General features: G+C 61.5%; 52 protein-coding genes and 3 tRNA genes. 31 read left to right on the top strand and 24 right to left on the bottom strand.

All coding sequences use genetic code 11. The annotated features are described in order from the left end of the window. Window positions 1-77, bottom strand: a tRNA-Arg gene (locus tag ACGK9R_RS05425). 91 nt (window positions 78-168) lie between these two features. Then, window positions 169-245, bottom strand: a tRNA-Pro gene (locus ACGK9R_RS05420). A gap of 198 nt (window positions 246-443) precedes the next feature. On the opposite strand from ACGK9R_RS05420, the gene folD reads away from it, so the two are divergent. Both folD and mtnN read left to right on the top strand, forming a co-directional pair. Then, window positions 444-1,298: a bifunctional methylenetetrahydrofolate dehydrogenase/methenyltetrahydrofolate cyclohydrolase FolD gene (gene folD / locus ACGK9R_RS05415; RefSeq protein ID WP_394578994.1), complete on the top strand. Its 855-nt coding sequence runs from the start codon at window positions 444-446 to the stop codon at window positions 1,296-1,298. A gap of 41 nt (window positions 1,299-1,339) precedes the next feature. Further along, a complete protein-coding gene (mtnN, locus tag ACGK9R_RS05410; RefSeq protein ID WP_394578992.1) occupies window positions 1,340-2,053 on the top strand; it encodes a 5'-methylthioadenosine/S-adenosylhomocysteine nucleosidase in 714 nt (237 codons plus the stop codon). Window positions 2,054-2,116: 63 nt separating this feature from the next. Here mtnN and pyrC read toward each other — a convergent pair whose 3' ends face one another. After that, window positions 2,117-3,154 (bottom strand): dihydroorotase, encoded by a 1,038-nt coding sequence (gene pyrC, locus ACGK9R_RS05405; RefSeq protein ID WP_394578990.1) that lies wholly within the window; start codon window positions 3,152-3,154, stop codon window positions 2,117-2,119. Window positions 3,155-3,383: 229 nt separating this feature from the next. On the opposite strand from pyrC, the gene ACGK9R_RS05400 reads away from it, so the two are divergent. The 3 genes from ACGK9R_RS05400 to ACGK9R_RS05390 are packed head-to-tail and all read left to right on the top strand — an operon-like array spanning window position 3,384 to window position 5,673. Then, window positions 3,384-3,809 carry a hypothetical protein gene (locus tag ACGK9R_RS05400; protein WP_394578988.1) on the top strand — a complete coding sequence of 142 codons (426 nt, stop codon included), beginning with the start codon at window positions 3,384-3,386 and terminating at the stop codon, window positions 3,807-3,809. Window positions 3,810-3,830: 21 nt separating this feature from the next. Beyond that, window positions 3,831-5,123, top strand: coding sequence for an ATP-binding protein (locus ACGK9R_RS05395; protein WP_394578986.1), 1,293 nt, complete (start codon window positions 3,831-3,833; stop codon window positions 5,121-5,123). Between the two features lie 10 nt (window positions 5,124-5,133). Then, the gene (locus ACGK9R_RS05390; protein WP_394578984.1) at window positions 5,134-5,673 is read left to right on the top strand and encodes a response regulator transcription factor; all 540 of its coding nucleotides are present in this window, start codon (window positions 5,134-5,136) and stop codon (window positions 5,671-5,673) included. Between the two features lie 51 nt (window positions 5,674-5,724). On the opposite strand, the gene ACGK9R_RS05385 is transcribed toward ACGK9R_RS05390, so the two are convergent. Then, on the bottom strand, window positions 5,725-6,498 hold the full coding sequence (locus tag ACGK9R_RS05385) for a 3-hydroxybutyrate dehydrogenase (RefSeq protein ID WP_394578982.1): 774 nt from the start codon (window positions 6,496-6,498) through the stop codon (window positions 5,725-5,727). Window positions 6,499-6,652: 154 nt separating this feature from the next. Here ACGK9R_RS05385 and ACGK9R_RS05380 point away from each other — a divergent pair, with 154 nt between their 5' ends. Then, on the top strand, window positions 6,653-6,913 hold the full coding sequence (locus ACGK9R_RS05380; RefSeq protein ID WP_394578980.1) for a GrxA family glutaredoxin: 261 nt from the start codon (window positions 6,653-6,655) through the stop codon (window positions 6,911-6,913). Between the two features lie 108 nt (window positions 6,914-7,021). Next, the gene (locus ACGK9R_RS05375; protein WP_394578979.1) at window positions 7,022-7,786 is read left to right on the top strand and encodes a DUF1338 domain-containing protein; all 765 of its coding nucleotides are present in this window, start codon (window positions 7,022-7,024) and stop codon (window positions 7,784-7,786) included. Window positions 7,787-7,850: 64 nt separating this feature from the next. Here the strand turns inward: ACGK9R_RS05375 and ACGK9R_RS05370 are convergent, their stop codons facing one another. Both ACGK9R_RS05370 and ACGK9R_RS05365 read right to left on the bottom strand, forming a co-directional pair. After that, complete coding sequence (locus ACGK9R_RS05370; RefSeq protein ID WP_394578976.1) at window positions 7,851-8,516, bottom strand: CoA transferase subunit B; 666 nt, start codon at window positions 8,514-8,516, stop codon at window positions 7,851-7,853. Between the two features lie 24 nt (window positions 8,517-8,540). Then, a complete protein-coding gene (locus tag ACGK9R_RS05365; protein ID WP_394578974.1) occupies window positions 8,541-9,239 on the bottom strand; it encodes a CoA transferase subunit A in 699 nt (232 codons plus the stop codon). Between the two features lie 150 nt (window positions 9,240-9,389). On the opposite strand from ACGK9R_RS05365, the gene ACGK9R_RS05360 reads away from it, so the two are divergent. The 3 genes from ACGK9R_RS05360 to ACGK9R_RS05350 all read left to right on the top strand — a co-directional run bounded on the left by ACGK9R_RS05360 (window position 9,390) and on the right by ACGK9R_RS05350 (window position 12,138). Next, window positions 9,390-10,313, top strand: a complete 924-nt coding sequence (locus ACGK9R_RS05360; protein ID WP_394578972.1) for a LysR family transcriptional regulator — start codon at window positions 9,390-9,392, stop codon at window positions 10,311-10,313. Window positions 10,314-10,363: 50 nt separating this feature from the next. Beyond that, window positions 10,364-11,245 (top strand): acyltransferase, encoded by an 882-nt coding sequence (locus ACGK9R_RS05355; RefSeq protein ID WP_394578970.1) that lies wholly within the window; start codon window positions 10,364-10,366, stop codon window positions 11,243-11,245. Window positions 11,246-11,367: 122 nt separating this feature from the next. After that, the gene (locus tag ACGK9R_RS05350) at window positions 11,368-12,138 is read left to right on the top strand and encodes a LysM peptidoglycan-binding domain-containing protein (RefSeq protein WP_394579730.1); all 771 of its coding nucleotides are present in this window, start codon (window positions 11,368-11,370) and stop codon (window positions 12,136-12,138) included. Between the two features lie 80 nt (window positions 12,139-12,218). Here the strand turns inward: ACGK9R_RS05350 and gcvT are convergent, their stop codons facing one another. Together gcvT and ACGK9R_RS05340 are read right to left on the bottom strand one after the other, a co-directional pair. Then, window positions 12,219-13,331: a glycine cleavage system aminomethyltransferase GcvT gene (gene gcvT, locus ACGK9R_RS05345; RefSeq protein ID WP_394578968.1), complete on the bottom strand. Its 1,113-nt coding sequence runs from the start codon at window positions 13,329-13,331 to the stop codon at window positions 12,219-12,221. Window positions 13,332-13,408: 77 nt separating this feature from the next. After that, window positions 13,409-14,809 (bottom strand): alanine/glycine:cation symporter family protein, encoded by a 1,401-nt coding sequence (locus tag ACGK9R_RS05340; RefSeq protein WP_394578966.1) that lies wholly within the window; start codon window positions 14,807-14,809, stop codon window positions 13,409-13,411. Between the two features lie 308 nt (window positions 14,810-15,117). Between ACGK9R_RS05340 and gcvH the strand changes: the two genes are divergently transcribed. Together gcvH and gcvP are read left to right on the top strand one after the other, a co-directional pair. Continuing rightward, complete coding sequence (gcvH, locus tag ACGK9R_RS05335) at window positions 15,118-15,504, top strand: glycine cleavage system protein GcvH (protein ID WP_394578964.1); 387 nt, start codon at window positions 15,118-15,120, stop codon at window positions 15,502-15,504. A gap of 75 nt (window positions 15,505-15,579) precedes the next feature. After that, window positions 15,580-18,477, top strand: a complete 2,898-nt coding sequence (gene gcvP / locus ACGK9R_RS05330) for an aminomethyl-transferring glycine dehydrogenase (protein WP_394578962.1) — start codon at window positions 15,580-15,582, stop codon at window positions 18,475-18,477. A gap of 84 nt (window positions 18,478-18,561) precedes the next feature. Here the strand turns inward: gcvP and ACGK9R_RS05325 are convergent, their stop codons facing one another. Then, window positions 18,562-19,452, bottom strand: a complete 891-nt coding sequence (locus ACGK9R_RS05325) for a LysR family transcriptional regulator (RefSeq protein ID WP_394578960.1) — start codon at window positions 19,450-19,452, stop codon at window positions 18,562-18,564. A gap of 151 nt (window positions 19,453-19,603) precedes the next feature. On the opposite strand from ACGK9R_RS05325, the gene ppnN reads away from it, so the two are divergent. The 4 genes from ppnN (at window position 19,604) to ACGK9R_RS05305 (ending at window position 22,347) form a co-directional block, all read left to right on the top strand. Further along, entirely contained in the window at window positions 19,604-20,989 is a 1,386-nt protein-coding gene (gene ppnN / locus ACGK9R_RS05320) for a nucleotide 5'-monophosphate nucleosidase PpnN (protein ID WP_394578958.1), read from the top strand. Between the two features lie 44 nt (window positions 20,990-21,033). Further along, entirely contained in the window at window positions 21,034-21,759 is a 726-nt protein-coding gene (locus ACGK9R_RS05315; protein ID WP_394578957.1) for a sulfite exporter TauE/SafE family protein, read from the top strand. A gap of 102 nt (window positions 21,760-21,861) precedes the next feature. Then, a complete protein-coding gene (locus ACGK9R_RS05310) occupies window positions 21,862-22,065 on the top strand; it encodes a hypothetical protein (protein WP_394578955.1) in 204 nt (67 codons plus the stop codon). A gap of 102 nt (window positions 22,066-22,167) precedes the next feature. After that, complete coding sequence (locus ACGK9R_RS05305) at window positions 22,168-22,347, top strand: hypothetical protein (protein WP_394578953.1); 180 nt, start codon at window positions 22,168-22,170, stop codon at window positions 22,345-22,347. A 58-nt stretch (window positions 22,348-22,405) separates the two neighbouring features. Here ACGK9R_RS05305 and ACGK9R_RS05300 read toward each other — a convergent pair. From ACGK9R_RS05300 to ACGK9R_RS05290, 3 genes are all read right to left on the bottom strand, one after another. Beyond that, a tRNA-Pro gene (locus tag ACGK9R_RS05300) sits at window positions 22,406-22,482 on the bottom strand. Between the two features lie 103 nt (window positions 22,483-22,585). Further along, window positions 22,586-23,389 (bottom strand): inositol monophosphatase family protein, encoded by an 804-nt coding sequence (locus ACGK9R_RS05295; protein ID WP_394578951.1) that lies wholly within the window; start codon window positions 23,387-23,389, stop codon window positions 22,586-22,588. A gap of 485 nt (window positions 23,390-23,874) precedes the next feature. Beyond that, entirely contained in the window at window positions 23,875-24,285 is a 411-nt protein-coding gene (locus tag ACGK9R_RS05290; protein WP_394578949.1) for a prepilin-type N-terminal cleavage/methylation domain-containing protein, read from the bottom strand. A 214-nt stretch (window positions 24,286-24,499) separates the two neighbouring features. Between ACGK9R_RS05290 and pilB the strand changes: the two genes are divergently transcribed. Genes pilB through ACGK9R_RS05260 form a run of 6 tightly spaced genes read left to right on the top strand, consistent with a single transcriptional unit; the run spans window position 24,500 to window position 30,130 of the window. Continuing rightward, entirely contained in the window at window positions 24,500-26,245 is a 1,746-nt protein-coding gene (gene pilB, locus ACGK9R_RS05285; RefSeq protein ID WP_394578947.1) for a type IV-A pilus assembly ATPase PilB, read from the top strand. A 7-nt stretch (window positions 26,246-26,252) separates the two neighbouring features. Beyond that, a complete protein-coding gene (locus ACGK9R_RS05280; RefSeq protein ID WP_394578945.1) occupies window positions 26,253-27,479 on the top strand; it encodes a type II secretion system F family protein in 1,227 nt (408 codons plus the stop codon). Between the two features lie 16 nt (window positions 27,480-27,495). Continuing rightward, window positions 27,496-28,341, top strand: coding sequence for a prepilin peptidase (locus tag ACGK9R_RS05275; RefSeq protein WP_394578943.1), 846 nt, complete (start codon window positions 27,496-27,498; stop codon window positions 28,339-28,341). 42 nt (window positions 28,342-28,383) lie between these two features. Beyond that, complete coding sequence (gene coaE / locus ACGK9R_RS05270; protein WP_394578941.1) at window positions 28,384-28,983, top strand: dephospho-CoA kinase; 600 nt, start codon at window positions 28,384-28,386, stop codon at window positions 28,981-28,983. Window positions 28,984-29,027: 44 nt separating this feature from the next. Continuing rightward, entirely contained in the window at window positions 29,028-29,261 is a 234-nt protein-coding gene (gene yacG, locus ACGK9R_RS05265) for a DNA gyrase inhibitor YacG (RefSeq protein ID WP_394579728.1), read from the top strand. Next, a complete protein-coding gene (locus ACGK9R_RS05260) occupies window positions 29,258-30,130 on the top strand; it encodes a DNA replication terminus site-binding protein (protein WP_394578939.1) in 873 nt (290 codons plus the stop codon). Before yacG ends, ACGK9R_RS05260 begins: the two co-directional genes overlap by 4 nt. On the opposite strand, the gene ACGK9R_RS05255 is transcribed toward ACGK9R_RS05260, so the two are convergent. The 9 genes from ACGK9R_RS05255 to ACGK9R_RS05215 all read right to left on the bottom strand — a co-directional run bounded on the left by ACGK9R_RS05255 (window position 30,108) and on the right by ACGK9R_RS05215 (window position 42,291). Next, window positions 30,108-30,479 (bottom strand): hypothetical protein, encoded by a 372-nt coding sequence (locus tag ACGK9R_RS05255; RefSeq protein ID WP_394578937.1) that lies wholly within the window; start codon window positions 30,477-30,479, stop codon window positions 30,108-30,110. The two genes, ACGK9R_RS05260 and ACGK9R_RS05255, sit on opposite strands and share 23 nt — an antisense overlap. A 661-nt stretch (window positions 30,480-31,140) precedes the next feature. Continuing rightward, complete coding sequence (locus tag ACGK9R_RS05250; RefSeq protein ID WP_394578934.1) at window positions 31,141-31,524, bottom strand: histone-like nucleoid-structuring protein, MvaT/MvaU family; 384 nt, start codon at window positions 31,522-31,524, stop codon at window positions 31,141-31,143. A gap of 306 nt (window positions 31,525-31,830) precedes the next feature. Continuing rightward, entirely contained in the window at window positions 31,831-33,510 is a 1,680-nt protein-coding gene (gene rpsA / locus ACGK9R_RS05245; RefSeq protein ID WP_394578932.1) for a 30S ribosomal protein S1, read from the bottom strand. Window positions 33,511-33,703: 193 nt separating this feature from the next. Further along, window positions 33,704-34,390, bottom strand: coding sequence for a (d)CMP kinase (gene cmk, locus ACGK9R_RS05240; RefSeq protein ID WP_394578929.1), 687 nt, complete (start codon window positions 34,388-34,390; stop codon window positions 33,704-33,706). After that, window positions 34,387-36,675, bottom strand: a complete 2,289-nt coding sequence (locus tag ACGK9R_RS05235; protein ID WP_394578927.1) for a bifunctional prephenate dehydrogenase/3-phosphoshikimate 1-carboxyvinyltransferase — start codon at window positions 36,673-36,675, stop codon at window positions 34,387-34,389. Before ACGK9R_RS05235 ends, cmk begins: the two co-directional genes overlap by 4 nt. Then, window positions 36,672-37,763: a prephenate dehydratase gene (gene pheA, locus ACGK9R_RS05230; protein WP_394578925.1), complete on the bottom strand. Its 1,092-nt coding sequence runs from the start codon at window positions 37,761-37,763 to the stop codon at window positions 36,672-36,674. The genes ACGK9R_RS05235 and pheA overlap by 4 nt, the downstream gene beginning before the upstream one ends. Window positions 37,764-37,768: 5 nt before the next feature. After that, window positions 37,769-38,872 (bottom strand): 3-phosphoserine/phosphohydroxythreonine transaminase, encoded by a 1,104-nt coding sequence (serC, locus tag ACGK9R_RS05225; protein ID WP_394578923.1) that lies wholly within the window; start codon window positions 38,870-38,872, stop codon window positions 37,769-37,771. Beyond that, the gene (gene gyrA / locus ACGK9R_RS05220; RefSeq protein WP_394578921.1) at window positions 38,856-41,573 is read right to left on the bottom strand and encodes a DNA gyrase subunit A; all 2,718 of its coding nucleotides are present in this window, start codon (window positions 41,571-41,573) and stop codon (window positions 38,856-38,858) included. The genes serC and gyrA overlap by 17 nt, the downstream gene beginning before the upstream one ends. Before the next feature lie 271 nt (window positions 41,574-41,844). Continuing rightward, complete coding sequence (locus ACGK9R_RS05215; RefSeq protein WP_394578919.1) at window positions 41,845-42,291, bottom strand: acyl-CoA thioesterase; 447 nt, start codon at window positions 42,289-42,291, stop codon at window positions 41,845-41,847. A 231-nt stretch (window positions 42,292-42,522) separates the two neighbouring features. On the opposite strand from ACGK9R_RS05215, the gene ACGK9R_RS05210 reads away from it, so the two are divergent. The 6 genes from ACGK9R_RS05210 (at window position 42,523) to nth (ending at window position 48,880) form a co-directional block, all read left to right on the top strand. Beyond that, window positions 42,523-43,461, top strand: a complete 939-nt coding sequence (locus ACGK9R_RS05210; protein ID WP_394578918.1) for a recombination-associated protein RdgC — start codon at window positions 42,523-42,525, stop codon at window positions 43,459-43,461. A 66-nt stretch (window positions 43,462-43,527) separates the two neighbouring features. Continuing rightward, window positions 43,528-44,709 (top strand): 1-acyl-sn-glycerol-3-phosphate acyltransferase, encoded by a 1,182-nt coding sequence (locus tag ACGK9R_RS05205; protein ID WP_394578916.1) that lies wholly within the window; start codon window positions 43,528-43,530, stop codon window positions 44,707-44,709. Between the two features lie 111 nt (window positions 44,710-44,820). Then, a complete protein-coding gene (locus tag ACGK9R_RS05200; protein WP_394578914.1) occupies window positions 44,821-45,102 on the top strand; it encodes a hypothetical protein in 282 nt (93 codons plus the stop codon). A 121-nt stretch (window positions 45,103-45,223) separates the two neighbouring features. Continuing rightward, the gene (gene metG, locus ACGK9R_RS05195) at window positions 45,224-47,260 is read left to right on the top strand and encodes a methionine--tRNA ligase (RefSeq protein WP_394578912.1); all 2,037 of its coding nucleotides are present in this window, start codon (window positions 45,224-45,226) and stop codon (window positions 47,258-47,260) included. 1 nt (window position 47,261) lies between these two features. Next, complete coding sequence (locus ACGK9R_RS05190; protein ID WP_394578910.1) at window positions 47,262-48,248, top strand: RnfABCDGE type electron transport complex subunit B; 987 nt, start codon at window positions 47,262-47,264, stop codon at window positions 48,246-48,248. Continuing rightward, window positions 48,245-48,880: an endonuclease III gene (nth, locus tag ACGK9R_RS05185; protein WP_394578908.1), complete on the top strand. Its 636-nt coding sequence runs from the start codon at window positions 48,245-48,247 to the stop codon at window positions 48,878-48,880. Before ACGK9R_RS05190 ends, nth begins: the two co-directional genes overlap by 4 nt. Here the strand turns inward: nth and ACGK9R_RS05180 are convergent. After that, a complete protein-coding gene (locus tag ACGK9R_RS05180) occupies window positions 48,858-49,937 on the bottom strand; it encodes a DUF3524 domain-containing protein (protein ID WP_394578906.1) in 1,080 nt (359 codons plus the stop codon). The two genes, nth and ACGK9R_RS05180, sit on opposite strands and share 23 nt — an antisense overlap. A gap of 369 nt (window positions 49,938-50,306) precedes the next feature. On the opposite strand from ACGK9R_RS05180, the gene ACGK9R_RS05175 reads away from it, so the two are divergent. Further along, complete coding sequence (locus ACGK9R_RS05175) at window positions 50,307-52,208, top strand: exonuclease domain-containing protein (RefSeq protein WP_394578904.1); 1,902 nt, start codon at window positions 50,307-50,309, stop codon at window positions 52,206-52,208. Window positions 52,209-52,350: 142 nt separating this feature from the next. Then, window positions 52,351-53,562, top strand: coding sequence for an EAL and HDOD domain-containing protein (locus tag ACGK9R_RS05170; protein WP_394578902.1), 1,212 nt, complete (start codon window positions 52,351-52,353; stop codon window positions 53,560-53,562). Between the two features lie 23 nt (window positions 53,563-53,585). Here the strand turns inward: ACGK9R_RS05170 and ACGK9R_RS05165 are convergent, their stop codons facing one another. After that, the gene (locus ACGK9R_RS05165) at window positions 53,586-53,909 is read right to left on the bottom strand and encodes an HlyU family transcriptional regulator (protein WP_394578900.1); all 324 of its coding nucleotides are present in this window, start codon (window positions 53,907-53,909) and stop codon (window positions 53,586-53,588) included. A gap of 116 nt (window positions 53,910-54,025) precedes the next feature. Then, window positions 54,026-55,246, bottom strand: a complete 1,221-nt coding sequence (locus ACGK9R_RS05160; protein WP_394578898.1) for an argininosuccinate synthase — start codon at window positions 55,244-55,246, stop codon at window positions 54,026-54,028. A 199-nt stretch (window positions 55,247-55,445) separates the two neighbouring features. Here ACGK9R_RS05160 and rnt point away from each other — a divergent pair, with 199 nt between their 5' ends. Further along, on the top strand, window positions 55,446-56,114 hold the full coding sequence (rnt, locus tag ACGK9R_RS05155) for a ribonuclease T (protein WP_394578896.1): 669 nt from the start codon (window positions 55,446-55,448) through the stop codon (window positions 56,112-56,114). The last annotated feature ends 25 nt before the right edge of the window (window positions 56,115-56,139 follow it).

The raw sequence follows: 56,139 nt of genomic DNA, 5'->3' as shown, positions 1-56,139 counted from the left end.
TGGCACGCCCAGCAGGACTTGAACCCGCAACCTACGGCTTAGAAGGCCGTTGCTCTATCCGGTTGAGCTATGGGCGCGCAACAAGCATTCCTACCGCCGAACGCTTATGAGCACTGGACCACAACCAACGCCTGGAAAAGCCGGTTGTCACCTTCTGCGTCAAGTGCATGGTCGGGATGGAGGGATTCGAACCCCCGACATCCTGCTCCCAAAGCAGGCGCGCTACCAGACTGCGCTACATCCCGAATGCGACGCTTGACGCTACCGCGTGCTCGTCTCAAGCGAGGCATATACTACTGTTTTTGATTTTAAAGTCAAGACTTATAGGCGCTACCACGTGCTGCTTTGCCTGCCCGCCCCAACATGCGAAAATCGCCGATTCGCCGGCGGCGCAACCCGCGCCGGCCCTGAACAAGCTCTCACCTCCATAGGAATTTCTTTACATGACCGCCCAACTCATCGATGGCAAAACCATCGCCGCTAATGTCCGCCAACGCGTTGCCGAAAGAACCGCAGCCCGTACCCAGGCAGGCGGCCGCGCCCCCGGATTGGCCGTGGTGGTGGTAGGCGATGATCCGGCCTCTCATGTGTACGTCAACAACAAGCACCGCGCCTGCGACCAGGCCGGTATCCTCTCGTTCAAACATGAGCTTTCCGCCGACGCTTCCCAGCAGGAGCTCGAAGCGCTGGTCGACCAGCTCAACGACGACCCCACCGTCGACGGCATTCTGGTCCAGCTACCGCTTCCGCCCCAATTGGATGCCCGTCCGATTCTGGAGCGTATTCACCCGGACAAGGACGTCGACGGCTTTCACCCCTATAACCTGGGACGACTGGCGCAGCGCTCCCCTTCGCTTCGCCCCTGCACGCCGAAAGGCATCATGACTCTTCTGCGCGAAACCGATATCGAGATTCGCGGTCTCGATGCCACGATCGTCGGCGCTTCCAACATCGTGGGTCGCCCCATGGCACTGGAGCTAATGCTGGCGGGCTGCACGACCACGGTTTGCCACCGCTTTACCCGCGATCTCGAAGCCCACGTGCGTCGCGCAGACCTGGTCGTGGTGGCCGTGGGCAAGCCAGGGCTGGTCAAGGGCGAGTGGATCAAGCCCGGCGCGGTGGTGATCGACGTGGGTATCAACCGCCAGGAGGACGGCACGCTGGTCGGTGACGTGGACTTTCAGGCCGCGTCCGAGCGCGCCCGCTTCATCACGCCGGTGCCCGGCGGAGTCGGCCCGATGACCGTGGCGACGCTGCTTGAAAATACCCTGGAAGCCGCCGAGATCCACGACGCCTAAGCGCCATCACCTCATTCACACTCGATAGGGAGTACGTCCGAGTGCAACGTATTGGAATCATCGGCGCGATGGCGCAGGAAGTCAGCATTCTGGCTGGCCAGCTCGAAAACGCCGAGCGCGTCGAGCACGCCGGCTTCGTGTTTTATAGCGGCACGCGCCACGGCCTTGAAATCGTCATTCTGCAGTCCGGTATCGGCAAGGTGAACGCCGCGGTGGGTACCGCCGTACTGCTCGAGCGCTACGCGCCCAAGGCCATCATCAATACCGGCTCCGCCGGCGGGTTCGCCGAGGATCTCGCCATCGGCGATATCATCATCTCGAGCGAAGTGCGCCATCACGACGTCGATGCGGTCGTGTTTGGCTACGAGCCAGGCCAGGTGCCGGGCATGCCCGCCGCCTATCAGGCCGACCCGCATCTCTGTGAGGTAGCCCGCTCGGCAATCGCCAGGGTGGGCGAGGTCAAGGTGCGCGAAGGCTTGATCGCGACCGGCGACGCCTTCATGGCCGACCCGGCGCGCGTTGCCGCCACGCGGGCGCAGTTTCCCGCCATGCTCGCCGTCGAAATGGAGGCTGCGGCCATCGCCCAGACCTGCCACCTCTACGGCTGCCCGTTCGTGGTGATCCGGGCGCTGTCGGACATTCCCGGCGCCGGCGACAACCACCTCTCTTTCGAACAGTTTCTCACCATTGCGGCGGATCACTCCTCGCGCATGGTCGATCAGATGCTGCAAACGCTTGGAAGCCCTGGCGCCTGATCCTCTTGCTCAAACCAGAACGGGGCCGAAAGGCCCCGTGATTCGACGTGAGAGCAAAAGCGCTTAGCGCTTGAGCGACCAGGCCAGCTCCTCCTCGGCCATCATCGGCACGATCGAGCGGCCATCGTCAAAGCCGTAGTGGCTGGGTAGCGAAAGCGGGCGGCGTTCGAGCGTAATGGTGTCGGCGTTGGGCTCAAGACCATAGAAGCGCGGGCCGTTGAGGCTGGCGAAGGCTTCGAGCTTGTCGAGTGCGTTCATCTGCTCGAACGCCGTGGCGTAGAACTCGATCGCCGCCGGCGCGGTATAGGCGCCGGCGCATCCGCAGCTCGACTCCTTGTCGCCCTTTTCGTGCGGGGCGCTGTCGGTGCCGAGAAAGAATTTCGGGCTGCCGCCGGTCGCGGCTTCAAGCAAAGCCTGGCGGTGCTCCTCGCGTTTTAGAATCGGCAGGCAGTAGTAGTGCGGGCGAATCCCGCCGGCCAACATCCGGTTGCGGTTGAACAGCAGGTGATGAGCGGTGATCGTGGCGCCCAGCGTATCCGGCCCCTGAGCGACGAACTCCGCCGCCTGCCGGGTGGTGATGTGTTCGGACACCACCTTGAGCGCCGGATGGCGTTCGAGCAGCGGCTTCAACACGCGCTCGATGAACACCGCCTCACGATCGAAAATGTCGATATCGTTGTCGGTGACTTCACCATGAATCAAAAGCGGCATACCGACGCGCTCCATGGCCGCAATGGCGCCAGCGCAGTGTTTGATATCGGTAACGCCGGACGCCGAATTGGTAGTGGCTCCCGCCGGGTAGAGTTTGACCGCCTTGACCACGCCGCTCTCAAACGCCTTTTCGATCTCCTCGGCGGTCGTGGTATCGGTGAGATAGAGCGTCATCAGCGGCTCGAAGCGGCTTCCCGGCGCGAGTGCTGCCAGAATGCGCTCGCGGTAGGCCAGCGCCTGGGCGGTGGTGGTCACCGGCGGCTTCAGGTTGGGCATGATGATCGCGCGGCCCATCTGCGCGGCGGTGTGGTTTACGACCGCCTTCAGCACTTCGCCGTCGCGCAAGTGAAGGTGCCAGTCATCGGGGCGGGTCAGCGTAATAGAGTCCACGGACAATCCTGTTTCAAACGGTGATTGAAAAAAGGGATGAAAAAAGAGTGGCGCAGAGTATACCTGAAGCCAGCCGGTATGAATCCACTCACTTGATCGACCCCCGGGGGCCACAGCGCCGTGCAAGTGTCGTATCATGGCACGCAAAAGCGTTGCACAACCGTATGTCAATTCGCTGCCTTGACCCCGTTTACCGAAAAAGCACACTGTTGAAGGATCTTGCCCACCCATGCAAAACGTGAGGCGCTACGCCGATATTCTGACCAGCATCGAAGGGCTGATGTGGCTGACGTTCTCCTGGTCCATCTGGGCGTCTGTTCATCGCGGCAGCACCGAGCCGACCATCGCCATGCTGCTGGTAGTGGGCACGCTGCTTCTGTTCAGCTGGGCGCACAAACCGATGCGCTTTCTGCTGCGCCGCTACCACGTGCGTAAGCGGCGCACGGATATGTGGATCCACACCCTGGCGCTGCCTCTTCTGCTGGCGATGCTCTTGCACATCCTGCTCGAGACGCTCCTCGGAAGTGCCTGGCTTCCGCCGAAGATTCTGGTGTTCAACTTTCTTGCCACCGCAGGCTGGCTGACCTACGTGATGACGCTTTTCATCAAGTTCATCATTCACTCGGTCAAGACCCGACGCGCTCAGCACTCCTGACCGACTCAAAAGACGCTTCTCATGCAAACCGCCCTGCCGCTACCGCTGTCGACTCCCAACCGTAACCTGGTGCGCCTGACCATCGTGCGCGGCATCACCTGGACGGGGTTTCTGCTGGCGATCATCGTCGGCGTCGAGATTCTGGCCTTTGAACTCGAGGTCACCGCGGTCATTAGCGTGGTGGTGGCGATGGGCGTACTCAATATCATCACCTGGTGGCGGCTAGGCCGGCCGCGGGCGGTCAGCCATCTCGAGTATCTGCTGCATCTGCTGGCGGACATCGCCGGGCTGACGCTAATTTTCTACTTCACCGGCGGCTCGACCAACCCGTTCATCACCTACTACCTGGTACCGGTGACTATCGCCGCGGCGACGCTGCCCTGGCGTCACGCCTGGATCATCGCGGCTTGCGCCATGGCGGGCTACAGCTACCTGATGTTCGATTACCACCCCATCGCCCAGCTGAGTCATATCGACAGCGACAGCCTTTTGAACCTGCACGTGCTGGGGATGTGGCTCAACTTCGGGCTCTCGGCGGGGCTGGTGACGTTTTTCATCTACAAGATGGCCCACGCCTTGAGGAGCCGCGACAAGGCGCTGTCGCGCACCCGCGAGGCGGCGCTGCGCAACGAGCAGGTGCTGGCGGTCGCCACCCAGGCCGCCGGCACCGCCCATGAGCTGGGCACCCCGCTTTCGACCATGGCGGTGCTGTTGAAGGAGATGCAGGCCGACGCCGCCCAGGGCTCGACGCTAGAGGAGGACATCGCGCTTTTGCGCCAGCAGGTCGACGTATGCAAATCGCGCCTTCAACACCTGGTCACCAACGCCGACCGGCGACGCATGGCCGAACCCGAAGTGCAGGATGGCGAGGTCTGGCTTGCCAGCGTGATTCAGCGCTGGCTGGTGATTCGGCCGGACGTCACCCATACGCTGGACGTGCAAAACCGCCGCGGCCGCCCCTGGCTTCTGGTCGACGCCACTCTCGATCAAGCGCTGACCAATCTTTTGAACAATGCCGCCGACGCCCACCCGGAGCAGGTCGCCATTCGCCTGGACTGGTTCGATGACAACGTGATCATCGACATTCGCGATCACGGCCCGGGGGTGTCGATGTCAATTGCCGACCAGCTCGGCGATACGTTCGTTTCGACCAAGAGCAAGGGTATGGGCATTGGGCTATTTTTAACCCATGCCACCATCAACCGCTTTGGCGGCGGCGTAAGCCTCTACAATCACCCGGAAGGCGGCACGCTGACCGAAGTGACGCTGCCCAGATCCGACGCGCCGGAGCGCCAGCGCTCCGCTCATCAATAGTGAGATGACCATGCAGACACAAGACCAGCGCCTTTTGATCGTGGACGACGACGACGTGTTCTGCCACGTATTGAGCCGCGCGCTGACCCGCCGCGGTTACGACGTCAAGGTGGCCCACGACGCCGAGCAGGCGCTCGAGATCGCTACCTCCTTCAGCCCCTCCCTGGCAACGCTTGATTTGAAGCTCGAGCATAGCTCCGGGCTAAAGCTACTGCCGGATCTGCTCAAGATCGCGCCCCAGTGTCGGGTGGTGGTGCTCACCGGCTACTCGAGCATCGCCACCGCCGTCGAGGCGATCAAGCTCGGCGCGGTGCACTACCTGTGCAAGCCGGTGGATGCCGACGATGTGATCGCCGCTTTCGACCACGACGGCGGCGACCCGGATATCGAGCTTGCCGACAACCCGCCCTCGATCAACCGGATCACCTGGGAGCACATTCAGAAGGTGCTGCAGGAGCACGACGGCAATATTTCGGCCACCGCCCGGGCGCTGGGCATGCACCGGCGCACGCTCCAGCGCAAACTGCAAAAGCGCCCGGTCAGGCGCTAATGGCGAGGGAGTAAATGGTGAAGGGAGAGGAGTGAAAGGCCAGGGGGCGCTCTAGTGCGCCGTCCAACCCAGGTCGATATTCAGACTCGAGCCGGTAATTGCGCCGGCGGCGTCGGAGCATAGATAGCTCACCAGTTGCGCGACTTCCGAGGGGTCGATCAGCCGCTTGATGGCGGCGTCCTTGAGCATGATCTTCTCGATCACCTCCTGCTCATCCATATTGTGCATCTTCGCCTGGTCGGCGATCTGATTGTCGACCAGCGGCGTTTGCACGTAGGCGGGGCAGATCGCGTTGGCGGTGATACCCTGCTCGCCACCTTCCAGCGCGGCGGTTTTGGTCATCCCGATCAGCCCATGCTTGGCGGTCACGTAAGCCGCCTTACCGGGTGAGGCGACTTGGGCGTGAATCGAGGCGATATTGACGATGCGCCCCCAGCCGTTTTCGCGCATCGACGGCCACGCCTCCTTGGTCAGCAGGAACGGTGCGGTCAGCATCAGGTTCATGATCGCCTGCCACTTCTCCTCGGGAAACGATTCGATCTGGCTGACGTGCTGGATGCCGGCGTTGTTGACCAGGATATCGACACGGCCAAAGCGCTTGATCGCTTCCTTGACTGCGCCCTTGCACGCCTCCGGGTCGGTCAGGTCGGCCTGGTGAAAGACCGCGCCGTGCTCGCTTGCGACCTTTTCGCCGGCCTCATTGAAGTCCACCGCCAGCACCTGAAACCCCTGCTGGCAGAAGTGTTCGACCACGCTTGCGCCGATGCCGCTGCTGGTACCCGTGACCAGCGCCACCCGGGGCGTTTTATCCGCACTTGCCGACATACCCGTCTCCTTTACTAAGAAAAAGTCCATAGCCTGTAGAGCGAACTTCAGTATAGGCCTCCTGGGACTCAATGGATCAACCTCCGCCGTTATTGTTCAACGCAGGCCATTCGCGCGACAATAGCCCCAACACGCCTAACCCCAAGGAGACATCATGTTCGTGGTAATTTTTGGCCGCATGAGCTGCCCGTTCTGCGTTCGCGCCAAGCAGCTCGCTGAGCAGCTTGAAAACGCTCATAAAATAGAGGGTTACCGTTATGTGGATATGCCATCGGAAGGCGTGACCAAAGAGGATATCGCCAAGACCGCCGGTAAACCGATCCACACCGTGCCCCAGGTATTCATCGACCAGAACCACATTGGGGGCTTTAGCGAGTTCGCCGAGTACGTGCGCGACAACGACCTACTCGCTTGATGCGTTGATAGCAACCCGTTTGCTTTGGAACCCGCGTGACGCCTTGCTGCCTATACTCCGAAGGCTTTGTATCCAACAAGACCGCCTCAGTCGGCAAGGAGTTGCGCCATGCACCGTGAAGAGTTCGAACGCCAGCTCTGGCTCGATTATATTCATACCCACCCGGATCTCGGTGGGCTGGGCATCTGGCCATTGGACGTCAAGGCCGATTACCTCACTCTGCTCACCCTCAATCACGGCCCCTTCAGCGCTCAAAAGCTTACTCAGACGCTTCACCGCATGGGCTATGTCAGTGCCACCCAGTACGCGCTGGCCGACAAGGGGCTGATCATCCACCTTCTGGGCGCCCCGCAGAGCAGCTGGCTGATTCTGGTCGAACTGCAGCTCGGCGCGCTGTGCACCACCCCCCGCGATGCGCTGCTGGCGCTGATCGAACAGAGCCACCCCCAGGACTGCAAGGGGCATAATCTGCTCTGCCGCGGGCGGCCCTGGCCGATGCCCTCCTGGGCGCTCTACCAGCAGCTCGAGGCAGAGCATCCGCTGGCGGCCTGGCTTGCCGCCATGGGGCCACGGCTTCACCACGCGGGGTTCAGCTGTCAGTCGCTTGGCGAACCGATGGCCGCACTCGACAAGGCGCTCGAAAGCGCCGGCATGCAGTGCGCGTGCAACCATCAGAACGGCGTTTTTCCGGTATCGAGCGCGCTGGAGCACCACTTCTACCCGGCCATGCCGCAAAAGGTCGTGTTCAGCCAGGGCGACGAGCATCGGCTCTGCTTTGGCGGGCTGGCGCTGGCGCAGAAGGTATTGAACGACACGGGAGCAACGATCGGGGAAGAGCTTCTGCCGCCGCATACGAAATGCGAGATGGCGTAGCCGGAAATGGCATGAAGCGAAAGAGATGGCGCCAAACGCCATCTCGGTCATGGAGGGTGATGTTTCAGGCGTCGTCGAAGGTCATTTCCGGCACGTGATCGGGTACGATCAGCTTGCCTGCAGTTTTCTCCTTGATCTCCTCGACGCTTACGCCCGGGGCGCGCTCCTTGAGAATGAACGCGCCGTTCTCGATTTCCAGATAGGCCAGATCCGTCAGCACGCGGTTGATGCAGCCCGCGCCGGTCAGCGGCAGCTCGCACTTTTCAAGAAGCTTCGATTCGCCGTGCTTGGAGGCGTGGGTCATGGTGCAGATGATGTTCTCGGCGCCGGCCACCAAATCCATCGCCCCACCCATGCCCTTGATCAACTTGCCCGGAATCATCCAGGAAGCGATGTTGCCGTTCTGATCCACCTCGAAGGCGCCCAGTACGGTCAAGTCCACGTGGCCGCCGCGGATCATGGCGAACGACTCCGCCGAGGAGAAAATCGCCGCCCCCGGGCGCGCGGTGACGGTCTCTTTGCCGGCGTTGATCATGTCCGGGTCGAGCTCTTCTTCGCTTGGGTAGCGCCCCATCCCCAGCAGGCCGTTTTCCGACTGCAGCATTACGTCGATGCCCTCGGGCACGTAGTTGGCCACCAGCGTCGGAATGCCGATGCCCAGATTGACGTAGAAGCCATCCTTCAATTCCCGCGCCACGCGCTGCGCCATCTGTTCTCGTGTTAACGCCATGTTGATTACCTCGAAGTCGGTGAGTTAGCTACGAACCGTGCGCTTTTCGATACGCTTCTCGAAGGAGCCCTGGATGATGCGATCGACGTAGATACCGGGCGTGTGAATCTGGCTCGGGTCCATCTCGCCGGGCTCGACGATCTCCTCTACCTCGACGACGGTAATTTTGCCAGCGGTCGCGGCCATCGGGTTGAAGTTCTGGGCGGTGTGGCGGTACATCACGTTGCCGTAGCGGTCCGCTTTCCAACCCTTGACGATGGCGAAATCGCCGATCAGCGCTTCTTCGAGAATGTAGTGGCGCCCGCCGAACTCGCGCACCTCCTTGCCTTCGCCGATGGGCGTGCCGTAGCCGGTGGCGGTGTAAAACGCAGGAATACCCGCGCCGCCGGCGCGCATACGCTCGGCAAGCGTGCCCTGGGGCGTGAGCACGACCTCGATATCGTCGTTGAGCATCTGCTGCTCGAACAGCGCGTTCTCGCCGACGTAGGAGGCGTAGATCTTACTGATCTGGCGCTTTTCGAGCAAAAGCCCCAGGCCGAAACCATCGACGCCGCAGTTGTTCGAGGCAACGGTCAGATTCTTGACGCCGCGCCGCTTGATTTCGCCAATCAGATTCTCGGGAATGCCGCAAAGCCCGAAACCGCCGGCAATGACGGTCATACCGTCCTCGATGCCTTCCATCGCTTCTTCATAAGAAGCGACCCGCTTGTCGAATCCTGCCATGTGTCACCTCGCTTGGTCGAAAGGGGCTGAACTAACAAAGTAGCTGACTTGAAAAAACGTGTCGGTCGAGATTCAGTGTTGTGCCTGGCAATATATTTGTTAAGTTTGTTTTTCTTATCAATTAATTTAAATAAATCATAAAGAGCCGCCATGACCGTCAAACAGCTGCGCGCCTTTCTGGCCGTTGCCCAAACGCTCAGCTTTACCCAGGCCTGCGAGCACCTGCACCTTTCCCAGCCAGCGCTTTCGCTGGCCATCAAGGGGTTGGAGGAAGCGCTCGGGGGCAAACTGCTGATTCGCAGTACTCGCCACGTTCGGCTGACCCCGGAGGGCGAGTCGCTGCTGCCGCTGGCCAAACACCTGCTGGCGCAGTGGGAAAACACCGAAGAGCGGCTGCGCGAGCGCTTCACGCTGCAGCTTGGCCGCCTGAGCGTCGCCGCCATGCCCTCGTTTGCCTGCAGCCTGCTGCCGGAGGCGCTTGCGAGCTTTCGCCACCTGCACCCGAAAATCAACGTGACGGTGCACGATGTAATCAACGAAGACGTGATGGAGATGGTTCGCGCCCGCCAAGTGGAGATCGGCATCGTCTTTGCGCCGGAAGGCATGGGCAGCTTGACCTTCACCCCGCTTTTCGAAGACACCTTCGTGGCTGTGCTCCCACCCGAGAGCCCGCTGAATGATGTGTCGCTGAGCTGGGCCAACCTGCTCGCCCAGGACATGATTACCCTACAGCGCCCATCAAGAGTGCGCCGGCTGCTCGAAGAGGGCCTGGCGGGGCAGCATCTCGAACTCACCGTTGCCTTCGAAAGCCACCAGCTCTCTACCGTCGGCAGCATGGTCGCCCGCGGGCTTGGCGTCAGCGCCGTGCCGTCGATGTGTATCCCGTTGATGCACGCGCTCGGGGCGCGCTGCGTGGCGCTTGACGATACGCCCATCGCCTGCCGGGTGGGATTGCTCAGCCATCAGGAGCTGTCGGTTGCCGCCCAGGCGCTGCGCACGGTATTGACCGATACCGTCGCCCCTCTGTTCGAGGCCCGCTGGCAGCACCGGGGAGCCGGATTTGCTGGGAACTAACGCCTTGATCCTTTAGGATTTGGCTCGATATCGATAAAAAGGAGAAGCGCATGTCGGCGATCAAGGGAGCCGGGAGTATCCTGTTTTTTGTGCTCAGCACGCTTTTCTGGGGCGTGCCGCTGATCCTTTTGACTTTTCTCAAGGTGGTGGTGCCGGGGCGCCGCGCCCGCCAATGGATACTGGACCGGCTCTGTGCCGTGGCGCTCAACTGGATCGGGCTCAACCTGTGGTGGATGAAGCGTTGGCTCAAACCGCAGGTGACCATCGACGTTCCCGACTCCTTGAGCCCGGATCAATGGCTTCTGGTGATCTCGAACCACCGCAGCTGGACGGACATCTTCATCCTGTTCATGGCGCTTCACCGCCGCATTCCCATGCCGCGCTTTTTTCTCAAGCACCGCTTGATCTGGATTCCCATCGTTGGCCTTGCCTTCTGGGCGCTGGAGTTTCCGTTCATGCGCCGTTTCTCGCGCGAACAGATTGCCAAAAACCCGAAGCTCGCTACTATTGACAGGGATTCGACGGAGCGCATGTGTCGTCAGGCACGCCACGCGCCCATTTCGATCTACAACTTCGTCGAGGGCACGCGCTTTAGCGTGGCCAAGCGCGAGGCGCAGCAGAGCCCGTACCAGCACCTGCTGCGCCCCAAGGCCGGTGGCGTCGCCCAGGTGCTCGGGCTGATCGGCGATCAGCTCGACGCGGTGGTGGACGTTACCATCAGCTACCAGAACCCGGCTCCCTCCTTCTGGACTTTTCTCTGTGGCAAGGAGGCGCCGGTGACGCTGACCGCGCGCAAACTCGAGATCCCTCAGTGGATGCACGCCGCAAGCTATCATCAACAACCGCAGCACAAGGAACGCTTCCACGCATGGATCAACTCACTCTGGCAGGAAAAAGACGCGCTGCTGGAAACCCTCAGCGATCACGATTAGCGCTTCTGCTCGGCGTTTGCCTAGTGGCAGGTGTGCTCGGCGGGTGCGCGGGCTCCCCGCCCTCGTCCGGTCAGCGCGTGGCGGTAAGCAGTGACTCGGCCGACACGATCAACGGCCGGTGGATCGAAGTGAGCCGTGGCGATACCCTGGGCCAGCTTGCCGCCCGCGCCGGAGTGCCCATAGAGCGCCTGGAGCGCTTCAACCCCGGCGTCAACGCCCAGCGTTTGGCGGTGGGCCAGCGGCTGTTGATCCCCACCCAGCAGGAGCGTGCCCCCTCCGGCGGGCCTTACCGCTACCAGATCCGCTCGGGCGATACCTTCTCCGGCGTGGCGCGCCACTTCGGCACCACCTCCGGGCGTATTCAGAGCGCCAACCCCAGCACTTCGCCGACCGCGCTACGGGTGGGCCAGGTGATCAGCGTGCCGCTAAGCGCCTCATCAGCGCGGGCCACGGCCTCTTCGGGGTCGTCTTCGTCAGCGAGCTCTTCTGCGCCCAAGCCAAGCGCCAGCGTGCCTTCCTCGGCGCGCAACTGGCCCTGGCCGCTGGAGGATTACCGCGTCGTGCGCCGCTTCGGCACCGACAGCCGCGGCACGCTTCAGCCAATGCTGCTGGCAACCCAGGCCGGCGCTCGGGCTCAGTCGGTCGCCCCCGGCGAGGTGCGCTTCGCCGACGGCATGCGCCAGCTCGGCGAGGTGGTCATCGTCCATCACGACGACAACCTGCAGAGCGTCTACGCGCTTTGCGATCGCATTCTGGTCAGCACCGGCCAGCGTGTGAACACTGGCGAGCCGCTTTGCGAGGTCGGCCAGAGCAGCGCCACCCAGCGCTATGATCTGCTGTTTGACCTGCGCCTGGGCGGCCAGCCCATCGACCCTCGCCAGGTACTGCGCTAGCAGCATTTGATTGATTGCCACGCACCAAAAAGCCCCGACCGCCTGGTTGGGGCTTTTCGCGTTTGGTGAGGGCTTGGCGTTTAGCCGCGGTAGTAGCCCGGCGTGACGAAGGGAGTTTTGGTCACGGTCATCGGCAGTTTCTTGCCGCGCACCTCTGCGTAGACCACGCTCTCGGGCGCTTCGAACTCCCGCGCGACGTACCCCGTGGCAATGGGTTTACCCACGCTCGGGCCAAAGCCGCCGGAGGTCACCACGCCAATCTCTTCGCCCTGCTCATCGAGAAGGCGCGCGCCTTCGCGCACCGGCGCTCGGCCATCCGCCACCAGGCCGACACGCTTTCGCGTGTGATCCTTCGCGTCGACCTGGTGAAGCACCACGTCGGCGCCGGGAAAGCCGCCGGCGCGCTCGCCGCCGTGGCGCCGCGGTTTGCCGATCGCCCAAATCAAACCGGCCTCGACTGGCGTGGTGTCCATATCCATGTCGTGACCGTAAAGACAGAGCCCGGCTTCCAGGCGCAGCGAGTCCCGCGCGCCCAGGCCGATCATCTCTACTTCCGGTTCGTCGAGCAGCTGCCTGGCGAATGCCTCGCACGCCTCTTGCGCCACCGAGATCTCGAAGCCATCCTCGCCGGTGTAGCCGCTACGGCTAATCCATACCGGAAAGCCGCACACTTCGAAGCGCCCGTGCTGCATGAACGTCAGCGCGCAGGCCTCGGGGCAGAGACGCTGCATCACTTCGGCCGCTTGCGGGCCCTGCAGCGCCAGAAGCCCGCGCTCGAGCACGTCGATCTCGTGGGTGTTACCGAGCGTGGCGCGCAGGTGCGCCAGGTCCTGGTCGCGACAGGCCGCGTTCACCACCAGGTAGAAGTGATCACCGGCGTTGACCAGCATCAAATCGTCGATGATGCCGCCTTCAGTACCGATAAAAAGCCCGTAGCGCTGGTGATTCACCTCAAGCCCGACCAGGTCCGCGGGAATCAGCGACTCCAGCGCCTCGGCGACATCCGGCCCCGATACCGCGATCTGCCCCATGTGCGACACGTCGAAAAGCCCACAGGCGCGGCGGGTGTGCTCGTGCTCCTTCTTGACGCCCAGCGGATACTGCACCGGCATATCGAAACCGGCGAAGGGCACCATTTTAGCGCCCAGCGACTGGTGCAGCGCGTGCAGCGGCGTTTTCTTCAATTCAGTCATGCATCGTTCCTCACATCGAAAGCGCCGGAAAGCGGTAATCGCTTTCCGGCTCGCCCAACGTCCTTTCGTTTTCGCGATTAGCGGTCGTGATCCAGCGCTTCACCAGGCAGTACGTCCTTGCCGGCGAAGTAGTCCCGCGCCAGTTTGAACACCACCGGCGACAAAAGCGCCAGCGCGATCAGGTTGGGAATCGCCATCAGCGCGTTGAAGGTGTCCGCCATCAGCCAGATGAAGCCGAGCTGGGCCATCGCGCCCAGCGGCAGCGCCAGTACGAACAGCACCCGATAGAGCATGATCGAGCGCGTGCCGAACAAGAACTGAAAGCACTTCTCACCGTAGAACGACCAGCCCAGAATGGTGGTGAAAGCGAAGATCGCCAGCGCCACCGCCACGATCTGGTTACCAAAACCGGGCAGCGCCGCATCGAAGGAGAGCGCGGTGAGCGAAGCGCCCTCTTCGCCGGTCTGCCACACCGTCGAGGTCAGGATCACCAGTGCGGTAATGGTGCATACCACGATGGTATCGATGAAGGTGCCGAGCATCGCGATCAGGCCCTGGCGGACCGGGTTTTTGGTCTGCGCCGCAGCGTGGGCAATCGGCGCGCTACCCAGGCCCGCTTCGTTGGAGAAGATACCGCGCGCCACGCCGAAGCGAATCGCCGCCATCACCGCTGCCCCGGCAAAGCCGCCGGCCGCCGCGATCGGGTTGAAGGCGTAGTAGAAGATCAGCCCGAACGCCTCACCGAGCTGCCCGGCGTTGACGACGAGCACGGCAAGCCCCGCGAGCACGTAGGCGATACCCATGATCGGCACGAGCTTGCCCGCGACCTTGGCGATACGCTTGATGCCGCCCAGAATCACCGCGCCGGCCAATACCATGATCACCACGCCGGTCAGCCAGTGGGGCACACCGAAGGTGGCGTCCATGGCATCGGCCACGGAGTTGGCCTGCACGGTATTACCGATACCGAAGGCCGCGACCGCGCCGAAAAACGCAAACAGCACGCCCAGCCACAGCCACTTTTTCCCGAGGCCGTTCTTGATGTAGAACATCGGCCCGCCGACGTGGGAGCCGGTGCTGTCGGTTTCGCGGTAGCGTACCGCGAGCACCGCCTCGGAGAACTTGGTCGCCATGCCGACCAGTGCCGTGATCCACATCCAGAACACCGCCCCCGGCCCGCCGAGGGCGATCGCCGTGGCCACGCCGGCGATATTGCCGGTACCCACGGTGGCGGAAAGCGCGGTCATCAGCGCGTTGAACGGCGAAATTTCACCGTCGTCGGTTTTCTGCTCTGCGCCCTTGGCGCGTTTGGGGTCGCGCCCCTGCCACATGAGTTTGAAGCCCATGCCGAGTTTTCGAATCGGCATGAGCTTCAAACCCACCTGAAGATAGATCCCCACACCCAACAGCAAAATGAGCATCAAGGGGCCCCACACCACCCCGTTAACGGCTCCCACCAGACTTGTTAGAGTCTCCACGTCCTTCTCCTTCCCTTGGGGCATTGCTGCGCGAATGCCGAATTTTTTATATAGCCAGTGACGCGCCCTCGCCAGGCGGCGTCATCCCCGACCCGTTTGAACGATTGCTCAAAGCCTCATCGCTTATCAAACGGGCGTTAGCCCTGTTTTACACCATTCCCCCCGGCGCCCGCCACGACGCTGGTATAATTTCACCCTTCGAAACGCGATCCGCCGCCAACGCCTGGGCGCGCGCGTCAGGCTCGCCAAGGGCCCCGTTCAAGCGCTACCATGTTTCGGTCACGATAACCGTTCAATAGGGAAACGACATGAGCAACCTGCCTTCCAACCTTCGCTACGCCAAAAGCCACGAGTGGGTACTCGACAACGAGGACGGCACCGTCACCGTCGGGATCACCGATCACGCGCAGCAGGCGCTGGGTGATGTCGTGTTCGTCGAGCTGCCGGAAGTAGGCCAGTCGCTAAGCCAGGGCGATGAATTCGGCGTCATCGAGTCGGTCAAGGCCGCCTCGGATCTCTACGCGCCGGTCAACGGCGAAGTGATCGAAGTCAACGAAGCCCTCGAGGACGCGCCGGAAACCGTCAACGAATCCCCCTACGAGGAAGGCTGGATCATGAAGGTGCGTATCGATAGCACCGACTTCGGTGATCTGCTCGACGCCGACGCCTATCAGGCCACGCTCGCCGACGAGTAATATCAGGGCGCCCGCTTGCCCGGGCGCCGCCTGCCTTGCCCTGCCCGGCTTCTTCACCACGTTGGGAATGTTCTCATGTCTTTTGAAACACGCCGTTTGGCCGAACTGGCCGACCATGACGCTTTCATCAAACGCCACAACGGCCCCGGCGAGCGCGACGTAAGCGCGATGCTCGCCGCACTCGGGATGGAGCATATCGAGGAGCTGATCGATAAGACCGTCCCCCGGGACATTCGCCTGGGCCGTGAGCTTGCGCTCGACGAGCCCCAGGGCGAGGCCCAGGCGCTTGACTATCTTTCCCGGCTGGCGCGTCAGAACCGGGTCGCCAAAAGCTATATCGGGCAGGGCTATTACGATACTCACCTGCCGGCGGTGATTCAGCGCAACGTGCTGGAGAACCCGGGCTGGTACACCGCCTACACGCCCTATCAGCCGGAAATCTCCCAGGGCCGCCTGGAAGGGCTTTTGAACTTCCAACAGGTGGTCATGGACCTGACCGGCATGGAGCTTGCCAACGCCTCTCTATTGGATGAAGCCACGGCGGCGGCGGAGGCCATGGCGCTTTGCAAGCGCGCCAACAAGAAGAGCAAATCCAACGCCTTTTTCATTGCCGACGATGTGTTCCCGCAGACCATCGACGTGGTCAGAACGCGCGCCGAGTGCTTCGGCTTCGAGCTGATCGTTGCGCCAGCGCAGGCGCTTGAAGAGCACGACGTGTTCGGCGCGCTGTTTCAGTACCCGAGCGCCAGCGGCGCAGTCACCCCGCTTCAACCCCTGATCGAGACGGCCAAGGGGCGTGGCGTGATGAGCTGTGTAGCGACCGACCTTTTGAGCCTGGTGCTTTTGAAGGAGCCCGGCGCGATGGGTGCGGATATCGTCATCGGCAACTCCCAGCGCTTTGGCGTGCCAATGGGCTTTGGCGGCCCCCACGCGGCGTTTTTCGCCACCTCTGACAAGCTTAAGCGCTCGATCCCCGGGCGTATCATCGGCGTTTCTCAGGACAGCCGCGGCCAGACCGCGCTGCGTATGGCGATGCAGACCCGCGAGCAGCACATTCGCCGCGAGAAAGCGACCTCCAACATCTGCACCGCTCAGGCACTGCTGGCCAACATCGCTGGCTTCTACGCCACCTACCACGGCGCTGAAGGGCTCAGAAAGATCGCCGCCCGGGTGCACCGTTTGACCACGCTGCTGGCCCAGGGGCTCGAGCAGGCCGGCATCGAGCTTGCCTTTGAGAGCTGGTTCGACACGCTGCGCCTGACTGGCGTGGACGCAGGCAAGATCCACGGCCGGGCGATGACCGAAGAGATCAACCTGCACTACTTCGAAGGCGGCGATATCGGCGTAAGCCTGGATGAAACCACCAGCGCCCACGATCTCAATACGCTGTTCGACGTGCTGCTCGGCGACGAACACGGGCTTTCGCTGCCGCTGCTCGAGGAGCAGGTGCTCGAGGCGCAGCGCAGCGGTATTCCCGCGGCCTATCGCCGTGAAAGCGATTTTCTAACCCACCCGACCTTCAGCCGCTACCGCAGCGAAACCGAGATGCTGCGCTATCTGAAACGCTTGGAGAACAAGGACCTGTCGCTGGCCCACGCCATGATTCCGCTGGGCTCTTGCACCATGAAGCTCAACGCCACCAGCGAAATGCTGCCGATCTCCTGGCCCGCGTTCGCCAAGCTGCACCCCTTCGCGCCCCGCGATCAGGTGGCGGGCTATCACCAGATGATCGACGAGCTGGCGGCGTTTCTGGTCGAAATCACCGGCTACGACCATGTCTCGATGCAACCCAACTCCGGCGCCCAGGGCGAGTACGCCGGTCTTCTGGCGATCCGCCGCTACCAGGCCGCCAACGGTGAAGGCCACCGCAACGTCTGCCTGATTCCAAGCTCCGCCCATGGCACCAACCCGGCCTCCGCGGCCATGCTGAGCATGGACGTGGTCGTGGTCGAGTGTGACCGTCAGGGCAATGTCGACCTTTCCGATCTCACCGCAAAGGCCGAGCAGCACAAGGATCGCCTCTCGGCGGTGATGATTACCTACCCCTCGACCCACGGCGTGTTCGAGTCCCACGTGCGCCGCGTGTGTAAGGTCGTGCACGATAACGGCGGCCAGGTCTACGTCGATGGCGCCAACATGAACGCCCAGGTCGGCCTGACGCGTCCCGGCGACTTCGGCGGCGACGTGTCGCACCTGAACCTGCACAAGACGTTCTGCATTCCGCACGGCGGCGGCGGCCCGGGCATGGGGCCGATCGGGGTGAAAGCGCACCTGGCGCCGTACGTTGCCAACCACGTGGTCACGCCGATCAGCGGCGTGAAAATCGAAGGCGGCGCGGTCGCGGCGGCGGCCTTCGGTAGCGCCTCGATCCTGCCGATCTCCTGGGCCTATATCAAGATGATGGGCGCGCGCGGGCTGCGCGAGGCGACCCAGCTTGCCATCCTTAACGCCAACTACATCGCCAAGCGCCTCGAAGAGAGCTACCCGATTCTGTATCGCGGCGAAAACGCCACCGTGGCTCACGAGTGCATCATCGACATTCGCCCGCTCAAGAGCGACTCCGGTATTACCGAAGAGGATATCGCCAAGCGGCTGATGGATTACGGCTTCCACGCGCCGACCATGTCGTTCCCGGTGCCGGGCACGCTGATGATCGAGCCGACGGAGTCGGAGTCACTTTACGAGATCGACCGCTTCTGCGATGCGATGATTGCGATTCGTGAAGAGATCAAACGGGTCGAGAGCGGCGAGTGGCCCCGGGACAATAATCCGCTGGTCAACGCCCCGCACACCCAGCGCGACCTGGCCGACAGCGACTGGAGCCGGCCCTACGAGCGCGCACTCGGCGCCTTCCCTTCCGAGGCCGTGCTGGCGGCGAAGTACTGGCCCTCGGTCAACCGGGTGGATAACGTGCTCGGCGACCGGCAGCTGATCTGCTCCTGCCCGAGCATCGACGACTACCGCAGCGAATAGTCGTCCCGCCCGGAGCGGTCGGGCCAGAAACCAGAAGCCCCGCGGTCATGTCGACCCGCGGGGCTTTTTCGTAGCTGCTGGCGTTTACTGGGCAATCTCCTGCAGCCGCTGGGTCTTGAAGCCATCGAGCAGCTTTTCGTAGCGCTTGGGCGGCGTGGCGTCGCGCCGGGTCAGCACGTAGAGCACTTCGTCGACGCTTTTAGGAAGCGTCAGCGCGCGCACCTGGCGCTGCCAGGGCGAGGTTTCGAGCACCAACCGTGACACCACGGTAAAGCCGAGCCCGCGGGCGACCGCGTCGAGCACCATGCTGACCTCGTTGGTGAACCCCTGATGGCGAAAGTGACTCATCGAGCGGAACTCGTCCGGGTAGTTGGCGCGCAGCAGGTGGTTGGCGTGGTTGATGCCGTCGTAGTAATTGATGAAGCCAAGGCCCATCAAATCAGACAGCGTCGCCCCGGCAAAGTCCGCCGGCACTACCAGACAAAGCGGCTCGGTGTGCCACACGGTGCACGAAAGCTCCGAGCTCTTGACCTGTTCGGTGACGATGCCGATATCGTAGCGTCCTTCGAGCAGGTCGCTGACGATCTCGTGGTTGAAAGCGAAGCTGTAGCTGACCGTGAGATTGGGGTGCATCTGCTGCTGGCCGAGAATGAACGGGTAGAGCATCAGGCCCACGCTTCCCGGGGATGCGATGCGGCACTCGCCGCTGTCGATCAAATCATCATCCAGGGCGTGGCGGAACTGCTCGTGCTCGGCGAAGAGCTTGAGCGCGTAGTCGTAGGCGCGCCGGCCGGATTCGGTCAGGCTGAAGCTCTTGCCCTTGCGCTCGATCAGCGTCTTGTCCAGATACCCCTCGAGCTTTCGAACGTGCTGGCTCACGCCCGGCTGCGTCATTTCCAGACGCTTCGCGGTGCGCGTAAAGCTGCCGGTTTCCACCAGGGTGATGTAGGTTCGAAAGTAGTGGGCATTGAACATGAGAAACGCCGTGACGAAAGTAATGGGAGCGCGAGCATCAGAATCACCAAGGTTATCATAACTCTGGAGCGGCGGCCTTGCGCCGGGGGCCGCCGGTAAGTGATAGTAGGGAAACTTACCGAACAAACATCCCATAGAGCTCAATACCCGAATGAATCACGTCGCCACCTCGCGCCCCACCATTTCGAGCATCATTTCTCCCGAAGGCAGTCTGGAAGTTCTCTCCCAGCAGGAGGTCAACCGGCTTCAAAGCACCTCGCAAACCGGCCTGCACGACCTGCTCAGACGCTGCGCGCTGGCGGTGCTCAACTGCGGCAACCCGTCTGACGACAGCCTCGCGATTCTGGAGGCCTACAAGGATTTCGATATCGAAGTGCTGCAGCAGGATCGCGGCATTCGGCTCAAATTGACCAACGCCCCGGCGGAGGCCTTCGTCGATGGGCACATGATTCGCGGTATTCGCGAGCACCTGTCGTCGATTCTGCGCGATATCGTCTACGTCTATAACGAGATCCAGCAGCACAACCGCTTCGATTTGACCACCGGCGAAGGCACCACCAACGCGGTCTTCCACATCCTGCGCAAGGCCGGTACGCTCAAGCCCAGCCTCGACCCAAGCCTGGTGGTATGCTGGGGCGGCCACTCGATTTCGCGTCAGGAGTACGACTACTCCAAGGACGTAGGCTACCAGCTCGGCCTTCGCGACATGGATATCTGCACCGGCTGCGGGCCGGGGGCGATGAAAGGGCCGATGAAAGGCGCCAACGTGGCCCACGCCAAGCAGCGGCGTAAGGGCGGGCGCTATCTGGGGATTTCAGAGCCGGGTATCATCGCCGCCGAGGCGCCCAACCCGATCGTCAACGAGCTGGTGGTGATGCCGGATATCGAAAAGCGTCTGGAGGCCTTCGTGCGCCTGGGCCACGGCATCATCGTCTTCCCCGGCGGGGTCGGCACCGCCGAGGAGATTCTGTATCTGCTCGGTATTCTGCTGCACCCCAATAACACCACCATGCCCTTCCCGCTCATCTTCACTGGCCCCGCCGACTCCGCGGCCTACTTCGAGAAGATCGACGAATTTCTGGTCTACACTCTGGGCGAGGAGATTCGCCGCTACTACACCATCATCACCGGCGACCCGGTAGCGGTGGCGCGGCGCATGCGCGAAGGCATTGATGAGGTCGCGCACTTTCGCCGCGAGCACCAGGATGCGTTCTACTACAACTGGCGTCTCAATATCGCCCGCGAGTTCCAGGCCACCTTCGAGCCGACCCACGAAGCGATGAAGAGCCTGGCGCTGCACCGCGACCAGCCCACCCACGAGCTTGCCGCCAACCTGCGCCGGGCGTTTTCCGGCATCGTGGCCGGTAACGTGAAGGAGCCGGGCATTCGCGCGATCAAGGCGTATGGGCCTTTTGAGCTTTCCGCGGAGCCGGAGCTGATGAAGCGCCTGGATGAGCTTCTGAGTTCGTTCGTCGCCCAAGGCCGCATGAAGCTCGATGGCCAGCCCTACACGCCCTGCTACGTGCTCAAGAAGTGATACTCGACCATAGAGCCTTGCCTCACTGACAACGGGATGTCCGCGTGATCATTGCGCTACTCACTCTGCTGGCCGCCGGGGTCGTCAAGGGGGCCATCGGCTCCGGCGTGCCGGTCATCGTGGTGCCGATCTTCACCATGCTCTACAACGTACAGACCGCCATCGCGCTACTGGTGGTCTCGAATTTATGCAGCAACGCCATTCAGGTCTGGCAGTACCGCCGCCACCTTTTGCCCCTGCGCTTTCTGGCCACGTTTTCGATTGCCGGGTGTATCGGCATCGTGATCGGCACCTGGGGGCTGGTGGCGCTCTCCCACGATGTGCTCTCGCTGGGCGTGGCCGGGGCGATCGTGCTGTATCTGGTGATCAAGCTCACCCGACGCAAAATGGCGCTTCCGATGGGACTCGCCAACCGGCTGGTGCTGCCGGTGGGGCTGGTGGGCGGCGTGCTTCAGGGCGCGGCGGGCATGTCAGCGCCGGCCTCGATCACGTTCCTGAACGCCATGCAGCTCGAGCGGCGGGTGTTCATCGGCTCGATCTCGGTGTTCTTCTGTGCGATCACCGTGGCCCAGATACCGGCGCTGCTAAAAGCGGGGCTTTTGACGGCCGAACTGACCTTCTACAGTGCGGCGGCCTTCGTGGTGATTGCGCTGGGTATGCCGCTGGGCGCCGCCCTGGGCAAGCGCCTGCCGTACGTGTGGTTCGATAACCTCATCGTCATTCTGCTGGCGGGAATCGCGATCAAGATCGCAAGCGAGGTTCTGCTTTAACGCCACCCGTGACGTTTGACGCAATTCTCACGGCAACCACTATACTAAGCTTCGCGCTTCAACGCGTTTTACACTTCATACGCACAGGGAAAGGAGTCTCACATGGAAATGATCAACCAGCTTCACGACGGCCCAACCAAGGCATTCGCCAAGCACTGCTTCGAAGCCTACTCCCCCGAGGAGCTCGAAAAAGCCGCCGAAGGCGCGCCGGACGAAGCCGAAATGGAGCACTGGGGCATCGATGCCGGCCAGTGGGAAGAAGCCGTGACCACGGCTCTGGCCGACCATCGCGCTCAGCAGGAGTAACCGAGCCAGGTGAGGGGCCACCGCTGCGTTAGTCCGCCGGCGGCCCCAATCGCCCTTTTAACGCCACTCAAAGTGACGCTCTTCACGGTATGAGGAGGCAATATGAGAAAGTGGATCATGCTGGCGGTGTTCAACTGGCTACGAAAACCCGCCAACCGCCAGAAAGTGAAAAACGCCTGGGACAAGCACCGCGGCAAGACACCCAACCGCACCCAGCCGCCCCCCAACGCAGGCCCCCACGGCGCCTCGCGGCGGCCCGGTGATCTAAACGACCGATATTGAAGATGGCCCATAAAAAAAACCGCCGCTCGGAATGACCCAAGCGGCGGTTTTTCGTGTTTGGTCGGAGTGACAGGATTCGAACCTGCGACCTTTGCAACCCCATTGCAACGCGCTACCAAGCTGCGCCACACTCCGATGCCCGTTGGCTTAACGCCTCAGGACGGTGCGTATACTAGCGTTTCACGCGGCAAATGAAAAGGCCTTTTTAGGCTTTCTTATCAAATGCTTGGCCGAGCGCTTACGCTTTGCTCGATAAAAGCGCGTGAAGCTCATCAAAAACGCCGGGGGCGGTGATCAAAAGCTCCTTCGGGTAGAGATCCTTCGAGACGCCTTCGGGCACATCGACCAGCCGCCCAAGCGTTGCGCCCGCCTCCCGCGCGATGACCCAGCCCGCGGCAAAGTCCCAGGGCGAAACCGTTTCGACGTAAGCGTCCAGCCGCCCGCAGGCAATATCGCAAATATCCAGCGCCGCCGCGCCGTTGCGGCGAATGTCCTGACAGTGAGTCAGGATCGATTCCAAACGCGGCATCAGCGCCTTGCGCGCGGCGCGGTCGTAGGGAAAGCCGGTGCCCACCAGGGTGGCGGAAAGCTCGCTCGCACCGCTTGGCTTGATCGGCTTGCCGTTGCAGAACGCACCGCCGCCCTCACACGCGGTAAAGGTTTCATTGAGAAACGGCGCGTGGACGACTCCCACTTTACCTACGCCCTCCTCGAGCCAGGCAATCGAAATCGCCACATGACGAAGCCCCTGGGCGAAGTTGACCGTGCCGTCGATGGGGTCCACCACCCAAAGCGGCGCTTTCGTACCCAGCCCCTGCTCCGGGCTCAGCTCTTCGCTCAACTGCAGCTCGCCGGGGAAGTGTTTATCAAGCTCCTTGCTGATAAAGGTATCGACCGCCACATCGGCATCGGTAACCAGCTCTATACCTGCTTTCAAACGCTGATTGAAGCTCTTTTCTTCGCGCGCCTTTACGATTATGCGCCCCGCCTCCTCTGCGATACGCACCGCTTCCGCCAAACGCGTCTCTATTGTGACCGCCATGCTCTCTCCTGAACGTGTGGATTAAATGTTTCATGGTAAAGAGTCCACATGGCGCTGTCATGACATCAGTGAATCAGCGCGTTGGTAATAATATTTGCCACCACGCGAATAGCGGGCTCGATCAACACTACGCCGCCAGTCCGACGCCACCTATAGCCGAAATACTGCGGAAGTTAACTATAAAAGGAATAATTAGAGCATTTGGTGGTCTTGGGCGGCAGGAGTTTTCCCTTTTACAAACCATGCTACATATACGGCGCCACTGAAGAGTCGGCGCGAACGACGTATTAATGAGGGATTCGAAAAATTTTTGGTCGTTGAAATACTGTAGATTAATATGATTGATTACGTTAAAACCATTCCATTATAGCGAAAAAATTTTAGGATATACTTTAATAAAGCTTAGCATAAAAATAAATATCTTTACTTTTTTTAATATAAAAAAAGAGCCACTAAGATGTGGCTCTACAACTTCCTAAAAACAGTTACTCAGGAATTTCGGTTGTAATTTGACCATTGGTCAAACGAATATCTGCAGCATCAGCACGTCTTACAGACACATCTTCATTGCCTTCAGTTCCAGAAATAAATATACCAGCTATTTCGACCTTACGTTCATTATCATCCACCTCACAAGATTCAAAATTAAATCCCGTGATTACTTCATTTCCAGTATCAACTGAGCCAGTTGTAGCGCTTTCTGCAACGGCAAGACTTCTAAATGAGCTTAGCTCAGAAACACATGCACTTCGAGCAGAACGATCCAAGTAAGCGCCATACTGCGGCACCGCAATCGCTGCCAAAATACCGATGATCGCAATGACGATCAAAAGCTCGATCAACGTAAAACCGCTCTGATGATACCGGCGCGGCTGGGGGGTGGTCGGGGTTGGCATGTGTAGGATCCCTTGCTTTTTGGTGTCAGTAGGCTAAAAAAGCTTAGCCGCTTGGATGATTACATTAGCCCAGCCCCGGTGGGCTCGCAACTAGCTTTATAAGCCTTTTTTAAGCGCTATTCATTCGTTTTGACCAGATGCTTTCGTGCACTATAGTCCTTTTAGGTGGTGGCCAGGTTCTTGGCTGCTTTCACTGGACATGACGCGAGCCCTTATGACCTCTCCTGCTTTTGATACGCCCCACGCTCACCGTGCGCTCAGCGGTATCGCCAGGCGGCTGGTGGCCCACGAGGTCATGACCCAGGGCCAGGCCGAAGTGGCCGAGGGCTCCGCCGCCGAGCGGGAGGTTTCGTTTCTCGAGCACGTGGTAGAGAGCGGGCTCGTCAGCTCGATGGATGCCGCGCTGGCGGCGGCCTGGGAGTACGGGCTGGCGGTGGTGGACCTGGAGGCGATCAAGATCAGCTCGCTGCCGCCGGCGAGCGAATACCCGGTCAAGATTCTGGACAAGCTGACCGTGCTGCCGCTGGCGCGTCATGGCCACCGGCTGACCGTGGCGGTGCCCTATCCTTCTACCCTGACCCGCCTCGATGAGCTTCAGTTTGCCACCAACCTCAGCGTCGAAGGCGTGCTGGCGCCGGTCGAGCAGATACGTCATAACCTCGCGCACTACGTGGCGCAGAACGAGCGCAGCCTGCTGGACGAGCTTGCCGGCGTGGACGACGCCGTGGGAGAACTCAATGTCGTTCAAAGCGAAGACGACGAGGAGATCACGCTCGAGAACTCGGTGGCCAACAAGGACGACGCGCCGGTGGTCAAGTTCGTCAACAAGGTGCTGCTGGACGCGATCAGCCGCGGCGCCTCGGACATTCACTTCGAGCCTTTCGAGTCCCAGTACCGGGTGCGCTTTCGTATCGACGGCATGCTGATCGAGGTCGCCAAACCGCCCTTTTCGATGCGCGAGCGGATTGCCGCGCGGCTGAAAATCATGTCGCGGCTGGATATTTCCGAGCGTCGCCTGCCCCAGGACGGCGCGATCAAGCTCCAACTTTCGCGTACCCGCTCGATCGACTTTCGCGTCAACTCACTGCCCACGGTGTACGGCGAAAAGCTGGTACTGCGGATACTCGATCCCTCCTCCGTGCGTTTGGGGATCGAGCAGCTGGGCTTCAGCGCCGAGCAGCAGCGCTATTACGAAGCCGCGCTCAAACGCCCCCAGGGCATGATACTGGTAACCGGGCCGACCGGTAGCGGCAAGACGGTCACGCTCTATACCGGCATCAGCATGCTCAACGAGATCGAGCGCAACATCTGTACCGCCGAGGACCCCGTGGAGATCAAGGTCGCCGGCATCAATCAGGTCAACGTGCTACCCAAGATCGGGCTCGACTTCGCCAGCGCCCTGCGCGCCTTTTTGCGCCAGGACCCGGATGTGGTGATGGTCGGTGAGATTCGCGATCTGGAAACCGCGGAAATCGCGGTCAAGGCGGCGCAAACCGGGCACATGGTGCTCTCTACCGTTCACACCAACTCGGCGGCGCAGACGCTGACGCGCTTGGCCAACATGGGGGTCGCCTCCTACAACATTGCAAGCTCGGTGACGCTGATCATCGCCCAGCGCCTTGCACGAAGACTCTGCCCCCGCTGCAAAACCGCGGCGGATATTCCTTTCGAAGCGCTATTGAAGGCGGGCTTCAAGAAAGAGCAGCTCGACAACGTCACCATTTACAAGGCGGTGGGCTGCAAGCAGTGCACCCAGGGCTACAAGGGGCGCGTGGGGGTGTATGAAGTGCTGCCGATCAGCGACGCCATGCGCACCTTGATCATGCGCGACGGTAACGCCATCGATATCGATGCGCTGGCGCGCAAGGAGGACCACCCGAGCCTCTACCAGAGCTGTCTTGCTCGAGTGCTCGATGGCAGCACCAGCCTCGAGGAAGTCAACCGGATCAGCAAGGAGTAAGCCCGCCATGCCTAAAGCGAAAGCGCGCACGAAGATCGCCCCGCTCTACCGCTGGAAGTGGCAGGGAAAGGGCCCCAAGGATCGCGTCATGAAGGGCGAGCTGATCGGCCGTACCCGCGAGGAGATCGTCGATCAGCTCGCCAAGCAGCGCATCACCGTCTTGAAGATTCAAAAGCGCAGCAGCATGAGCGGGCGCGGCAGGGTGGCGAGTATGGATATCATGCTCTTCGCCCGCCAGATGGCGACCATGATGCGCGCGGGCATTCCTATCCTGCAGGCGCTGCAGGCGATCTCCGAGAGCATGAAAAAGCCCGCGATGGTCGATCTTACCCAGCAGATCATGCGCGACGTCTCCTCCGGCGATAGCCTCTCCCAGGCCATGGCACGCCACCCGAAACAGTTCGATCGGCTGTTCGTGAACCTGGTCAACGCCGGCGAGCAGGCGGGTGCGCTGGATCAGATGCTCGAGCGGATCGCGATCTACAAGGAGAAGGTCGCCTCATTGAAAAGCCGGGTAAAAAAGGCGCTCTGGTACCCGGCGGCAGTGCTCACCATTGGCCTGGCGGTGACGATGATTCTGCTGGTGGTCGTGGTGCCGGAGTTCGAAAGCATGTTCCAGGGCTTCGGCGCGGAGCTACCGGTGCTGACCCAGCTAACCGTCCAGTTTTCCGAGCTCGCCCAGGCGTTCTGGCTGCCTGCGCTTGCGCTGATCGTCGGTGCGATCTTTCTGCTCAAGGCCGCCGCCAGGCGATCGGACAAGGTCGCCTACAAGATCGACCAGTTCATGCTGCGCCTGCCGGTTCTGGGCGACATTCTGCATAAATCCGCGGTGTCGCGCTTTACCCGCACGCTCGCCACCACGTTCAGCTCCGGGGTGCCGCTGATCGAGGGGCTCGAAACCGCCTCCGGCGCGGCGGATAACCGGGTCTACATCAGGGCCATCGAAGAGGTGCGCCAGGACGTGACCACCGGGCAGCAGCTGCACTTTGCCATGCGCCTGACCAACCGCTTCCCAGCGCTGGCGGTGCAGATGGTCAGCATCGGCGAGGAAGCGGGCTCGCTCGACGCCATGCTCAATCGCGTGGCCGACTACTACGAGGAGGAGGTCGAAAACAAGGTCGACACTCTGACCTCACTGATGGAACCGGTTATAATCGTGGTACTGGGCATACTGGTAGGCGGCGTCGTCGTTTCCATGTATTTGCCCATTTTCGAAATCGGTACCGCACTCTAATCACCTCTGGAGCACCATGGGCTTACCGCCAGCCATCCTTTACAGCGCCGTATTCATTTTAGGGCTCTGCATCGGAAGTTTTTTGAACGTCGTCATCACGCGCCTTCCCGTCATGCTGATGCGCCGCTGGCGCGAGGAGGCGCGCGAATCTCTCGAGCTGCCCCCGGAACCCGCCCCCGCCTTCAATCTTGCCGTACCCGCCTCGATGTGCCCGCGCTGCGAAACGCCGATTGCCTGGCACGATAACCTGCCGCTTCTGGGCTGGCTCAAGCGGCGCGGACGCTGCGCCCACTGCGAAACCCCCATCAGCCCGCAGTATCCGCTGGTCGAGCTGGCCGGCGGGCTGCTGGCCATCGCGGTTGCGGCGCTTTTCGGCTTCGAGCCCAGCGCCTTGTTCATCTACGCAGCCTGTCTGGTACTGCTGGTACTGGCGGTGATCGATTTTCGCACTTTCTTTCTTCCCGACGCGCTAACGCTTCCGCTTCTCTGGCTGGGGTTGGTGTACCAGCTGCTGTTTCAGCCTTACTTTTTGAGCGATGCGGTCATCGGTGCGATGGCGGGCTATCTCGTGCTCTGGAGTTTCTTCTGGTTGTTCAAGCTGGCGACCGGCAAGGAAGGCATGGGGTTTGGCGACTTCAAACTGCTGGCTGCACTGGGGGCCTGGCTTGGTTGGACCTTCTTGCCGCTGCTGTTGATTCTCTCCGCCGGGCTCGGTGCACTCGTGGGCGGGCTTGCCCAGTGGCTGTCGCCGTCGCTTCGCGGCAAGCCGCTACCGTTCGGGCCTTTTCTGGCGCTCGCCGGCTGGGTCTGCCTGCTCGCTGGCGATGAACTTTTTGCGCTTTATGTGGCGCTGGGCTACTAATACCTCTTCAGTAGCGGCACTTCAACGTTTCAGGTTTTCGAAATGATCATTGGGCTAACCGGCGGGATCGGGTCGGGAAAATCCACCGTGGCAAAAGCGTTCGCGGCGCGGGGCATCGGCTATGTCGACGCCGACGACGTGGCGCGCGAGGTGGTCGAGCCTGGCGAGCCTGCGCTTGCGATCATCGCCGAGCATTTTGGCGCGGGCGTGCTGACCGCGAGCGGCGCGCTCGATCGCGCCGCGCTGCGCGCCATAATCTTCGAGTCATCAAAAGAGCGCAAGTGGCTCGAGTCGGTCACTCACCCGCGCATTCGTGAGCGTATCGTGGAACGTTTGGAAGCGCTGGCGCGCCATTCGACCTACGTGCTGCTGGTATCACCCTTATTGTTCGAATCCGGCCAGGCGGCGCTGGTCGAGCGCACGCTGGTGGTGGATGTGAGCATCGATACCCAGCGCGAGCGCACCCTGCGCCGCGACGGCGTCAGCCCCGAGCAGGTCGAGGCCATTCTCGCCGCTCAGCTTTCGCGCAGCGAGCGGCTGACGCGCGCCGACGACGTGATCGATAACGATGGCTCCGTTGATGAACTCAAGCTTCAAGTCGAAGCGCTCGACCAACATTACCGCCGGTTGAGTAACCGCTAGCGCACCCCCATATATAGCTCTTTCAACCAATCGTCATCAGGAGCATCATGTCGCCCGCAAACGATTCCCCCTTCGAAGTCGACTGCCCCCAGTGCGCGGCCAAAGTGCCCTGGGCACCGCAAAGCGCGTATCGCCCCTTCTGCAACAAGCGCTGCCAGCTGCTGGATTTGGGCGCCTGGGCGGATGAGTCGCACCGCATCGGCGGTGAAACGGCCATGGACGAAGCCGATATCGACACCCTGCTCGCCCAGGCGGATAAGGATGCGCCGCTCTCATGAGCCGCGCCGCTCCCGCCGCTTACCATCTTCTTTACGAGCTCGATACGCTGTTCGATGAGCTCATGGAAGCGATTGACCGCGCCGCCACGCTTTTTGAGGAAAACGCACCGCTTTGCTGGCGGTTGGAGCGGTTGAGCAGCGACCAAAGTTGGTTTCGTCAGGCGCTAATGGATATGTGGCACGAGCAGGGCCAGGACGGGCGCGAAACCCGAAGCTATATTGCGGTGGTCGCCGCCGATGAGGCTCTTTTAGAGGCGATGGTCGAGGTCAACCGGGCCAAGAGCGCCATCAGCGAGCTGATCACGCGGATCAAGTCGCTCTCTCCCACGGCGCTGACCGAAGCCAAACGGCGCCTTCCGGAGCGCCACCCCGAGGTGGACGACGTGTTACGCAAAAGCGGCATGGCGCGGCTTCATTTGAAACAGTGCTGGCGCCACGTACCCATCGCTCCCGCGCCGGTGTCGCGAGTGCGCCTGGCGTGGTATACGAGCGGGCGCTCGATCAAGAAAATTAGCGTTCATGAGGCAGAGGAGAAGCTGCTTCAGCTGGACGTGGAAGCGCCGCACGTGCGCATTCAGCTAAGAAAGCTTGCCGGTATCCCGAGCGGTGAGCAGCTTGCCCAGGTGCAGGCCCAGGCGCCGCTGATGCGGGCCAATTTGTTCTTTGTCGAGCCGTTGCTCGATGGGCATACTCGCCGGGCGCTCAATATCGCCATGCCGCTGATCGTGCCGGCTCACGAGGCTCGCCTGCCCCATATCAAGTCGCCCGCGGCTCAGGCCCCAACGGAGCGGACCCGAGCCAAACGACGCGATGAAAAGCTCGAAAGCGACCCCTTTCTGCCCAGTCTCAGGATCTATCGCTACCGCTGAGGCTCGACACCTCGGGCCGTGTTTGTGCCGGCGTGGAATCGCCGGACCACAGCCCGCTTTCAAGAAGCACCTGAACCAGTTTCGCGGCGGCTTTTTTGCTATAGCCGCTTTCCACGCAGAGCGCCTGGAGTCGCTCGTTGAAGAGATTTTCCTGCTCCTGGGCTCGCGCCTGACTCTCCTGCTCTTCGAGATCCTTTAACGAGCGTACGGGCGGGCCGGTAGGAATGTCGAAGGGGTTACCCGGGCTTTCGAGCTGACGCAGCGCCTCGGCAAAGGCGTCATCGAGCTCGCGAAACTTGCGAAGCTTTTCGCGCTCATCCACCTGTTTGTGTGCCTTTTGATATTTCATCGAATCTTCATTAACACCTTACTGGGAAAGGGAGAGCATTAGTTCCGAGTACAGATAACCACCTATCAACAGCGGCGATCGCCGCAAGCCTATCGTTAAAAGGCGTGCCCGATACTCGAAAAATTCTTGCGTCAACCGCACGGTCAGATCGTCGGTACGACGATTTTGATACTAAAAGGGTAAAGCAACAGAATCTTCATCACTCGCATGACAGCACCGACCTCGCCATCGACCAACAATGAAAATACGAAGATACGGGGTCCAGCGAAATACTATTCAAATTGAATACGGGTCAAGCCGAATACGGGCATAGCCCCATGGGCGTATTGTCATGGGCGTGTTGGCATCGGGTCAGACCCACTGACAGTATAGTGTACGAACGCAGCTAACTGACTTTTTCCTGCCGGGCGGCATTAATGTTCGACGTCAAGGCGTGCCGTGAGCGTCATCGCCGCATAGCGAGTATACCTTGAATATTTAAGGGTTGGACGCGCTATCGACACTCGAGTTCAGTCGCTTTGCGTAATAAACGCGCGAGCGTGGAATTGCAAAATAAAGTTCAGCTAAAGCTGGTAAAACCGAAAAGCAAAATGGAACGCGAGTCTCGAAGGCCCAGCCAAAAAAATAAAACCGGCGCCCTTTTCAAGGGCGCCGGCAGGACTCAACTCTCCTGAGACTCAAGCCAGGACTCGACGGTTTCTTCACCGTACTCGTCCTTCCAGCTACGAAGCCCTTTATGGTTACCGCCACGGGTTTCGATTACTTCGCCGGTGTGCGGGTTCTTGTAAACCTTCAGGCGACGCTTACGGCGGTTACTGGAAGATGTCGCCGCTTTGGATGCTGCGTTACCACGCTGATCGCTGTTGGGATCCAGCAGGGTAATTACATCGGAAGGTGTTTTTCCGAACTCGTTCATCAAGGCTTCCAGCTTGGATTTGAACTCAAGTTCGTTTTTAAGGCGTTTATCGCCTTCCATACGCTGGAGGTCTTCCTGCAGCTGTTTTAGCTGCTGCTCTTTCAGGATGTATTCGTTTAACAGTGACATGGGGCTTCCTTGATGCACTTGGACTGGAAAAGCAGAACGCTTTAATAGCGCCGCGCGCTTATCCCGAGACGACGCCATTATTACTTCAATTGCTTAATTTGACAATAGTCTAGATGATTTCAGAAGAAATACTAACCAAATTTTTTAAATAAGCGCCATTAAAAAAACTTTAAACTTGTCGCGGTCAGTAAACAAACCGTCGGGAAGCGCTGATAGAGCTTAAAACAGGTCTTAATAACAGGACTTGGAAACAGGACCAAAAAAAACGCCACCCGAAGGTGGCGTTTTGAGATAAAGCCCGAACGCTTAGTCCTGGCCCATCTGCTGCTTGATCAGATCACCGATCGTGGTAGCACCGCCGCCAGTTTCGGAATCCTGCTCGCGCAGTTTCTTCATGTTCTGACGCGTGTCGTCCTGCTCTTTCGCCTTGACCGACAGGTTGATCTGACGGCTCTTGCGATCGACGTTGACGATGCGCGCTTCGACGCTGTCGCCTTCGCTCAGCACGTTGCGCGCGTCTTCGACGCGGTCGGCGCTGATTTCAGAAGCCTTGAGAATGGCAACGACGTCGGTCGCCAGCTCAACGTGGGCTTCCTTGGCATCGACTTCAACGACGCGGCCAGTCACGATGCTGCCCTTGTCATTGACGGAGAGGTATTCGGCAACCGGATCGGAATCCATTTGCTTGATACCCAGCGAGATGCGCTCGCGCTCCGGGTCGATCGACAGGATGACGGCTTCGGCTTCGTCGCCCTTCTTGAAGTTGCGAACCGCTTCTTCGCCGGTTTCCGTCCAGGAGATGTCGGACAGGTGAACCAGACCGTCGATGCCGCCTTCCAGACCAATGAAGATACCGAAATCGGTGATCGACTTGATCGTACCGGAAACGCGGTCGCCCTTGTTGTACTCGGCGTTGAAGGTTTCCCACGGGTTAGCGGTGCACTGCTTGATACCCAGGGAAATACGACGACGCTCTTCGTCGATATCGAGAACCATGACGTCGACATCGTCGCCCACTTGCACGACCTTGGACGGATGGATGTTCTTGTTGGTCCAGTCCATTTCAGAGACGTGAACCAGACCTTCGACACCCTCTTCCAGCTCCGCGAAGCAGCCGTAGTCGGTCAGGTTGGTGACAACGGCGTGTACCTTGGTACCTTCCGGGTAGCGCGCCTTGATGTTGACCCACGGATCTTCGCCCAGCTGCTTGAGACCCAGCGATACGCGGTTGCGCTCGCGGTCGAACTTCAGCACCTTGACGTTGATCTCGTCGCCTACGGCCACGATTTCGGACGGATGCTTGATGCGCTTCCAGGCCATGTCGGTGATGTGCAGCAGGCCGTCGACGCCGCCGAGGTCGACGAAGGCGCCGTAATCGGTCAGATTCTTGACGATACCCTTGATCTGCTGGCCTTCCTGAAGGGTTGCCAGCAGCGCTTCACGCTCGGCGCTGTTTTCGGCTTCGAGCACGGCGCGACGCGAAACAACGACGTTGTTACGCTTCGGATCGAGCTTGATGACCTTGAAGTCGAGTTCCTTGTTTTCCAGGTGCGCGGTGTCGCGTACCGGACGAACGTCGACCAGAGAACCCGGCAGGAAGGCACGGATGGAGTCAACGTCGACCGTGAAGCCGCCTTTAACCTTACCGTTGATCACGCCCTTGATGATTTCGTCTTTCTCGAAGGCTGCTTCGAGAACCTTCCAGGCTTCAGCACGCTTGGCTTTTTCACGCGACAGACGCGTTTCGCCGAAACCGTCTTCGACGGCTTCGAGGGCAACGTGAACGTCATCGCCGATAGCGATGTTGAGTTCGCCGTTCTCATCGCGGAACTGCGCCGCGGGGATTTGGCCCTCGGATTTCAGACCGGCATTGACGGTAACCCAGTCGCCGTCGATGTCGACAACCTGTGCCGCGACGATGGCGCCCGGCTCCATGTTGATGTCGTTAAGAGACTGTTCAAACAGTTCAGCAAAGCTTTCGCTCATGGTTTTCCTACGTGATCAACGTTGTTGAGGCGTAATGCCTTCTCCGTACCACCAGCGAGTACGGGCCTATGTAACTCAGCTCTCGGGGGTGTTAGCGCTGGTTGGACCTGACCGGGCTTTCCGATAGGAACGCTCATATGAACTGCCGCCTGGCCATGTCGTGACACCGTCCCAAAAACGCCGCAAGGGAGAGTCAGTGCGCGCTTGCCAGCCCTTTTTGAGCCAGCAAACGGATCAGCCGATCTACCACTTCCGGTATACTCAGGCGCGTGGTATCAAGCGTAATGGCATCATCTGCCGGCTTGAGCGGGGCCACGCTGCGCTGCGTGTCGCGTGCATCGCGTGCCTGAATCTCCTTCAAAAGACTCGAGAGACTAGCATCCACGCCGGCGTCCTGCAACTGCTGAAAGCGTCTGCGCGCCCGCTCCTCGGCGCTGGCGGTTAGAAACACCTTCACGGGCGCATCCGGAAATACCACGGTGCCCATGTCACGCCCATCGGCCACGAGCCCCGGCGCCTGGCAGAAATCGCGCTGGCGCTGCAAAAGCCCCTGGCGCACGGCGGGAAGCGAGGCGACCCGGGAGGCGCGCTCGCCGGCCTGCTCGGTTCTGATCGCGCCGGTAACGTCCTCGCCTTCGAGCAGCGTGCGCGGCAAACCCGCTTCAACGGGAAAGGCGACGTCGAGGGTACACGCAAGCCTCTCGAGTGCGGCTTCGTCGTCGAGCGCCACGCCGTGCTTCACCGCCGCCTGAGCGGTCAGCCGGTACAGCGCGCCACTGTCGAGCAGATGCCAGCCGAGCCGTTCGGCGATCAGGCTGCTGATGGTGCCCTTGCCGGCCCCGCCCGGGCCGTCGATCGTGAGTACGGGAATCGAAGTCACTCGCGCTGCTCCTCGGCGCTCATACCGATGCGCTCGAGCAGGTTGAGAAAGCCAGGAAAAGAGGTTGCAACGTTGGCGCAGTCGTTGATGATGATGTCATCGGACGCTCTGAGCGCGGCAACGGCGAAGGCCATGGCGATACGGTGATCGCCCAGGCTCTCCACCTGCCCGCCGGCGTAATTGGCACCCGTATCACTGCCGCGCTGCTGGCCGACGATATCGATGCCATCCTCGACCAGCGTATGCTCCACGCCCAGCACGGCGAGCCCGTCGGCCATCGCCTGAAGGCGGTCGGACTCCTTGACGCGAAGTTCTTCCGCGCCGCGCAGGCGGGTGGTGCCTTCGGCGTTGGCGGCGGCGATGAACAGCGCCGGGAACTCGTCGATCGCCAGCGGCACCTGATCGACGGGAATCTCGATGCCGGATAGCGGCGCGTAGCGAATGCGGATATCCGCCACCGGCTCACCGCCCACTTCGCGCTCGTTCTCGAACGACAAATCGGCGCCCATCAGGGTGAGGATATTGATGACTCCGATGCGGGTCGGGTTCATGCCCACGTGCTCGAGGGTAATGTCTGATCCGGGAGTGATCGCCGCGGCAACCAGAAAGAACGTCGCCGAAGAGATATCGGAAGGCACGTCGATGGGGCCAGCCGTGAGCGTGTGGCCGCCTTCGAGCCAGCAGGTGTCGCCTTCGCGCTGCACCGGGTAGCCGAAGCCGTTGAGCATACGCTCGGTGTGATCGCGGGTCGGTGCCGGCTCGCGCACGCGGGTCTCGCCTTCGGCGTAAAGCCCGGCGAGCAGGAGGCAGGATTTCACCTGGGCGCTGGCCATCGGCATATCGTAATGAATGCCCTTGAGCGCCGCGCCCCCCTTGATGGCGAGCGGCGGGCGCCCGCCTTCGGCAGTTTCGACGCTGGCGCCCATCAGCCGCAGCGGGTCCGCCACGCGGCCCATGGGGCGTTTGGTCAGCGATTCGTCGCCGGTCAATTCGCTGTCGAAGTTTTGGCCTGCCAGAAGACCTGCAAACAGGCGCATGGCAGTGCCGGAGTTGCCCACGTAAAGCGGCCCCGCCGGCGCCTTCAAACCGTGCAGGCCCACGCCGTGAATGGTCACGCGTCCCTGGTGCGGGCCTTCGATGGCCACGCCCATTTCACGAAACGCCTGCAGCGTAGCGAGGCTGTCCTCGCCTTCGAGAAAGCCCTTCACATCGGTGACGCCGTCGGCCAGCGCCCCCAGCATGATCGAACGATGCGACATCGACTTGTCGCCGGGTACGCGCAGGCGCCCCTGCGCCTGGCCGCCGGGTTTGACGCGGTAGGTAACGCGTGCGTGTGACTGCATATGGTATTCCGCCTGATAGCTGGTTTGACTGAGTAGGGTTCCAAAGTAGCGCCGCGCGTGGCTGGCCCGGTCGAAGGTCGCGATCAGCGCGTCGCTGTCGCCGCGCTCGATGGCACCGCGCAGCGTTTTCAGGCCCGCCTCGAAATCGTCGAGCGAGGCCAGCACCGCCTCGCGGTTGGCGATGAAGATGTCGCGCCACATCACCGGGTCGCTGCCGGCGATGCGGGTAAAGTCGCGAAAGCCGCCGGCGGCGTAGCGAAAGATGTCGAGACGCTGGTCCTGGCGCGCCAGGGTATCCACCAGCGAAAACGCCAGCAGGTGCGGCAGGTGGCTGGTGCGCGCCAGCACCTGGTCGTGGCGCTCGACGCTCATCTCGAGCACCTCGGCACCGCAGCTTTGCCACAGCGCATACACCCGGCCGAGCGCCGCCGGGTCGGCGTTGGGTGCCGGCGTAAGAATCACCTTGTGATCGACATAAAGCGCCGGGTTGGCCGCCGCCACGCCGCTCTTCTCGGAGCCGGCGATCGGGTGACCCAGTATCATGCAAGGCGGACATTCGCCGAACACGCGCTCGACGCAGTCGCGAATCACGCCCTTGGTGCTGCCGACATCGGTAATCGCCACATCCGGCGCGGCGCGATGAAGGCCGCTTTTGACGCTTTTGAGCACCGACTCCATCGCCAGCACCGGCACTGCCAGCACCACCAGCGAAACGTCGTCGAGCAGCGCCTCGAGCCGGGTGTCGCCGCCGTCGATCAGGCCACGCTCGATACCGAGGGCGATCTCACTGGCGTCCGGGTCGCAGGCAACGATCTCGCCGCCAAAGCCCCGCTCTCTCAGCGCCGCGGCGAGCGAGCCGCCCATCAGGCCAAGGCCTACGATCAGAATGCGCGATTCGCGGCACGCGCTGCCGCGTTTGCCTGGGGCTCGCTGTTCGCTCACATTACGCCCTGGGGGTAGGAGCCGAGCACGCGCAGTTCGAGCGCGCGCTGCTTGACCTCTTCAAGCACCGAGGCCACGCCAGGCTCGTCGCAGTGGCCCTTGAAGTCGATAAAGAACACGTAATTCCAGGCGCCGGTGCGCGAGGGGCGCGTCTCGATCCGGGTCAGATCGATGCCGTGGCGGTGAAAGGGTTCGAGCAGATCGTGCAGCGCGCCGGGCTGGTTGCGCATTGCCACCACTACCGAGGTCTTGTCCTCGCCGCAGGTAGGTACATCGTCGCTTCCGATGATCAGAAAACGCGTCGAGTTGTCCGGGCGATCCTCGATCTTCTCGGCGATATGGGTCAGCCCGTAGAGTTTGGCCGCCATGTCGCCGGCGATGGCCGCGCTGTGCCACTCGGTCTTGACCAGCTTCGCCGCCTCGGCGTTGGAGGCGACCGGCACGCGCTCGGCGTGAGGAAAGTGGGCGTCGAGCCACTTGCGGCACTGGCCAAAGGATTGCGGGTGCGAATAGATACGGGTGACCTTATCACGGCGGGTGTTTTCACTCACCAGCAGGTGGTGGTGAATGCGCAGCACCACCTCGCCGCAAATCTTGATCGAGGAGTCGATGAAGGTGTCCAGAGTATGGTTGACCACACCCTCGGTGGAGTTTTCCACCGGCACCACGCCGTAGTTGACCGCGCCGGCCTCGACCTCGCGAAACACCTCGTCGATCGCCGCCATCGGCAGGCTCACGGCGCTGTCGCCAAAGTGCTTGAGCGTGGCCTGCTGGGTGAAGGTACCTTCCGGGCCGAGGTACGCCACTTTGATCGGTTTCTCGAGCGCCAGGCACGCGGACATGATTTCGCGAAACAGCCGCGCCATCTCTTCGTCGTCAAGCGGGCCTTCGTTGATCGACATGATCCGGCGCAGCACCTGGGCTTCGCGCTCGGGGCGATAGAACACCGCGTTTTCATCGTCGGCGAGTTTGACGCGGGCGACCTGCTGGGCACAGCGGGCGCGCTCGCTGATCAGGCGCACGATGTCGCCATCGAGCTGGTCGATGCGCTGGCGCAGCTCATCCAGATTGATCGGCGTATCTGACATGGATCCTAGCCCTTTCGTTGTTCGAAATCGTGCATGAAAGCGATCAGCGCGTCGACGGCGGCTTCAGGCACAGCGTTATAGAGACTCGCGCGCATCCCGCCCACGCTACGGTGGCCCTTGAGGTTCAAAAGCCCCGCCGCATCCGCTTCGCGCAAAAACGCCTTATCGAGCGCGCTATCGGCGAGCACGAACGGCACGTTCATGCGCGAGCGGTTACGCTTGGCAATCGGGTTCGAGTAGAAGCTGCTTTCGTCGATGGCGCGGTAGAGTTTCTCCGCCTTGCGCTGGTTCAACGCGTCCATCGCAGCAAGCCCGCCCACGTCGTTTTGCAGCCATTCGAATACCAGCCCGGAGAGATACCAGGCGTAGGTCGGAGGCGTATTGACCATGGAGCCCGCTTCGGCGAGCTTCTGGTAGTCAAAAAGCGACGGCGTGGCGGGCACGGTGCGCCCGAGCAGGTCGTCGCGCACGATCACCAGCGTCAACCCTGCCGGGCCGATGTTCTTTTGCGCCCCGGCGTAGATGATGCCGAAATTCGACACGTCGGTGGGCCCGGAAAGAATGCTCGAAGACATGTCACAAACGAGTGGAATCGCTTCGCCGCCGGCGCGCGTAAGCGCTGGCACGTAGTCGAACTCGAGCCCGCCGATGGTTTCATTGGCGGTGTAATGCAAGTAAGCGGCGTCATCGCTCACCTGGAGGCTTTCGAGCGTCGGCACTTCGGTATGGCCGTTGGTCTCGCTTTCACCGGCCACGTGGCAATCAAAGCCGAGCTCTCTGGCCTCGGCAAGCGCCTTGTTGCCCCAGATCCCGGTCTGGATGAAGTTGGCACGACCACCCTTACCCAGCAGATTCATCGGCAGCATGGCGAACTGCAGGCTTGCCCCGCCCTGCAAAAACAGCACCCGGTAGTTGTCCGGAATGCTCATTAGCGCGCGTAGATCCGCCTCGGCCTTTTCGGCGATGGCGACGAACTCGTCGCTTCGGTGGCTCATCTCCATCACCGAGAGGCCGCGCCCCTGGTAATCGAGCATTTCACGCTGGGCGCGTTCGAGAACGGCGGTGGGCAGGGCCGCCGGCCCCGCGCAAAAGTTATAGTGACGTGTCATCGGCGCTACCCTGCTCTTGCTCGACATTGGCGTCTGCGGCGTTATCGGTGGCACTGGCCTCGGCCTCGAGGTCTTCCGCCTCGGCCAGCATTTCTTCGGGCTCGTCGACGCGCACGGTTTTCACCAGTTTCTCTTCCTTGCCAAGGCGAATCAGCATCACGCCCTGGGTGTTGCGCGAGGTGGTGGAGACCTCCTCGACCCGGGTGCGCACCAGGGTGCCGCGGTCGGTGATCAGCATCATCTCGTCGGCGTCGTAGACCTGCATCGCCGCGACCAGAGAGCCGTTTCGCTCGCTGGTCTGCATGGCGATCACGCCCTGGCCGCCACGGCCGCGCAGCGGAAACTCCTCGAGACGCGTGCGTTTGCCGTAGCCCTTTTCACTCGCGGTGAGAATGTAGATCTGGCCTTCCTCGACGGCGGCTTCGGCCATTGCATCCGGCGCGGCTTCGTCGTCGTTTTCCTGGTCGATCTGCTGGCTCTTGGGAATGATCAGGCTGATCACTTCCGCATCCTCGAGCAGGCGCATACCACGAACGCCGCGGGCGGTACGGCCCATGGCACGCACGTTGGCTTCTTCGAAGCGGATCGCCTTGCCGTTGGAAGAAAGCAGCATGGCGTGATCGGAGCCGGAGGTGATCGCCGCGCCCACCAGGCGGTCGTCCTCTTCAAGGTCGATGGCGATCAGGCCCACCGAGCGCGGCCGCGAGAACTGCTCGAGACTGGTGCGCTTGACCGTGCCCTTGGCGGTGGCGAAGAAGATGTAGTGGTCCGGGTCGTAATCGCGCACCGGCAAAATGGCGTTGACCGCTTCGCCCTCATCAAGCGGCAGCATGTTGACCAGCGGCTTACCCCGCGAGCCGCGGCTGGCGTTGGGCATTTCGTACACCTTGAGCCAGTACACCTTGCCACGGTTGGAGAACAGCAGCACCGTATCGTGGGTCGAGGCGACGAGCAGATGCTCGATGACATCCTCATCCTTCATTGCGGTGGCGGACTTGCCGCGACCGCCGCGGCGCTGGGCCTGGTAGTCGGAAAGCGGCTGGGTCTTGGCGTAGCCGGAGCGCGACACGGTCACCACCATGTCCTCTTCGGCGATCAAATCCTCGATGGAGAGATCCAGGTGGCTCGCCTGGATTTCGGTACGGCGGTCGTCACCGTACTGGTCGCGCACCGCGTGAAGCTCCTCGCGGATGACTTCCATCAGCCGGTCGGCGGAGGCGAGAATTTCGGTCAGCTCGGCGATGCGCTGCAAAATGGTCAGATACTCGTCGAGCAGCTTCTCGGTTTCGAGCCCGGTCAGGCGGTGCAGGCGCAGCTCCAGAATCGCCTGGGCCTGAGCTGGCGAAAGGCGGTACTCGGTGGCCAGGGTGTTGAGGCCGTAACCCTCGTCGAGGTCGTCCGGCTTGCAGGAAGTGGCGCCGGCGCGCTCGAGCATGCCGGTGACCTGACCTGGCTGCCACACTTTATCCAGTAGCTTCTCCTTCGCCTCAGAGGCGTTTGGAGAGGCCTTGATCAGCTCGATCACTTCATCGATGTTGGAGATCGCAACGGTCAGGCCTTCGAGGATATGACCGCGTTCGCGCGCTTTTCTGAGCTCGAACAGGGTACGCCGGGTGACCACTTCGCGGCGGTGGCGAATGAACGCCTCGAGCATCTCTTTCAGGTTCAGCGTACGCGGCTGGCCGTTCTCCAGCGCCACCATGTTGATGCCGAACACGTTCTGAAGCTGGGTCTGAGCGAAGAGGTTGTTGACCACCACCTCGCCGGATTCGCCGCGCTTGATCTCGATGACCACGCGCAAGCCTTCCTTGTCGGACTCGTCGCGAAGCTCGGCGATGCCCTCGATGCGCTTCTCTTTAACGAGCTCGGCTATCTTCTCGATCAGCCGCGCCTTGTTCACCTGGTAAGGCAGCTCGGTGATGATGATGTGATCGCGCCCGGTTTTGTCATCGTGCTCGATGGTGTGCAGCGCGCGCACGTAGATCCGCCCACGCCCGGTGCGGTAGGCATCCAGAATACCCGCGCGGCCGTTGATGATGCCCGCCGTGGGGAAGTCCGGCCCCGGAATGTAGGCCATCAGATCGTCGATGGTCAGCGTGTAGTCGTCGATCAGCGCCAGACAGCCGTCGATCACTTCGCGCATATTGTGCGGCGGAATGTTGGTCGCCATGCCCACGGCGATACCCGATGAGCCGTTGATCAAAAGGTTCGGCACGCGGGTTGGCAGCACGTCCGGAATGCGCTCGGTGCCGTCGTAGTTGTCGACCCAGTCGACGGTGTCCTTCTCGAGATCCGCCAGCAGCTCGTGGGCCAGGCGCGCCATGCGCACCTCGGTGTAACGCATGGCAGCGGCGTTGTCGCCGTCGATCGAGCCGAAGTTACCCTGACCGTCGACCAGCACGTGGCGCATGGAGAAGTGCTGGGCCATACGGACGATGGTGTCGTAGACCGCGCTGTCGCCGTGGGGGTGGTATTTACCGATGACATCGCCGACCACACGCGCCGACTTCTTGTAAGGTTTGTTCCAGTCGTTGCTCAGCTCGTGCATCGCGAACAGCACGCGGCGATGCACCGGCTTCAAACCGTCGCGAACGTCGGGAAGCGCCCGGCCGATAATGACGCTCATCGCATAGTCAAGATACGACTGCTTTAGCTCGTCTTCGATATTGACGGGCAGGATTTCTCTGGCGATGTCACCCATGAAAGTCAGATCCTTTGCACTGCATTGGCACTGCGAGAGTTGAAAGCGCTTGAAGTCCGCCGTGATGGAGCATCAGAGGCGAGCACATACGCCGCTATCATACCACCGAGTGAGCATCATGGGCAGTCAGCAAGCACGCCAACGCGTTGACACAAAAGAACAGTAGCCCCCCACCGGGGCCGAACCAAAGGCGTTAGAAAGGAGTGTCGGGCGCACCAGCCCCTGGCGCATCAAGCCCTGGAAAAAAACCGCTGAGGCACGCCCGAGTCGATTAAAGTGCGACCGCTTCTGCGAACGTCTGCTTATTCACACAGATGCGCTGCATCGTTTCCAGTATCTCACCGTCGATGGCGCTGGCTCTACCGGCCTTCATATCCATCAATACAAAGGTCAGATCCGCCTGGGCGACGACCTTGCCGTCAGCGCGCAGAATGCGGTGGTGGCAAAGCGCGCTGCGCTCGCCTACCTCGATCAGCCCGGTCAGCACGGTGAGATCGTCGTTTTGCACCGCGGCCCGCTTGTAGTCGATATTCAGATTGACCACGACGAAACCGCGGCCGGACTCATGCATCTCGCGGACGAGCCGCGCGTGCTGGTCGAAGTAAGACCAGCGCCCCTCTTCCATGAACTCCAGATAGCGGGCGTTATTGACGTGCCCATAACCGTCCAGGTGATAACCTCTGACGCGGATATGTGCGCGGTTGATCAAAGACGACATGCCGGCTCCTCGTTGACATTGATTTTCGATAGACCCGTTTCCTGTCACCGGGCAACGATAAATATTATTCGGCTAATGATTACACGCGCAATCAAACACAAGTTTGAAACGTACCGGTAAAAACGTACACGAACAACGCGGTTAAGCCCTGGATAAAAGGAGCGAGGCAGGAGGCTGGCAGTCACGACGGCGTTTCGCCATAATGTGCCCCTTTTAAACGGGATTGGTGATATGTGGTTCAAGCACCTGCACTTGTATCGACTCCACGGCGAGACGGCGCCGGACGCCGCGGCCCTGGAACGCGCGCTCGAACCCCACGCGTCAAGACCTCTGGGCGGCGCGGACGCGCGAAAGCTTGGCTGGACCGCGCCAGCGGGTCGGCTCGGCGGCGGCCAGCTGCTCCACGAAATTCAGGGCCACCGCCTTTTGTCGGTACTGCGCCAGGAGCGCCTGCTTCCCGCCTCCGTAGTTAAAGAAGAGCTGGACGAGAAAGTCGCCGATATCGAAGCCGCCGAAGCGCGCAAGGTCTCGCGCAAGGAGAAAACGGCGCTCAAGGAGCAGATCACCGAAGAGCTGATGCCGCGCGCGTTCGTACGCAGCCAGAAGGTCGATCTCTGGTGGGACACTCGGGAAAACCTGATCGGCATCAACGCAAGCTCGCGTAGCCGCTGCGAGGAGATTCTCGATCTCTTACGCGAAAGCCTGGGCAGTCTGAAGGTCACGCCGGTCAGCTCACAGACGCTGCCGATTCGCGCCATGACCACCTGGCTTGGCGACGCCGCGAGCCGCCCTTCTGACATGCAGCTCGGCGACCAGGTCGAGCTCAAGGCCAAGGGCGACGATGGCGTGCTGCGCGCCCGCCAGGTCGATCTCGACAGCGATGAAATCCAGCAGCTGTTGGAAAGCGGCCGCCAGGCAAGCAAGCTGGCGCTCGGCCTGGAAGGTCGGTTGAACCTGGTGCTGCACGACGACCTGGCGCTGAAATCGCTTCGCTTTGGCGATGCGCTGATCGAGGAAGCCGATCACGCCGACGACGGCGACGACGCCCTGGCGAGGCTGGAAACCGACTTCATTCTCATGGCGCAGTCGCTCTCCCAGGACATCAAACGTCTGCTCGAGTGGCTCGGCGGCGAGACGCAAAAAGAGCAGAATGCCGCGCACAGCGCCTGACGCAAGCGGAGCAGCTCGTTGTGCTGCCCCGCTCTCCGACCCGGCTCACGCTAATAAACGGATCGCATGACTGACCAACATCACGTCTCAAACGCCGCCCCGCCCGCCGACCCCTGGGCCGATATTCGCCCCTACATGGATCACGAGGTGAGCGAGGTGCTCTCGCGCCTGTCTCGCGACAGCGAGCTTCTGAACGCGCTGACGCGCTTCAAGCTGCCGCGCCTTGCGCGCTGGTCGCCGGGGCTTGCGCGACTGCTTGCCGGGCGCGCGGTGCGCCGCGAGGTGGCAAGCGTCGCCTCGGTGCGCGATTTTCAGATGCGCATCGCCGGCTACATGGAGCGCATGATCCGCACCACTACCGATGCCTTCGAAGTTGCCGGGCTCGATAAGCTCGATGCCAACAGCGCCTATCTGTTCATCGGCAATCACCGCGACATCTCCCTCGACCCGGCCTTCGTCAACTACGCGCTTTACCAGGCCGGGCGCGACACGGTGCGCATCGCCATCGGCGACAACCTGCTCAAAAAGCCCTACGTCACCGACCTGATGCGTCTGAACAAGAGCTTCATCGTCCCGCGCAGCGCCCGCGGCAAGCGCGCCATGCTAGCGGCCTACCAGCAGCTCTCGGGCTACATTCGCCACTCGATCACCGTGGATAACCACTCGATCTGGATGGCCCAGCGCGAGGGCCGCGCCAAGAACGGCATCGATCGCACCGACCCGGCGATCATCAAGATGCTGACCATGGCCAAGCGCGGCGAACCGGGTGATTTCGTCTTCGGCGAGGCGGTCGCCGAGCTCAAGCTGGTGCCGGTGTCGATCAGCTACGAGTACGACCCCTGCGACGTCCAGAAGGCGCGCGAGCTATCGGACGTCGCCACCAAGGGCGGCTACGATAAAACCGAGTTCGAGGATATCCAGTCGATCGTCGCCGGTATCACCGGCACCAAGGGCCGCGTTCAGCTGCGCTTTGGCCAACCGATCGGCGCAGACATGGCCACGCCCGACGAGGTCGCCGCCGAGATCGACCGCCAGGTGATCGGCGGCTACCGGCTTTTCCCGAGCCACTATCTGGCACTTGAAGCGCTCGGTGAGGCGCCGGAGCTGATCGCGCGCAAGTCGATCACCCGCGAGGACCGCACCCGCTTCAATGAGCGCCTGGCCCAGGTGCCCGACGAGCTCAAGCCGTACTGGCTTGCCCAGTACGCCAATCCGGTCAAGCACAAGGCCGGGCGGCTGCGTCTTTGACAGTACCGAGTTTGCCCTGCGCTTCATGCCGCGCGGGGCAAAAAGTGCTATGGTCCAGGTATATTCAAAACGGTCACGGCCTTGCGCTGGCAAGGCCATAAGGAGCGCATCATGTCCGCATCCGAAATCCAGAAAACCCGTGTGATCAACGAGCTGCGCGGCTTCATTCGCAAGCTATTGCAGGACCCGGAAATTCTCACGCAGTCGCTCAACGTGGCCCGCCAGGAGCTTTCCGAGGGCTCGAGCCCGGCGGTCATGGCGCGCATCGCCAACGAGATCTCCGGCACCACCAGCGTACACATTCCCGAAGACCCCGCCGAGCACTCCGAGGCGGACAAGCTCTTTTTGGAGCTTTTAAAAGAAGTGGTGCAAGAGGAGCAGGCGCTCTACTGAGTAGTCCGGGCCGGCGCATTGATAAAACTCGCTGGCGGCGAAATGGACGAACGACGCTATCGGCGAAGCCCCCTCTTCGCCGAGTTTATTTGTTACAGGCTAATTGGAAGTACCTCAGACCATGTCAAATTCTGCCCCGCGCAATATTCTGGTGACCAGCGCCCTGCCCTACGCCAACGGCGATATTCATCTTGGACACCTGCTTGAATACATTCAGACCGACATCTGGGTGCGTTTTCAGAAAAGCCGGGGCGAGCGCTGTTTTTATGTGTGCGCCGACGACGCTCACGGCACCGCCATCATGCTGCGTGCGGAGCAGGAAGGCATCACGCCCGAGGCGCTGATCGAGCGAGTATCGAACGCCCACCAGGCGGACTTCGCCACCTTCGGCGTGGGCTTTGACAACTACCACTCCACCCACTCTGACGAAAACCGCTACCTCAGCGAGCTGATCTACACCCGCCTGCGCGACAAGGGCCATATCGCCACCCGCGACATCGAGCAGATGTATGACCCGGTCAAGGGGCTCTTCCTGGCGGATCGGTTCATCAAGGGCACTTGCCCGAAGTGCCACGCCGAGGATCAGTACGGCGACAACTGCGAAAAGTGCGGCGCCACCTACACCCCGGCGGAGCTGATCGACCCGGTCTCGGCGATCTCGGGTGCTACGCCGGAAGTCAGAAGTTCGACCCACTACTTCTTCAAGCTGCCGGCATTCAGCGCGTTCCTGAAAGAGTGGATCAACGATGGCCATGTCCAGCCGCAGATTCGCAACAAGCTGATGGAGTGGTTCGAGTCCGGCTTCAACGAGTGGGACATCTCTCGCGACGCGCCCTACTTCGGCTTCGAGATCCCGGACGCCCCGGGCAAGTACTTCTACGTCTGGCTCGATGCGCCGATTGGGTATCTTGCGAGCTTCAAGAACCTGTGCGAGCGCGAAGGCATCGACTTCGACAGCTTCTGGCATAAGGACTCAAGCGCCGAGGTGTACCACTTCATTGGCAAGGACATCGTCTACTTCCACGCCCTGTTCTGGCCGGCGATGCTGCACGGCGCGGAGATGCGCACGCCCACGGCGGTCAACTGCCACGGCTTTTTGACCGTCGACGGCGCCAAAATGTCGAAGTCCCGCGGCACCTTCATCAAGGCCGCCACCTACGCCGAGCACCTGAACCCGGAGTATCTGCGCTACTACTTCGCCGCCAAGCTCAGTGCCGGCGTCGACGATCTCGATTTGAACCTCGAGGACTTCGCCGCCCGGGTCAACGCGGACCTGGTCGGCAAGGTGGTCAATATCGCCAGCCGCTGCGCGGGTTTCGTCAAGAAGCTCGGCGGCGGCACACTTTCTGCGCGCTGCGCAGAGCCCGAGCTCGTTGAGCGCTTCATAAACGCCGGCGACGATATCGCCCGCGATTTCGAGACCCGCGAGTTCGGCCGCGCCATGCGCAAAATCATGGAGCTTGCCGACGATGCCAACACCTACATCGCCGACCAAGCGCCCTGGGCGCTGGCCAAGGAGGAAGGCCGCGAGCAGGACGTTCTCGAGATCTGCTCGGTGGGCATCAACCTGTTCCGTCAGCTGATGGTCTACCTTGCGCCGGTGGTGCCGGCCATGGCCATTGAAGCGCAGCGCTTTCTCCAGCTCGACTCGCTTGATTGGGCGAGCCGCACTCAAGTGCTGACCGACCACGCGATAGAGAAATTCAAGCCGCTGATGACCCGCATCGAGCGCGAGAAGATCGACGCCATGATCGAGGCATCAAAGGAGGATCTGGTGGAAGAGCAGAAACTCAAGGAGACCCCCAAGGGGCCGCTGGCGGATGAGCCGATCGCCCCGGAGATCGGCTTCGACGACTTCGCCAGGGTGGATCTGCGTATTGCGCGGATCGCCAAGGCGCAGTACGTCGAAGGGGCGGACAAGCTCCTGCAACTGACGCTGGATCTCGGCGGCGAGACCCGCAACGTCTTCTCCGGCATCCGCAGCGCCTACTCGCCGGAAGCGCTAGAGGGGCGCCTCACGGTGATGGTCGCCAATCTGGCGCCGCGCAAGATGCGCTTCGGTGTTTCTGAGGGCATGGTGCTGGCCGCCGGCGATGACGAAGGTATCTACCTGATGTCGCCGGATAGCGGCGCCAAACCGGGCCAGCGGGTGATGTAACGTGGTCGCCGAGCAGTTGATCGACGCCATCGATGCGGAGCTTCCCCAGACCCAGTGCACCAAGTGCGGCTTCAACGGCTGCCGGCCCTACGCCGAGGCGATCGTTCAAGGTGAAGCGATCAACCGCTGCCCGCCCGGCGGCGATGAAACGCTAAAAAGGCTGGCCGAGTTGACCGGCCGGCCGGCCATAGCACTTGCCGAGCCGCCCCAGGCGCCTACGCTTGCGGTGATACGCGAAGCCGAGTGCATCGGCTGCACCAAGTGCATCCAGGCCTGCCCGGTGGATGCGATTCTGGGCGCGGCCAAACAGATGCACACGGTGATCGAGGACGAGTGCACCGGCTGCGAACTCTGCGTGGCGCCCTGCCCGGTGGACTGCATCGATCTTGTGCCCCATCCGCAGTGGCAGGCGGCGGAATCCGACCAAGCGCGCGAAGCGTACCTCGAGCATCGCGCCGTCAAGGGGCGCGAGCGCTTTATAGCTCGCAACCAGCGTCTTGCGGACGAGCGCGAAGCCAAACGCGCCCGGCGAGCAGCGCGAGCGGCTCAGCCAGCGCTTGCCAAGCGCGTTGAAAGCGAGGCGGCTCCCGCCCTATCGCCAAGCGCGCTGCGCGCCAACCGGGCGCGCCAGGCGGCAGCGCTCAAGCGCCTTCAACGCAAGTGGGATACGCTAGAAGAGAGCTCCGCGCGCCACGCTCTGAAAGAACAGATCGACCAGCATCGCCGTGAAATAGAAAAGATCGACCTCGCCCTAGGCGAAGCGCAAGGAGCATCACCCAGCGACGACATCAGCGCCACCCGCCGCCATCAAAAGCGCTTGGCGCTCAAGGCCGCCGAGCAGTCCCTGCGCCACGTTCGCCAGCAGCTCGCCCACGCCAAACGCCAGCAGGATAGCGCGGCAGTGGCAAGCGTCCAGGTTCAGCTCGACAAGGCCCAGCAAGTGGTGGACGCCGCCCGCGCCGCGCTCGATTCGGAAACGCCCCAATGAATGCCCAGAAACGCCACGCGATCTTCTCGCGCCTGCGAGCCGAGAACCCGCACCCGACCACCGAGCTCAACTGGAGCACGCCCTTCGAGCTTCTCACCGCCGTGCTGCTCTCCGCCCAGGCGACCGACGTCGGCGTCAACAAGGCGATGGCGAAGCTCTTTCCCGTCGCCAATACGCCAAAGGCGATTCTCGAGCTCGGCCTCGATGGTCTGAAAGAGCACATCAAGACCATCGGGCTTTTCAATACCAAGGCGCAGAACCTGATGAAGACCTGCGCCCTTCTCGTCGAGCGCCACGGCGGCGAGGTGCCCCGAACCCGCGAAGCGCTCGAGGCGCTGCCCGGCGTGGGCCGCAAGACCGCCAACGTGATTCTCAACACCGCCTTTGGCGAGCCGACCATCGCGGTCGATACCCATATCTTTCGCGTCTCGAACCGTACCGGCCTCGCCAAGGGCAAGGATGTAGTCGAGGTAGAGCAGAAGCTCCTGCGCCACGTGCCGCGCGAGTTCAAGCAGGACGCCCATCACTGGCTGATCCTCCACGGGCGCTACACCTGCGTGGCGCGCAAGCCGCGCTGCGGCAGCTGTATCATCGAAGATCTGTGTGAATTCAAGGAGAAGATCGAGCTGTGATCAGCTCGCGGTAGCGCGCTTCCCACTGCGGCCACTCAAGGCCTCGAGTATCGAGCGCCGGCGGTCGGCATTGCGGCTGCGTGAGCCACGCCGTGAGCCGCTCGACGAGCGCCTCTCGGCTGCCATCATAGCGGTAGGCCTCGGGGTAGAGCTCAGGGAAGCATAGCCGGTTCGGCACCAACGGGCGAGCGCCATGCTGGGCGGCTTCGAGCAGCGCGAGCCCCTGAAACTCGTGCCAGGTCGTCGAGACCACGATACCGCCCTCTCTCAAAAGCGCCTGGTAGGCCGTCGTCTCGAGCGGCCCCCAACGTACGATATGCGCACTCAACCGCTCGCGGGCCTGCTCGAAAATCGCCGGCTCGCCGCGAAAGCGCTGGCCTACCACGGCGAGCTCGAAGGCCACCCCGGCATCGCTGAGATCATATAGTGCGGCGAAAAAATCCTCCGGGTTCTTGTCGTGTTCCCAGCGGTGGTTCCAGATAATCCGGTTGATGGCCTTGTTTTCGGCGATGTGCTCGTCGACGGGTGCGTCGAGCGCCATCAGGGGCACCGGCAGCACGCGGGCGCGGGCTCGCAGCGCCTCGAGCGGCTTTGCTGCGGGCAGGTTGTCCGGCATGCGCTTTAGAAACGCCCGCGCGCCGTCGATGAAGGAGTCACGGTTATAGCCGGTGTTGAACACCACCTCGTCGGCGGCAAGTGCCGCGTAGAGGTTCACCATCATCGCCTCGACCGGCGGCGGCTGGTCGCTGGCGCTCGGGTAGGCGAACTGGTTCTCGTGAAAGTAGACGATTTTCTTCGCCCGCCCCAGGTGTGGGAAAAGCCCGACCAGGGTGGTCAGATCCACCATCGAGGTGGCGAGTATCACGTCGAACGTTTGCGCGAGCGTCTCGCGCTCCTTGAGCCACCAGCCGAGCGGATTGCCGCGCACGCGCCAGGCAAAGTGGCACGGCGCCAGGCTCAGCCGCGTCCACTCGAACTCGTCAAAGCGCTCGACGAGCTGATCCGCCCAGTAGCGGTGGCTCACCGCCTCATAAGCCGAGAGTAGCAGTACCCGCATTCAACCTCCTTGTGCCAAACGTTTGCCAAGCCGATACCGACTCCACGGAGGTCCTGGCGAGCAGCCGGATTATACAGGGTCGCCGCCTGATGCCGTTCAGTTAAGCATGGGGTAGCACTCGTGGGAGGGAGCTTCAGCTCGCGACGGGTGGTCAGGCCAAGGCACCTGACGGCGCCATTCGCCGAGCTGTCGGACCACCGCTGAAGCGGCCTCCCACGGTAAACCAGCCAGGCTCAATGGGTGTTGGCGACTGGCATCAGGGCGAGCTCGGCCGTGCGGTCTTGCACCAAGGTCGCCTAGGCGCGGTGCTCGGCACTCCCTAGACTTTCCCGGGCCAGCCCCCTACCCGCTTTCCCTGGAAATTTCGTCATGACCTCAAAGCGCCCACCAACACCCCGCGGAATGCCCGCCCACCAGCGGCTGATCGGGCTATGGCTTGCGCTTGGCGGGCTCAGCCTGCTGGGGGGGACGCTGTTTGCGGTATGGCTCGAAAACCGGCTTGCGCTGGATAGCTGGGAGCGCGCGCTCTTGTGGGCCGGCGCCCTCTCCGGCGGGGCGACGCTGCTGGCAGTGGGGGCTTTGCTGGAGCGCTACCTGGTGCGCCCGCTGCGCACGCTTCACGAAGCGTTTGCCCAACTGCTGGCGGCGCCGGAGGCGCCAATCGCCTCTCCGGGTGGCTGGCTCGAGAGCCTGGCGCCGGATATTTGCCAGATCGCTGTGGGCTGGCGCGAGGATCGTGCGCGGCTCGAAAGCGCTCGCGAGGAGGGCCAGCAAGCGGCGCTGCAGACGCGCCGGGCGCTGGAAACACTGCTTCAGCATTTGCCTACGCCGCTTTTGCTGTTCGACCATCACCGCCGGCTTTTGCTGTTCAACCATGCCGCCGAGGCGTTTTTCGTCTCGCCCTGCCGGCTCGGGCTGGGCAAACGACTGGAAACATTGATGCCGGCCCCTTCGCTCGTAACACGCTTCGATGCGCTCGTAGGCAACGCGGCCGACGCCACCTTCGCTCGCGAGGCGCTGGTGGGGCTGAGCGATCGCACCCTGGCACTCAGCCTTGCGCGCCTACCCGGCGAGTCCGGCGAGGTCGTCATTACGCTCAGGGACGTCACCGGGTTCTGGGAGCGCACGGTAGGCGAGCCCGGTCGTTTGCCTTCGCCAGGTGCGGGCGAGCGGCTGAGCTCGATCTGGTCGAACGCCTTCTGGCAGGCGCTGGACGAGCAGCTCGACCCGAGCCAGGCGCTCATCACACCAATCGGCGTGCCCGGCTGGTTCAAGGGCCACGCGGCGTCGCTGGTGGCGCTGTTCGAGGTATTGATCACTCAGCTCAAGGTCCGGCTGCCCCAGCGCCGCTTCGAAGGCGCGCTGGTCAATAGCGACGACGATGTATGGCTCGCCTTCATCTGGCGCGGTGAGACGATCGATGCGACAACGCTCTCAAACTGGCGCCAGCTTACCATCGAGTCGCTTCCGCTGGCGCCGCGCGTCGAGCGGGTACTTGCGCTGCACCAAAGCCGCCTCTGGAGCGAGCCGGAGCCCGGCGGCGAGTACGCAAGGCTCTGCGTGTCGCTGCCCCACTCGCGACGCCAAAGTGCGCCGGCGCCGGCGAGCGCCCCGCGCCCCGAGTTCCACGACTTTCAGATCGCGCGACTTGATTCGCCCGTTGGACCGCTCGCCGAGCGAGCGCTCGAGGCACTCGATCTGGTCGCCTTCGATACCGAAACCACGGGGCTCGATCTGCGCGGCGGCGATACGCTGTTGAGTTTGGGGGCGTGTCGCATCGTCAACCGGCGGCTGCTGGCAAGTGACGTGTTCGATAGCCTGATCGACCCGGGTCGCCGAATCCCGCCGGCCAGTACCGCCATTCACGGCATAGTTGATGCAGACGTACAGGGCGCGCCGGCGCTTGCCACCGTGCTCGAGCGCTTTCGCCGCTATCGTGGCGACGCGGTGCTTCTGGCCCACAACGCCTCGTTCGACCTGCTCGCGCTAAGCCAGGCCGGCGAACGAGTGGACACCCCGGTGCTGGATACGCTTTTGATCTCCAGGGCGCTGGACGGAGCACTTTTGGATCACGATCTGGATACCCTAATGCAGCGTTACGCAATTGCGGATACTGGGACCAGGCGCCATACCGCTTTAGGGGATGCCCAACTGACGGCAAGAGTCTGGCTTGCACTTCTGCCTCGATTGAAGGCTCGAAACGTCACGACGTTGAAAGCACTTGTCACACTTCAAATGAGCGCTTTGGACGATAGAGATGCAAGTCTTTAGGACTACTGTCAATAGATATTTAAAACGACCTTCAATCAGATCATTTTCTTCGTGATCACTTCCGTGTTTATAGCAGGTAAATCCATATTCCTATAATCTTGCTGAAAAGAACTGCTTAATTATGCCTGGGAGCTGTATGGTAATGAAAGGGACATCGGGGAACGAGGCGGCTGCTCAGGGTAGCTACACCATAGCGCTTCAGCCTATCGTGGATAAGAATCTGAATCATATAGCCGATGAACTGCTCTATAGAGGGAGCACCAGTGATCAGGCAGCGCGTATCGATGACGACGTTCAAGCAACTGCGCGTGCCTGTGCCGTTGCAATTTATGAAATAGGACTGGAAAAGCTCTGTGGCCCCCGAAAGCTATTCATCAATGTGTCAGAGCAGTGGCTTCTCGATCCCAATCTCTATTCGCTACCCACCGAACAAGTGGTACTCGAAATTCTGGAAACGACACCCCCCACTCAGGAGGTCAAGCTGGCTCTGCAGACCTTGAAGGACCAGGGGTATGTCCTCGCCATTGATGATTTCCAGACAAGCCAGGATCACGAGTCTCTGCTCGAGTACTGCGGTATCGTGAAGCTCGATGTATCGACCGATTTGCCTATCGAGCTGATCGAACGCTTGAAAAACAGAGGACTCACGTTACTAGCCGAACGCGTCGAAACGTACGAAGAGTATGAGCGTTTCAAGGCACTAGGTTTTTCACTGTTTCAGGGATACTTCTACGAGCGCCCCAGGACTCAACGGGCACACAGCGTACGCCGCTCCTCACCCAAAGCCAATCAATTACGCATCATCTCGAAACTGTATCGATCAAACATCAACATTTCAGAAATCAGCGCCCTGATTGCCCAGGACCCTTATTTGATTGATGCGGTATTGAGAAGAGCCAACTCGGCAAGCAAGGGGTTATCGCAACCTACTTACAAACTCAATACCTGCATACAACATCTAGGCATCAATGAACTCAGGATGCTTGTAACGGTTGTGCTGCTTGCCAGCAATGGCCCGGCCAGCAAGCTTAACTTGATCAATGGTTTGACCAAAGCATTGGCCTGCGAGCAGGTGGCCGCCGAAAGGCGTATGGATGAAGAGGAAGGCTTTGTTCTCGGACTCTTCTCACACATGCCTATCATCATGGGCATAAGCCTGGATGCCCTGATGAAAGAACTTCCGCTGGGAAACGACTTTTACACCGCATTGGTGGACCGCAAGGGCAAATTGGGGAAGCTGCTCAACGATATCGAACTCGCCGAGCAGGGAGGGCCATCTCAAATCATCTCCGACACACTTCTGGTGAACGCCGCGGCGCGGGCCCGGTCGTTGATCGACAGCTCTCTCGCCTGATGGCCGAATAGCCTGAGCAACCGTTAACCTGCCTCACCTGCATCCCTTGGGTCAGGCTCGAACATCGCCTCGCCCACTTCATCGATATAGCGCTGCGCCTTGGTTACCATCATCTCGTCGCAGGCCGCCCGTGAAGGCAGCATGTCCGAGCGCTCGAAACGATGCTCGCGCGACGCGCCTTCATCGCCGGTCTTGCGGATCACACCGCTCACCCGGTACTGGCCGCTCTGCTGATCCGGCGTGGAGACGATCTCGAAGTCGCGGTAGTGCACCGGGTCAGCAGAGGGGGTAGCGGGCGCGGGCTTGTCGCCACCGCCCAAAAGCCCCGATAGCAGTTTCTTGAACATCGCGCTCTCCTTTTAATTGGTAGTGCAATTAATTGGTAGTGCAATTAATTGGTAGTGCAATCAGCATACATATAAAAACGGCCAGACTGGCTGGCCGTTTTCCGATGTGCGTTCGATCAGCTCTGCTTGCGGCCCTTGCCAGCGGCGATGCGCAAGCGCAGCGCATTGAGCTTGATGAAGCCTTCGGCGTCCTTCTGATCATAAGCGCCGGCGTCGTCCTCGAAGGTAGCGATCGATTCGTCGAACAGCGACTGCTCGGACTTGCGACCCACCACGGTGGCACTGCCCTTGTAGAGCTTCATGCGTACCACGCCCGCGACGTTTTTCTGGGTCTCGTCGATGGCGGCCTGCAGCATGCGCCGCTCCGGGCTCCACCAGTAGCCGTTGTAGATCACTTCGGCGTACTTGGGCATCAGCTGGTCTTTCAGGTGCGCCTCTTCACGATCGAGGGTTAATGACTCGATGGCGCGATGGGCGCGCAGCATGATGGTGCCGCCAGGGGTTTCGTAGCAGCCGCGCGACTTCATGCCGACGTAGCGGTTCTCGACGATGTCGAGACGACCGATGCCGTTATCACCGCCAAGCTTGTTGAGCTTCTCGAGCACCTCGTGGGGCTTGAGGGGATCATTGTCGATGGCGACAATATCACCCTTCTCGAAGGTGAGCTCGACGTAGGTCGGGGTTTCCGGCGCGGCTTCCGGCGAAACGCTCCAGCGCCACATGTCCTCTTCGGCTTCCGCCCAGGGGTCTTCCAGAATGCCGCCCTCATAAGAGATGTGCAGCAGGTTGGCGTCCATCGAGTAGGGCGATTTCTTCTTCTTGTTGGCGAAGTCGACGGGAATGTCGTGCTCTTCGCAGTAGGCCATCAGCTTCTCACGGGAGGTCAGATCCCACTCGCGCCAGGGGGCAATGACCTTGACGCCGGGCTTGAGCGCGTAGCCGCCGAGCTCGAAGCGCACCTGATCGTTGCCCTTGCCGGTGGCGCCGTGAGAGATGGCGTCGGCGCCGGTCTCGTTGGCGATCTCGATCAGCCGCTTGGCGATCAGGGGGCGCGCAATGGAGGTGCCCAGCAGGTACTCGCCTTCGTAGATGGTGTTGGCGCGGAACATCGGGTAGACGTAGTCGCGCACGAACTCCTCGCGCAGATCCTCGATGTAGATCTCTTTCACGCCCAGGGCCTGGGCCTTGGCGCGGGCAGGTTCGACTTCTTCCCCTTGGCCGATGTCGGCTGTGAAGGTCACCACTTCACACTGGTAGGTCTCTTGCAGCCATTTGACGATCACGGATGTGTCCAGGCCACCGGAATAGGCCAGCACAACCTTCTTGACATCGGACATTCTTCACTCCTTTGGGTCAACGACGCCCGTATAAAAGGCGCGGGCGTCAACGTATGAATTACCGCACGAGTATAGCGCCCTCGCCCGCTGGCGAACACCGCCGACGACGAAGCCCGCGCAAAGCTGCTAGAATCACGCCACGGTCAGCGGTGGCTTGCCGTGACTCTTACCGACTACTCGCTATACCAAGGAGAGCTGCATGAGCGAGGCGATAGCCCGTGAATTGATGGCCCAGCGTTTTCGCAGTTATTTACCGGTCGTCATCGATCTGGAAACGGGCGGGTTCAACGCGCAAAGCGATGCCCTCCTCGAAATTGCCGCCGTAACGCTGACAATGGACCCGGATGGCAACCTGCTGCCGGACGCCACCTACGCCTGCCACATCGAACCCTTTGAGGGCGCCAACGTCGAGCAGTCGGCGCTGGATTTCACCGGTATCAATCTGGACGACCCGCTGCGCAAGCAGGTAGCGCTCTCGGAAGCCGACGCGCTCGCCGAAATCTTTCGCCCGATTCGTAAGGCGGTGAAGGCGCACAACTGCTCGCGGGCGATCCTGGTCGGCCACAATGCGGCTTTCGATCACGGCTTTCTCAACGCCGCTTCCAACCGCTGCAACGTCAAGAGAAGCCCCTTTCATCCGTTCTCGAGCTTCGATACCGCCACCCTTGCCGGTTTCGTCTACGGTCAAACGGTGCTGGCGCGGGCCTGCCGGGCGGCGGGCATCGAGTTCGACAACAAGGCGGCGCACTCGGCGCGCTACGACACCGAACGTACGGCGGAGCTTTTCTGCGCCATGGTCAACCGCTACAAGGACCTGGGCGGCTGGCGGCTGGCCCAGCAGGAGCAGGAGCTCGACACCCCCGAGTGACCCGTGGTGCGCTTTCCCCGTTTAC

It is taken from the genome of Halomonas sp. HNIBRBA4712 (assembly GCF_043558675.1).
Taxonomy (GTDB): Bacteria; Pseudomonadota; Gammaproteobacteria; order Pseudomonadales; family Halomonadaceae; genus Vreelandella.
The sequence above is the reverse complement of the archived record's forward strand: the minus strand, read 5'-3'. Positions and strand labels throughout refer to the sequence as shown.

What these genes read in the sequence shown, in the direction of transcription:
- gyrA (WP_394578921.1), bottom strand. Translation starts at nt 41,573, where the DNA reads ATGGGTGACATCGCCAGAGAAATCCTGCCCGTCAATATCGAAGACGAG.
- ACGK9R_RS05160 (WP_394578898.1), bottom strand. Translation starts at nt 55,246, where the DNA reads ATGTCCGATGTCAAGAAGGTTGTGCTGGCCTATTCCGGTGGCCTGGAC.
- ACGK9R_RS05370 (WP_394578976.1), bottom strand. Translation starts at nt 8,516, where the DNA reads ATGGCGTTAACACGAGAACAGATGGCGCAGCGCGTGGCGCGGGAATTG.
- ACGK9R_RS05380 (WP_394578980.1), top strand. Translation starts at nt 6,653, where the DNA reads ATGTTCGTGGTAATTTTTGGCCGCATGAGCTGCCCGTTCTGCGTTCGC.
- ACGK9R_RS05170 (WP_394578902.1), top strand. Translation starts at nt 52,351, where the DNA reads ATGAAAGGGACATCGGGGAACGAGGCGGCTGCTCAGGGTAGCTACACC.
- ACGK9R_RS05305 (WP_394578953.1), top strand. Translation starts at nt 22,168, where the DNA reads ATGAGAAAGTGGATCATGCTGGCGGTGTTCAACTGGCTACGAAAACCC.
- gcvT (WP_394578968.1), bottom strand. Translation starts at nt 13,331, where the DNA reads ATGACTGAATTGAAGAAAACGCCGCTGCACGCGCTGCACCAGTCGCTG.
- gcvP (WP_394578962.1), top strand. Translation starts at nt 15,580, where the DNA reads ATGTCTTTTGAAACACGCCGTTTGGCCGAACTGGCCGACCATGACGCT.
- ACGK9R_RS05395 (WP_394578986.1), top strand. Translation starts at nt 3,831, where the DNA reads ATGCAAACCGCCCTGCCGCTACCGCTGTCGACTCCCAACCGTAACCTG.
- ACGK9R_RS05390 (WP_394578984.1), top strand. Translation starts at nt 5,134, where the DNA reads ATGCAGACACAAGACCAGCGCCTTTTGATCGTGGACGACGACGACGTG.
- ACGK9R_RS05210 (WP_394578918.1), top strand. Translation starts at nt 42,523, where the DNA reads ATGTGGTTCAAGCACCTGCACTTGTATCGACTCCACGGCGAGACGGCG.
- ACGK9R_RS05200 (WP_394578914.1), top strand. Translation starts at nt 44,821, where the DNA reads ATGTCCGCATCCGAAATCCAGAAAACCCGTGTGATCAACGAGCTGCGC.
- ACGK9R_RS05310 (WP_394578955.1), top strand. Translation starts at nt 21,862, where the DNA reads ATGGAAATGATCAACCAGCTTCACGACGGCCCAACCAAGGCATTCGCC.
- ACGK9R_RS05165 (WP_394578900.1), bottom strand. Translation starts at nt 53,909, where the DNA reads ATGTTCAAGAAACTGCTATCGGGGCTTTTGGGCGGTGGCGACAAGCCC.
- ACGK9R_RS05255 (WP_394578937.1), bottom strand. Translation starts at nt 30,479, where the DNA reads ATGAAATATCAAAAGGCACACAAACAGGTGGATGAGCGCGAAAAGCTT.
- ACGK9R_RS05205 (WP_394578916.1), top strand. Translation starts at nt 43,528, where the DNA reads ATGACTGACCAACATCACGTCTCAAACGCCGCCCCGCCCGCCGACCCC.
- ACGK9R_RS05180 (WP_394578906.1), bottom strand. Translation starts at nt 49,937, where the DNA reads ATGCGGGTACTGCTACTCTCGGCTTATGAGGCGGTGAGCCACCGCTAC.
- ACGK9R_RS05385 (WP_394578982.1), bottom strand. Translation starts at nt 6,498, where the DNA reads ATGTCGGCAAGTGCGGATAAAACGCCCCGGGTGGCGCTGGTCACGGGT.
- rnt (WP_394578896.1), top strand. Translation starts at nt 55,446, where the DNA reads ATGAGCGAGGCGATAGCCCGTGAATTGATGGCCCAGCGTTTTCGCAGT.
- ACGK9R_RS05290 (WP_394578949.1), bottom strand. Translation starts at nt 24,285, where the DNA reads ATGCCAACCCCGACCACCCCCCAGCCGCGCCGGTATCATCAGAGCGGT.
- ACGK9R_RS05280 (WP_394578945.1), top strand. Translation starts at nt 26,253, where the DNA reads ATGCCTAAAGCGAAAGCGCGCACGAAGATCGCCCCGCTCTACCGCTGG.
- ACGK9R_RS05260 (WP_394578939.1), top strand. Translation starts at nt 29,258, where the DNA reads ATGAGCCGCGCCGCTCCCGCCGCTTACCATCTTCTTTACGAGCTCGAT.
- ACGK9R_RS05215 (WP_394578919.1), bottom strand. Translation starts at nt 42,291, where the DNA reads ATGTCGTCTTTGATCAACCGCGCACATATCCGCGTCAGAGGTTATCAC.
- ACGK9R_RS05400 (WP_394578988.1), top strand. Translation starts at nt 3,384, where the DNA reads ATGCAAAACGTGAGGCGCTACGCCGATATTCTGACCAGCATCGAAGGG.
- ACGK9R_RS05275 (WP_394578943.1), top strand. Translation starts at nt 27,496, where the DNA reads ATGGGCTTACCGCCAGCCATCCTTTACAGCGCCGTATTCATTTTAGGG.
- ACGK9R_RS05295 (WP_394578951.1), bottom strand. Translation starts at nt 23,389, where the DNA reads ATGGCGGTCACAATAGAGACGCGTTTGGCGGAAGCGGTGCGTATCGCA.
- ppnN (WP_394578958.1), top strand. Translation starts at nt 19,604, where the DNA reads ATGAATCACGTCGCCACCTCGCGCCCCACCATTTCGAGCATCATTTCT.
- rpsA (WP_394578932.1), bottom strand. Translation starts at nt 33,510, where the DNA reads ATGAGCGAAAGCTTTGCTGAACTGTTTGAACAGTCTCTTAACGACATC.
- ACGK9R_RS05355 (WP_394578970.1), top strand. Translation starts at nt 10,364, where the DNA reads ATGTCGGCGATCAAGGGAGCCGGGAGTATCCTGTTTTTTGTGCTCAGC.
- metG (WP_394578912.1), top strand. Translation starts at nt 45,224, where the DNA reads ATGTCAAATTCTGCCCCGCGCAATATTCTGGTGACCAGCGCCCTGCCC.
- pheA (WP_394578925.1), bottom strand. Translation starts at nt 37,763, where the DNA reads ATGTCAGATACGCCGATCAATCTGGATGAGCTGCGCCAGCGCATCGAC.
- ACGK9R_RS05175 (WP_394578904.1), top strand. Translation starts at nt 50,307, where the DNA reads ATGACCTCAAAGCGCCCACCAACACCCCGCGGAATGCCCGCCCACCAG.
- ACGK9R_RS05250 (WP_394578934.1), bottom strand. Translation starts at nt 31,524, where the DNA reads ATGTCACTGTTAAACGAATACATCCTGAAAGAGCAGCAGCTAAAACAG.
- nth (WP_394578908.1), top strand. Translation starts at nt 48,245, where the DNA reads ATGAATGCCCAGAAACGCCACGCGATCTTCTCGCGCCTGCGAGCCGAG.
- pilB (WP_394578947.1), top strand. Translation starts at nt 24,500, where the DNA reads ATGACCTCTCCTGCTTTTGATACGCCCCACGCTCACCGTGCGCTCAGC.
- ACGK9R_RS05375 (WP_394578979.1), top strand. Translation starts at nt 7,022, where the DNA reads ATGCACCGTGAAGAGTTCGAACGCCAGCTCTGGCTCGATTATATTCAT.
- folD (WP_394578994.1), top strand. Translation starts at nt 444, where the DNA reads ATGACCGCCCAACTCATCGATGGCAAAACCATCGCCGCTAATGTCCGC.
- ACGK9R_RS05365 (WP_394578974.1), bottom strand. Translation starts at nt 9,239, where the DNA reads ATGGCAGGATTCGACAAGCGGGTCGCTTCTTATGAAGAAGCGATGGAA.
- serC (WP_394578923.1), bottom strand. Translation starts at nt 38,872, where the DNA reads ATGACACGTCACTATAACTTTTGCGCGGGGCCGGCGGCCCTGCCCACC.
- gcvH (WP_394578964.1), top strand. Translation starts at nt 15,118, where the DNA reads ATGAGCAACCTGCCTTCCAACCTTCGCTACGCCAAAAGCCACGAGTGG.
- coaE (WP_394578941.1), top strand. Translation starts at nt 28,384, where the DNA reads ATGATCATTGGGCTAACCGGCGGGATCGGGTCGGGAAAATCCACCGTG.
- ACGK9R_RS05325 (WP_394578960.1), bottom strand. Translation starts at nt 19,452, where the DNA reads ATGTTCAATGCCCACTACTTTCGAACCTACATCACCCTGGTGGAAACC.
- ACGK9R_RS05360 (WP_394578972.1), top strand. Translation starts at nt 9,390, where the DNA reads ATGACCGTCAAACAGCTGCGCGCCTTTCTGGCCGTTGCCCAAACGCTC.